The 56,722-nt window shown below is 65.4% G+C and carries 51 protein-coding genes (1 of these 51 cut by a window edge); 22 read left to right on the top strand and 29 right to left on the bottom strand.

The features are described 5' to 3' along the window. The 3 genes in view from JKL46_RS15960 to JKL46_RS15950 are tightly spaced (at most 31 nt apart) and all read right to left on the bottom strand, a layout consistent with a single transcriptional unit that may run on beyond the window. Window positions 1-527, bottom strand: the 5' portion of a protein-coding gene (locus tag JKL46_RS15960) for a TRAP transporter substrate-binding protein (RefSeq protein ID WP_201834543.1). 457 nt of this gene lie to the left of the window's left edge; only the first 527 of its 984 coding nucleotides appear in the window; it begins with the start codon at window positions 525-527; its stop codon lies off the left edge, out of view. Window positions 528-558: 31 nt separating this feature from the next. Beyond that, window positions 559-1,866: a TRAP transporter large permease gene (locus JKL46_RS15955; RefSeq protein WP_201834541.1), complete on the bottom strand. Its 1,308-nt coding sequence runs from the start codon at window positions 1,864-1,866 to the stop codon at window positions 559-561. 6 nt (window positions 1,867-1,872) lie between these two features. Then, window positions 1,873-2,418: a TRAP transporter small permease gene (locus JKL46_RS15950; RefSeq protein WP_201834539.1), complete on the bottom strand. Its 546-nt coding sequence runs from the start codon at window positions 2,416-2,418 to the stop codon at window positions 1,873-1,875. A 206-nt stretch (window positions 2,419-2,624) separates the two neighbouring features. Between JKL46_RS15950 and JKL46_RS15945 the strand changes: the two genes are divergently transcribed. Further along, the gene (locus JKL46_RS15945) at window positions 2,625-3,185 is read left to right on the top strand and encodes a PRC-barrel domain-containing protein (protein ID WP_201834537.1); all 561 of its coding nucleotides are present in this window, start codon (window positions 2,625-2,627) and stop codon (window positions 3,183-3,185) included. A 57-nt stretch (window positions 3,186-3,242) separates the two neighbouring features. Here JKL46_RS15945 and JKL46_RS15940 read toward each other — a convergent pair whose 3' ends face one another. Beyond that, window positions 3,243-3,617, bottom strand: a complete 375-nt coding sequence (locus tag JKL46_RS15940) for a ComEA family DNA-binding protein (protein ID WP_201834681.1) — start codon at window positions 3,615-3,617, stop codon at window positions 3,243-3,245. 250 nt (window positions 3,618-3,867) lie between these two features. Here JKL46_RS15940 and JKL46_RS15935 point away from each other — a divergent pair, with 250 nt between their 5' ends. The 4 genes from JKL46_RS15935 (at window position 3,868) to JKL46_RS15920 (ending at window position 9,552) form a co-directional block, all read left to right on the top strand. Then, window positions 3,868-5,082, top strand: coding sequence for a putative DNA modification/repair radical SAM protein (locus JKL46_RS15935; protein WP_201834535.1), 1,215 nt, complete (start codon window positions 3,868-3,870; stop codon window positions 5,080-5,082). Between the two features lie 127 nt (window positions 5,083-5,209). Beyond that, window positions 5,210-6,652, top strand: coding sequence for a UdgX family uracil-DNA binding protein (locus JKL46_RS15930; RefSeq protein ID WP_201834533.1), 1,443 nt, complete (start codon window positions 5,210-5,212; stop codon window positions 6,650-6,652). 151 nt (window positions 6,653-6,803) lie between these two features. Then, on the top strand, window positions 6,804-8,933 hold the full coding sequence (locus JKL46_RS15925) for a transglycosylase domain-containing protein (protein WP_343074067.1): 2,130 nt from the start codon (window positions 6,804-6,806) through the stop codon (window positions 8,931-8,933). 268 nt (window positions 8,934-9,201) lie between these two features. Continuing rightward, window positions 9,202-9,552, top strand: coding sequence for a DUF1330 domain-containing protein (locus JKL46_RS15920; RefSeq protein ID WP_201834529.1), 351 nt, complete (start codon window positions 9,202-9,204; stop codon window positions 9,550-9,552). Here JKL46_RS15920 and JKL46_RS15915 read toward each other — a convergent pair. The 3 genes from JKL46_RS15915 to JKL46_RS15905 form a co-directional block, all read right to left on the bottom strand. Further along, window positions 9,537-10,736, bottom strand: coding sequence for a multidrug effflux MFS transporter (locus JKL46_RS15915; RefSeq protein WP_201834527.1), 1,200 nt, complete (start codon window positions 10,734-10,736; stop codon window positions 9,537-9,539). The genes JKL46_RS15920 and JKL46_RS15915 overlap by 16 nt on opposite strands. Before the next feature lie 305 nt (window positions 10,737-11,041). After that, window positions 11,042-11,785, bottom strand: a complete 744-nt coding sequence (locus JKL46_RS15910) for a M48 family metallopeptidase (protein ID WP_201834525.1) — start codon at window positions 11,783-11,785, stop codon at window positions 11,042-11,044. A 76-nt stretch (window positions 11,786-11,861) separates the two neighbouring features. Further along, entirely contained in the window at window positions 11,862-13,124 is a 1,263-nt protein-coding gene (locus tag JKL46_RS15905) for a polyhydroxyalkanoate depolymerase (protein ID WP_201834523.1), read from the bottom strand. Between the two features lie 314 nt (window positions 13,125-13,438). Here JKL46_RS15905 and JKL46_RS15900 point away from each other — a divergent pair, with 314 nt between their 5' ends. After that, entirely contained in the window at window positions 13,439-14,794 is a 1,356-nt protein-coding gene (locus JKL46_RS15900; protein WP_201834521.1) for an ActS/PrrB/RegB family redox-sensitive histidine kinase, read from the top strand. 94 nt (window positions 14,795-14,888) lie between these two features. Beyond that, complete coding sequence (locus JKL46_RS15895; protein ID WP_157934139.1) at window positions 14,889-15,446, top strand: ActR/PrrA/RegA family redox response regulator transcription factor; 558 nt, start codon at window positions 14,889-14,891, stop codon at window positions 15,444-15,446. A 19-nt stretch (window positions 15,447-15,465) separates the two neighbouring features. Here the strand turns inward: JKL46_RS15895 and JKL46_RS15890 are convergent, their stop codons facing one another. The 6 genes from JKL46_RS15890 to JKL46_RS15865 all read right to left on the bottom strand — a co-directional run bounded on the left by JKL46_RS15890 (window position 15,466) and on the right by JKL46_RS15865 (window position 19,852). Then, on the bottom strand, window positions 15,466-16,002 hold the full coding sequence (locus tag JKL46_RS15890) for a DUF6790 family protein (protein WP_201834519.1): 537 nt from the start codon (window positions 16,000-16,002) through the stop codon (window positions 15,466-15,468). A gap of 244 nt (window positions 16,003-16,246) precedes the next feature. After that, window positions 16,247-16,744 carry an MmcB family DNA repair protein gene (locus JKL46_RS15885; protein WP_201834517.1) on the bottom strand — a complete coding sequence of 166 codons (498 nt, stop codon included), beginning with the start codon at window positions 16,742-16,744 and terminating at the stop codon, window positions 16,247-16,249. Window positions 16,745-16,823: 79 nt separating this feature from the next. Further along, complete coding sequence (locus JKL46_RS15880; protein ID WP_343074066.1) at window positions 16,824-18,326, bottom strand: sensor histidine kinase; 1,503 nt, start codon at window positions 18,324-18,326, stop codon at window positions 16,824-16,826. Between the two features lie 265 nt (window positions 18,327-18,591). Next, entirely contained in the window at window positions 18,592-18,873 is a 282-nt protein-coding gene (locus JKL46_RS15875) for a DUF2218 domain-containing protein (protein ID WP_201834514.1), read from the bottom strand. Window positions 18,874-18,936: 63 nt separating this feature from the next. Next, complete coding sequence (locus JKL46_RS15870) at window positions 18,937-19,149, bottom strand: hypothetical protein (protein ID WP_201834512.1); 213 nt, start codon at window positions 19,147-19,149, stop codon at window positions 18,937-18,939. Between the two features lie 148 nt (window positions 19,150-19,297). Continuing rightward, window positions 19,298-19,852 (bottom strand): tetratricopeptide repeat protein, encoded by a 555-nt coding sequence (locus tag JKL46_RS15865; RefSeq protein WP_201834510.1) that lies wholly within the window; start codon window positions 19,850-19,852, stop codon window positions 19,298-19,300. Window positions 19,853-20,119: 267 nt separating this feature from the next. Between JKL46_RS15865 and JKL46_RS15860 the strand changes: the two genes are divergently transcribed. The 6 genes from JKL46_RS15860 to JKL46_RS15835 all read left to right on the top strand — a co-directional run bounded on the left by JKL46_RS15860 (window position 20,120) and on the right by JKL46_RS15835 (window position 31,281). Next, entirely contained in the window at window positions 20,120-22,660 is a 2,541-nt protein-coding gene (locus JKL46_RS15860; protein ID WP_201834508.1) for an ABC transporter ATP-binding protein/permease, read from the top strand. Between the two features lie 95 nt (window positions 22,661-22,755). Continuing rightward, window positions 22,756-23,667, top strand: coding sequence for an MBL fold metallo-hydrolase (locus tag JKL46_RS15855; protein ID WP_201834506.1), 912 nt, complete (start codon window positions 22,756-22,758; stop codon window positions 23,665-23,667). A gap of 322 nt (window positions 23,668-23,989) precedes the next feature. Next, entirely contained in the window at window positions 23,990-28,183 is a 4,194-nt protein-coding gene (locus JKL46_RS15850; protein ID WP_201834504.1) for a beta strand repeat-containing protein, read from the top strand. 101 nt (window positions 28,184-28,284) lie between these two features. Then, window positions 28,285-29,292, top strand: a complete 1,008-nt coding sequence (locus JKL46_RS15845; protein ID WP_201834502.1) for an NAD-dependent epimerase — start codon at window positions 28,285-28,287, stop codon at window positions 29,290-29,292. 1 nt (window position 29,293) lies between these two features. After that, entirely contained in the window at window positions 29,294-30,343 is a 1,050-nt protein-coding gene (locus JKL46_RS15840; RefSeq protein ID WP_201834500.1) for an MraY family glycosyltransferase, read from the top strand. Then, window positions 30,340-31,281 (top strand): NAD-dependent epimerase/dehydratase family protein, encoded by a 942-nt coding sequence (locus tag JKL46_RS15835; RefSeq protein ID WP_201834498.1) that lies wholly within the window; start codon window positions 30,340-30,342, stop codon window positions 31,279-31,281. Before JKL46_RS15840 ends, JKL46_RS15835 begins: the two co-directional genes overlap by 4 nt. On the opposite strand, the gene JKL46_RS15830 is transcribed toward JKL46_RS15835, so the two are convergent. The 3 genes from JKL46_RS15830 to JKL46_RS15820 all read right to left on the bottom strand — a co-directional run bounded on the left by JKL46_RS15830 (window position 31,214) and on the right by JKL46_RS15820 (window position 35,067). Beyond that, window positions 31,214-33,178 (bottom strand): nucleoside-diphosphate sugar epimerase/dehydratase, encoded by a 1,965-nt coding sequence (locus JKL46_RS15830; RefSeq protein ID WP_201834495.1) that lies wholly within the window; start codon window positions 33,176-33,178, stop codon window positions 31,214-31,216. The two genes, JKL46_RS15835 and JKL46_RS15830, sit on opposite strands and share 68 nt — an antisense overlap. A gap of 93 nt (window positions 33,179-33,271) precedes the next feature. Then, complete coding sequence (locus JKL46_RS15825) at window positions 33,272-34,066, bottom strand: ABC transporter ATP-binding protein (RefSeq protein WP_246529342.1); 795 nt, start codon at window positions 34,064-34,066, stop codon at window positions 33,272-33,274. After that, window positions 34,063-35,067, bottom strand: a complete 1,005-nt coding sequence (locus JKL46_RS15820; RefSeq protein ID WP_201834493.1) for a FecCD family ABC transporter permease — start codon at window positions 35,065-35,067, stop codon at window positions 34,063-34,065. Before JKL46_RS15820 ends, JKL46_RS15825 begins: the two co-directional genes overlap by 4 nt. A 407-nt stretch (window positions 35,068-35,474) precedes the next feature. Between JKL46_RS15820 and JKL46_RS15815 the strand changes: the two genes are divergently transcribed. The 3 genes from JKL46_RS15815 to JKL46_RS15805 all read left to right on the top strand — a co-directional run bounded on the left by JKL46_RS15815 (window position 35,475) and on the right by JKL46_RS15805 (window position 38,628). Then, window positions 35,475-36,629, top strand: a complete 1,155-nt coding sequence (locus JKL46_RS15815) for an aminotransferase (protein ID WP_201834491.1) — start codon at window positions 35,475-35,477, stop codon at window positions 36,627-36,629. Window positions 36,630-36,728: 99 nt separating this feature from the next. Next, window positions 36,729-37,814, top strand: coding sequence for a polyamine ABC transporter substrate-binding protein (locus tag JKL46_RS15810; RefSeq protein ID WP_201834488.1), 1,086 nt, complete (start codon window positions 36,729-36,731; stop codon window positions 37,812-37,814). A 91-nt stretch (window positions 37,815-37,905) separates the two neighbouring features. Continuing rightward, entirely contained in the window at window positions 37,906-38,628 is a 723-nt protein-coding gene (locus JKL46_RS15805) for an SIMPL domain-containing protein (protein WP_201834486.1), read from the top strand. Between the two features lie 219 nt (window positions 38,629-38,847). Here the strand turns inward: JKL46_RS15805 and JKL46_RS15800 are convergent, their stop codons facing one another. The 9 genes from JKL46_RS15800 to JKL46_RS15760 all read right to left on the bottom strand — a co-directional run bounded on the left by JKL46_RS15800 (window position 38,848) and on the right by JKL46_RS15760 (window position 47,588). After that, entirely contained in the window at window positions 38,848-40,836 is a 1,989-nt protein-coding gene (locus JKL46_RS15800) for a methyl-accepting chemotaxis protein (RefSeq protein WP_201834484.1), read from the bottom strand. 84 nt (window positions 40,837-40,920) lie between these two features. Further along, window positions 40,921-41,379: a PTS IIA-like nitrogen regulatory protein PtsN gene (gene ptsN / locus JKL46_RS15795; RefSeq protein WP_201834482.1), complete on the bottom strand. Its 459-nt coding sequence runs from the start codon at window positions 41,377-41,379 to the stop codon at window positions 40,921-40,923. Window positions 41,380-41,462: 83 nt separating this feature from the next. Continuing rightward, the gene (gene hpf, locus JKL46_RS15790) at window positions 41,463-42,032 is read right to left on the bottom strand and encodes a ribosome hibernation-promoting factor, HPF/YfiA family (protein WP_201834480.1); all 570 of its coding nucleotides are present in this window, start codon (window positions 42,030-42,032) and stop codon (window positions 41,463-41,465) included. A 110-nt stretch (window positions 42,033-42,142) separates the two neighbouring features. Then, on the bottom strand, window positions 42,143-43,567 hold the full coding sequence (rpoN, locus tag JKL46_RS15785; protein WP_201834478.1) for an RNA polymerase factor sigma-54: 1,425 nt from the start codon (window positions 43,565-43,567) through the stop codon (window positions 42,143-42,145). A gap of 305 nt (window positions 43,568-43,872) precedes the next feature. Further along, window positions 43,873-44,670 carry an LPS export ABC transporter ATP-binding protein gene (gene lptB / locus JKL46_RS15780; protein ID WP_246529345.1) on the bottom strand — a complete coding sequence of 266 codons (798 nt, stop codon included), beginning with the start codon at window positions 44,668-44,670 and terminating at the stop codon, window positions 43,873-43,875. A gap of 93 nt (window positions 44,671-44,763) precedes the next feature. Beyond that, a complete protein-coding gene (locus JKL46_RS15775; protein WP_246529341.1) occupies window positions 44,764-45,408 on the bottom strand; it encodes an LptA/OstA family protein in 645 nt (214 codons plus the stop codon). Next, window positions 45,405-46,157 (bottom strand): LPS export ABC transporter periplasmic protein LptC, encoded by a 753-nt coding sequence (gene lptC, locus JKL46_RS15770; protein WP_343074069.1) that lies wholly within the window; start codon window positions 46,155-46,157, stop codon window positions 45,405-45,407. Before lptC ends, JKL46_RS15775 begins: the two co-directional genes overlap by 4 nt. Before the next feature lie 106 nt (window positions 46,158-46,263). After that, complete coding sequence (locus JKL46_RS15765; protein ID WP_201834474.1) at window positions 46,264-46,878, bottom strand: ribonuclease D; 615 nt, start codon at window positions 46,876-46,878, stop codon at window positions 46,264-46,266. Between the two features lie 254 nt (window positions 46,879-47,132). After that, window positions 47,133-47,588, bottom strand: coding sequence for a hypothetical protein (locus JKL46_RS15760; RefSeq protein WP_201834472.1), 456 nt, complete (start codon window positions 47,586-47,588; stop codon window positions 47,133-47,135). A 263-nt stretch (window positions 47,589-47,851) separates the two neighbouring features. Between JKL46_RS15760 and JKL46_RS15755 the strand changes: the two genes are divergently transcribed. Then, window positions 47,852-48,403 carry a sigma-70 family RNA polymerase sigma factor gene (locus tag JKL46_RS15755; RefSeq protein WP_201834470.1) on the top strand — a complete coding sequence of 184 codons (552 nt, stop codon included), beginning with the start codon at window positions 47,852-47,854 and terminating at the stop codon, window positions 48,401-48,403. A 135-nt stretch (window positions 48,404-48,538) separates the two neighbouring features. Beyond that, on the top strand, window positions 48,539-48,703 hold the full coding sequence (locus tag JKL46_RS15750) for a hypothetical protein (RefSeq protein WP_201834468.1): 165 nt from the start codon (window positions 48,539-48,541) through the stop codon (window positions 48,701-48,703). Here JKL46_RS15750 and JKL46_RS15745 read toward each other — a convergent pair. Then, window positions 48,700-49,653: a YihY/virulence factor BrkB family protein gene (locus JKL46_RS15745; RefSeq protein WP_246529340.1), complete on the bottom strand. Its 954-nt coding sequence runs from the start codon at window positions 49,651-49,653 to the stop codon at window positions 48,700-48,702. The two genes, JKL46_RS15750 and JKL46_RS15745, sit on opposite strands and share 4 nt — an antisense overlap. A 154-nt stretch (window positions 49,654-49,807) precedes the next feature. Between JKL46_RS15745 and JKL46_RS15740 the strand changes: the two genes are divergently transcribed. Then, window positions 49,808-51,589 carry an adenylate/guanylate cyclase domain-containing protein gene (locus tag JKL46_RS15740; protein ID WP_246529339.1) on the top strand — a complete coding sequence of 594 codons (1,782 nt, stop codon included), beginning with the start codon at window positions 49,808-49,810 and terminating at the stop codon, window positions 51,587-51,589. Window positions 51,590-51,598: 9 nt separating this feature from the next. Here the strand turns inward: JKL46_RS15740 and JKL46_RS15735 are convergent, their stop codons facing one another. The 3 genes from JKL46_RS15735 to hmuQ are packed head-to-tail and all read right to left on the bottom strand — an operon-like array spanning window position 51,599 to window position 53,232. Next, window positions 51,599-52,354 (bottom strand): HugZ family pyridoxamine 5'-phosphate oxidase, encoded by a 756-nt coding sequence (locus JKL46_RS15735; RefSeq protein WP_201834466.1) that lies wholly within the window; start codon window positions 52,352-52,354, stop codon window positions 51,599-51,601. Window positions 52,355-52,379: 25 nt separating this feature from the next. After that, a complete protein-coding gene (gene hutX / locus JKL46_RS15730) occupies window positions 52,380-52,889 on the bottom strand; it encodes a heme utilization cystosolic carrier protein HutX (protein ID WP_201834464.1) in 510 nt (169 codons plus the stop codon). A gap of 4 nt (window positions 52,890-52,893) precedes the next feature. Next, on the bottom strand, window positions 52,894-53,232 hold the full coding sequence (gene hmuQ / locus JKL46_RS15725) for a heme-degrading protein HmuQ (RefSeq protein WP_201834462.1): 339 nt from the start codon (window positions 53,230-53,232) through the stop codon (window positions 52,894-52,896). A gap of 592 nt (window positions 53,233-53,824) precedes the next feature. Between hmuQ and JKL46_RS15720 the strand changes: the two genes are divergently transcribed. The 3 genes from JKL46_RS15720 to JKL46_RS15710 are packed head-to-tail and all read left to right on the top strand — an operon-like array spanning window position 53,825 to window position 56,585. After that, complete coding sequence (locus JKL46_RS15720; RefSeq protein ID WP_201834460.1) at window positions 53,825-54,694, top strand: heme/hemin ABC transporter substrate-binding protein; 870 nt, start codon at window positions 53,825-53,827, stop codon at window positions 54,692-54,694. Continuing rightward, window positions 54,691-55,770 (top strand): FecCD family ABC transporter permease, encoded by a 1,080-nt coding sequence (locus JKL46_RS15715; protein ID WP_201834458.1) that lies wholly within the window; start codon window positions 54,691-54,693, stop codon window positions 55,768-55,770. The genes JKL46_RS15720 and JKL46_RS15715 overlap by 4 nt, the downstream gene beginning before the upstream one ends. Continuing rightward, window positions 55,767-56,585: a heme ABC transporter ATP-binding protein gene (locus tag JKL46_RS15710; RefSeq protein WP_201834456.1), complete on the top strand. Its 819-nt coding sequence runs from the start codon at window positions 55,767-55,769 to the stop codon at window positions 56,583-56,585. The genes JKL46_RS15715 and JKL46_RS15710 overlap by 4 nt, the downstream gene beginning before the upstream one ends. Window positions 56,586-56,722 lie beyond the last annotated feature (137 nt).

The following is a 56,722-nucleotide window of genomic DNA, read 5'->3' as shown; positions in this document are numbered from 1 at the left end:
GCGATGCGCGCGGTGCCGGGATTGTAGGAGCGCCACTTTACGCCCTTCAGATCCTCGACATTGTTGATATCCTTCTTGGCGAAGATTCCCTGCGGCGGCCACGGCACCGCGAAGAGCAGCATCAGGCCCTGGCTCGACAGCTTCTTCTCCACCGCCGGTTTCTGCACGTCCCAGAGCTTCTTGGCCTGGTCGAAGGAGGTGGCGAGGAAGGGCACCACGTCGAGGCCGTAGACCGGGTCCTCGTTCTCGTGCAGCGACATCAGCACCTCGCCGGCCTGGGCCTGGCCCGTCTGCACCGCGCGCTTGATCTCCGGCGCCTTGAACAGCGAGGCGTTGCCGTGGACCGTGATCTGCAGCTTGCCGCCGGTGGCGTCCGCCACGTCCTTGGAAAAGGCGTTCAGGTTCTCGGTGTGGAAATTGTCCGGCGGATAGGCGGCGGGAAGGTTCCACTTGGTCTGCGCCAGTGCAGGCGCTGCCAGGAGCAGGGCCCCCGCAAGACTCAATCCAAGGCGTGTCATGTGCTTCATCGTTCGTCTCCCTCTGTGTTTGTGAATCAAACTAATCCGGAAAGGCCATCTGCGGCAGCACCATCACGATCTGCGGGAACACGGTGATGATGGCGACCGCCAGGACGAGCAGGAAGAAGAACGGAAGGGCCGCGAGCGCCACCGTGTTCGAATCCTTGCCCGACATGGTCTGCAGCACGAAGAGATTAAAGCCGACCGGCGGCGAGACCTCCGCCATCTCGACCACGAGAATGAGGAAGATGCCGAACCAGATCAGATCGAATCCGGCCGTCTTCACCATCGGGATCACGACTGCGGTGGTGAGCACGATCATCGAGATGCCGTCGAGCGCCGTGCCGAGCAGGATGTACATGATCGTGAGCGCGGCGATGAGCGCGTAGGGCGACAGATGCAGGCTGTCGACCCAGGTCGCGAGCGCCTGCGGAATGCCGGTATAGGCCATCGACGTCGACATGAAGGAAGCACCGGCGAGAATCAGCATGATCATGCAGGTGATGCGCGTGGTGCCCATCACGCTGGCCCAGAACGAGTCCCACGACAGCGACCCCGACCACCAGGCGATGGCAAGCGAACCGAGCACGCCCCAGGCCGCGCATTCGGTCGCCGTCGCCCAGCCGAGCAGCAGGGTGAGGAAGACGAGCGCGATCAACAGCGCAACGGGAATGAGATTGGTCGATTCCTTCAGCTTCTCGCGAATGCTCATCCGCGGCTCGGGCGGCGGCGACTTTTTCGGATTGAGGAGCGACCACACGGCGATGTAGCCGGAATAGAGCGCCATCACGAGCAGGCCCGGCAGGAAGCCCGCGAGGAAGATCTGGATGATCGAGACATTGGCGGCGACCGCATAGACCACCATGGTGATCGAGGGCGGAATGAGAATGCCGAGCGTGCCCGCGCCGGCGAGCGAGCCTAAGCTCACCGTCTCGTCATAGCCGCGCTTCTTCAATTCCGGCAGGGCGATCTTGGCGACCGTCGCGCAGGTTGCGGCGGACGAACCCGAGACGGAGCCGAAAAGGCCGCAGGCGAGCACGTTCACGTGCATCAGCCGTCCGGGCAGCCAGTTGAGCCAGGGTGCCAGGCCGCGGAACATCTCCTCCGAAAGCTTGGTGCGGAACAGGATCTCACCCATCCAGATGAAGAGCGGCAGGGCGGCCAACGTCCACGACGCCGAATTGCCCCAGATCGTGGTGGCGAGCACCGAGCCTGCCGGAATGCCGCCGCCTACGAACTGCATGCCGACCCAGCCGCAGGCCATGAGCGCGATGGCGATCCACACGCCGCCTGCGAGAAGCAGCGCGAGCAGCAGGAGCAGCAGGCCGGAAATCTCGATGAGTTCCATGACGCGCTACACTCCGCTCTGGATCGCGCGCTCCACCACCTCTTCGGCAGTGGTGGCAGGCGGCTTCTCGTAGCGCGGGTCGCCGCCGCGCAGCACATGGATGAACTCGTCGACGAAGGCGATGAACAGGATCACGAGGCCGGTGGCGTAGCCGATCTGCGGAATCCAGAGCGGGATCGCCACAACGCCCTGGGACATGTCGTTGAAACGCCAGCTGTCATAGGTGAGCTGGACCGCATGCCAGGCGAAGAAGCCGACGAAGCCAAGGCCGATCACGAGGGAGAACATCTCGAACCACCAGCGCCTGCGCCCCCGCAGCCGGTCGGTGATGAGCCCGACCCGGATCATCTCGCCGGAGCGGAACGTGTGCGCCAGGCCCAGGAACGCCATCGCCGCCATGGACCACGAGGCGAGATCGTCGCCCGCGGGAATGTTGATGCCGATGCCCCGCCCGAGGGACAGGCCCATCATGAGCAGGAAGATGATGAGGAGGAAGACGCCCGCGAGATAGCCGGCGAAAAGGTAAAGGCCGTCGAGGAAGGTTCGGATCATGCGGTCCGTATCAAATGATCGGCGAGGAAGCGTAGCCGAGTGTAGGAGCATTCGCGGCCGGAGCAAGGGGTTCCATCCACTTCGGCTGCACAGGCATCGGGCACAACCTGCGACAATGCTCATCGTATCGACAGAACCAAACACCAACTTCGCCGTTGAGAGGTCAGGTGTGATCGTTGAGTCACATACAAATCAGGAGGATGAATATGGCTTATAAGCTTCTCGCGACGGCGCTTCTCGGCACGGCTCTGGTGTCGGCGCCGGCTTTCGCCCAAACGCAGTCCACCGCGCCTGCAACCGCCCCGAGCGCCTCTTCGTCCACCATGTCCTCGGGCAACTGGATGACCCAGGAGCGGGCCGGCCAGTGGCGTGCCTCCAAGATCGAGGGCCTGAACGTCTACAACAGCGCCAATGAGAAGGTAGGCGACATCAGCGAATTGCTCGTGGATCAGAGCGGCAAGATCGAGGCCGTCGTGATCGGCGTCGGCGGCTTCCTCGGCATGGGCGAACATGACGTGGCCGTTCCCTTCGACCAGATCAAGTTCGTCACCGAGCCGCGCGCGGCCGCGACCGCTGCGAACACCACCACCGGGACGGCGGGTACGACGACCTCCACTGCCCCCGCAACGACCGGATCGACGACGACCACGACCACGACGACGACCGCCCCTGCCGACACCATGAATCGGTCGGCTCCTGATCATGCTCTTCTGAACATGACCAAGGATCAGCTGAAGGCTGCTCCGGAGTTCAAGTACAGCCGCTAAACCTGCTCATGCGGAAAAAGAAAAGGGGCCCTCAGGGCCCCTTTTTGTTGGCGGACTTCAAGATTTCTGATGCGCGATGATACGATCCTTGATCGCGTCATAGGCGTTCTGCGGAATGATCTTCTTGTCGACGAGTTCGTTCTTGGCCTTGTAGGGGCGGCCCTTGATGATCGCGTCCGCCCGGGCCTCGCCGATCTGAGGCAGCTTGTCGAGCTGATCCTTGGACGCGGTGTTGATGTCGATCAGGGCGCTCGTCGACGCCGTCGTGCTCGGCATCGGCTTGGCCGCACCAGGCATCGGAGCAGTGCTTGTCATCGGCGGCTTCGCCGCTGTCCCGGGCGAAGTCGTGCCCGGCGCGGCGGTTTGCGCGAACGCGGGCGAGATGACCAGGGAGCCGAGAGCGATCAAGGCGCCGAGATGGGATAGACGCATCATTACCTCCTTCGATGGCCGGGTTGTTCCCGAAAGCCTTCGCCCGGCATCATCGAAGGACAGAATTAGAGCACAGTTAGGCCTGAGCGAGCCTTGACCCGGCATTCTCGGCTCGGAAATCTACCCCGTAACGCCGTTTTCCACGTCCGGCATCTCCCGATCCGGATGCGACCACCCGCCCCCTCCCGGGCTCTCGCCAGCGCTCCATCTCCATGCTAGAACAAAACACGAACAATTCTGCGGAAGATCCATGGACGAGAAGCTTAGCCGGAAGCTGCGCATCCTGGCGGACGCGGCCAAATACGATGCCTCCTGTTCCTCATCCGGCGCTCCGAAGCGCAAGGCGGATGCGGGAGGGCTCGGCTCGACGGTCGGGACCGGCATCTGCCACGCCTACACGCCGGACGGGCGCTGCGTGTCGCTCCTGAAAATCCTGCTCACCAATTACTGCCTGTTCGACTGCGCCTATTGCGTGAACCGGCGCTCGTCCAACGTGAAGCGGGCGAAGTTCTCCGTCGACGAGGTGGTGACCCTCACGGTCGAGTTCTACAAGCGCAACTACATCGAGGGCCTGTTTCTCTCCTCCGGCATCATCCGCTCGCCCGACCACACCATGGAGCAGATGATCCTGGTGGCGAAGAAGCTGCGCCGCGATCACGGCTTTCGCGGCTACATCCACCTGAAGACGATTCCCGAGGCGAGCCCCTGGCTGATCGAGGAGGCGGGCCTGTGGGCAGACCGCCTGTCGATCAATCTCGAATTGCCGACGGAGAGGAGCCTGGAGCGGCTGGCGCCTGAGAAGGACGGCGCCTCCATCGAGACCGCCATGGCGCAGATGTCCGAGCGCATCGAGGAGGCGCGGGAGGAGCGCCGTCATTTCTCGCCCGCCGGGCAATCGACGCAGATGATCGTCGGCGCCGACGAGACCACGGACGAGGATGTCCTGCGCACCTCCGCCAAGCTCTACGGCCATTACGCCATGAAGCGCGTCTATTACTCCGCCTTCAGCCCGATCCCGGATTCGAGCGCCATCCTGCCCCTGAAATCGCCGCCGCTGATGCGCGAGAACAGGCTCTATCAGGCCGATTGGCTCCTGCGCTACTACGGCTTTAACGTGGACGAGATCGCAACCGGTGGCGACAAGGGCATGCTCGATCTCGACATCGACCCCAAGCTCGCCTGGGCGCTGAAGAATCGCCACCGTTTCCCCGTCGACGTGAACGCGGCGGACCGCGAGATGCTGCTGCGCGTACCGGGTCTCGGCGCACGGGCGGTGGACAAGATCGTGGTGGCGCGAAAGCACACGACATTGCGGCTCGAGGACATCGCCCGCCTGACCTCGGGGCTGAAGCGCGCAAAACCCTTCCTCATTGCGGCCGATCACCATCCGAAGGCGCGGCTCGACCGGCTCGACCTGCGCGCGCGGCTGATCGAGAAGCCGGAACAGTTGAGTTTGTTCGGATGAGCATACTCACTTGCTGTCATCCCCGGCGGTCCGCAGGACCGGGAAGGGGATCCACCCATACCCGCATGGCTATGGATTCCCTTCCCCTCCGCTTCGCTCCGGCCGGGAATGACACGAAGGACCGTGCATGACTCTCCACCGCATCACCCTCAAACCCGGCGCCGATCTCCAGAATTTCCGCAGGGCCGTGCGCTGGCTGATCGCGGACGAGCTGGCACCGCAGCATGTGGTCTTTGCCGTCGACGACGCGCCGAGCCTCTTCGGCGAGGAGCAGGCGGGCGATGCGGCGCCGGTATCGATCCCCAAAGGCGTCGCGCGGCTCATCGAGCATGTGGTCTGCCACAGCGATCCGGAGCGCTATGCCCTGCTCTACCGCCTCGTCTGGCGCGTGCTCAACGGCGAACGCGAACTTTTGGAGATCGCCAGCGATCCGCTGGTGCACCGGCTCGACCTCATGGCGCGCTCGGTGAGGCGCGACCTGCACAAGATGCACGCCTTCGTGCGCTTCCGCCGCATGCGCCATGACGATCTCGAACGCTTCGCCGCCTGGTTCGAGCCGGAGCATTTCATTCTCGAGGCGGCAGCACCCTTCTTCGTCGACCGCTTCCGCTCCATGGACTGGACCATCCTCACCCCCATCGGGTCGGTGCGCTGGGACCGCGCGGCGCTCAGCTTCGGGCCGGCGGCAAAGCGCGAGGATGCGCCCGATGCGGACAGCTTCGAGGAGGGCTGGCGCGGCTATTACGAGAGCGTGTTCAATCCGGCCCGGGTGAACCCGACCGCCATGCGCGCCGAGATGCCGAAGAAGTACTGGCACAACATGCCGGAGACCGCCGCGATCCCCGGCCTGATCCAATCCGCCGTCCAGCGCGTTGACCGGATGATCGAACAGGAGGCGACGATGCCTGCCAAACGTATACCCGAACGGGCTCTCGAGGCCATGTGGGATCAGGAGCCGAAAAGCCTCAAAGACCTCAATGCCATCATCGAAAAAGCGGGACCGCTGGTGCCCGGCGCGACGCAGGCGGTGTTCGGCGAGGGTCCGGTCCATGCCGACATCGTCTTCGTCGGCGAGCAGCCGGGCGACCAGGAGGATCTGCAGGGACGGCCCTTCGTCGGCCCCGCCGGCAAGCTCCTGGACAAGGCCATGAAGGAAGCAGGAATCGACCGCAGCCACGCCTATCTCACCAATGCCGTCAAGCACTTCAAATTCGAGCTACGGGGCAAGCGCCGCATCCATGCGAAACCGACGACGGGCGAGGTCAAGCATTACCGGCCCTGGCTGATGAAGGAGCTGGAGCTGGTGAAGCCCAAGCTCGTGGTGGCGCTCGGCGGCACGGCGCTTCTCGCGCTCACCGGCAAGTCGACCCCGATCAGCCGCTCGCGCGGACGGGCCCGGTTCGACGGCTACGAGGGCTATGTCACGGTGCACCCCTCCTACCTGCTGCGCCTGCCCGACGAGGCGACGAAGCGGGAGGCCTATGACGCATTCGTGAACGACCTGCGCCGTATCCACGATCTCGCCCAGGCCGACCTCGAAACCGGCGAGCTGCCGCTGGCTGCGGAGTGAGGATTGTGGCCGTAAAAGCACGCTTGCACCCTTCGGCTTCCGAAGGGGTTAATCGGCGTTAACCGCCCCTTAAACCGCCACAATTAGGGTGCTCCCAGAGCATGGAAGGCCGGACGATATACCGGCCGCATCGATGCGGGGTAATTCAAACGTGGCGAACGGACGTGACCGGCGCGAGCCGGTGTTCGATGCGCCCGCTGGCGAAGCGGGGGAGCTGGATTTTCACCTCTCGCCCGAAGATCGGGCAGGGGGAACGATGGCGCGCAGGCGAGCTTCTCGGAACAGTGACGGGCCGCGCCGGCCCGCCAGGCCGAAGAAGGCCAAGCGCAAGGGCGGCCGCTCGCTCCTGAGCAAGCTCGTCTATGCCGGGCTCGTGCTGTGCCTCTGGGGCGTCATCGGAATCGGCGGGGTGGTCGCCTATTACGCCTCCCAGCTGCCGCCCATCGACCAGCTCACCGTGCCCAAGCGCCCGCCGAACATCGCCATCATGGCGAGCGACGGCTCGCTGCTTGCCAATCGCGGCGAGACGGGCGGACGCACGGTGACCCTGAAAGAGCTGCCGCCCTATCTGCCCAAGGCCTTCGTCGCCATCGAGGACCGGCGCTTCTACGACCATTTCGGCATCGACCCGATGGGCATTGCCCGCGCGGTCTACCGCAACCTCGCGCATAAGGGCGGCCTGCAGGGCGGCTCGACCCTGACCCAGCAGCTCGCCAAGAACCTGTTTCTGACCCAGGAACGCACCGCCTCGCGCAAGATCCAGGAAGCGATCCTGTCGCTCTGGCTCGAGCGCAACTACTCCAAGGACCAGATCCTCGAGCTTTATCTCAACCGGGTCTATTTCGGCGCCGGCGCCTATGGCGTCGAGGCCGCCGCCCAGCGCTATTACGGCAAATCGGCGCGCAACGTGTCGCTCTCGGAAGCCGCCGTGCTCGCCGGCCTCGTGCAGTCGCCCTCGCGCCTTGCGCCCAACCGCAATCCCGAGCGCGCGCAGGCCCGCGCAGAGCTTGTGATCGCAGCCATGAACGAGCTCGGCTTCATCACGCCGGGCATGACCAAGACGGCGCTTGGCGCGCCGGCTGAGCCGGTGCGCCCGAACGGCGCGGGTTCCGCCAATTATGCCGCCGATTACGTCATGGACGTGCTCGACGATTTCGTCGGCAACGTCGAATCCGACATCGTGGTCTCGACCACGGTCGAGCCCGCCATGCAGGCGGCGGCCGAGCGCGTTCTCGTGGACGAGCTCAACACCAAGGGCCAGAAGTTCAACGTGAGCCAGGGCGCCTTCGTCGCCATGCAACCGGACGGCGCCGTCAAGGCGCTGGTGGGCGGCCGCAATTACGAGACGAGCCAATTCAACCGGGCCACCGCCGCACGGCGCCAGCCAGGCTCTTCCTTCAAGCCCTTCGTCTACCTCACCGCCGTCGAGCGCGGCTACACGCCCGACACGGTTCTGGAGGACGGCCCGGTCAATTTCGGCGGCTGGGCGCCCAAGAACTACGACCGCAAGTACCGCGGCCCCATCGCCATGCGCGACGCGCTGGCGCTCTCGCTCAACACCATCGCGGTCAAGCTCAACATGGAGGTCGGGCCGAAGAACGTGGTGCAGACGGCGCAGCGCCTCGGCGTCTCCTCGCCGCTCCAGGCCAATGGTTCGCTCGCGCTCGGCACGTCGGAGGTGACGCCGCTCGAACTGGTCTCGGCTTACGCCGCCTTCGCCAATGGCGGCACCGGGGTCGTGCCCTACGTGATCGCCCAGGTGAAGACCACGGACGGCAAGCTGATCTACAAGCGCCCGAATGCCGGCGGCCTCGGCCGCGTCATCGACCCTGGCGTGGTCGCGATGATGAACGACATGATGCACAACACCTTCGTCGTCGGCACGGCGCAGAAGGCGCAGATTCCCGGCTGGACGCTCGCCGGCAAGACCGGCACCACCGACGATTACAAGGACGCCTGGTTCGTCGGCTTCTCCGGCAATCTCGTCGCCGGCGTCTGGCTCGGCAACGACGACGGCACGCTCACCAAGCGCGTCACCGGCGGCAACCTGCCGACGGAAGTCTGGCACAACTTCATGCAGGTGGCCCTGAAGGACAAGCAGCCCGTGGCACTTCCGGGCAGCGAGCGCTTCCGCACCCCGTCGGGTCCGGCGGTCGCGAGCGCTGGGCAGGATCCGCGCTATGCCAGCGCCGGCAACGGCGAAAATGCGTGGATCCCGCCCGCTCCCCAGCGCCGCGCCAGCCGCGAGAAGAACTTCTTCGAGAAGCTTTTTGGTCTTTGAGCGCCGATCCTTCGAAGTTTCCGCGCTGTCATTCCGGGACGTGCCTTTGGCACGGGCCCGGAATCCATAAACACGACATCGACCGGATAAGTCGCTTTCGGAACCGGTAGGTTCTACCTGGCATCGTTAGTGGTTATGGATTCCGGGTTCGCCTGCGGCGCCCCGGAATGACAGCGGTGATGAAACCCGCAAAACATTACCTGGCACGTAATCGCCGGCGCTCCCTCACCCGGGCATGCTCGCTTCATCGATCACGAAGGAGCCTGCCATGACAGCCTATGCCATCGGTCACCTGCACGACGTCGATGTCGGTCCCGATATCGTCGAGTATCTCAAGCGCATCGATGACACTCTCGCGCCGTTCGACGGACGCTTCATCATCCATGGCGGTCCGGTGACGGTCGTGGAAGGATCCTGGTCGGGCGATCTCATCGTGATCGCATTCCCGGACATGGGACAGGCCCGCGCCTGGTACGATTCTCCGGCCTATCGCCGGATCCTGCCCCTGCGCACCGACAATTCCCGCGGCGACGTGTTCTTCATCGACGGCGTATCCGCCGATCACAAGGCTGCCGACATTCTCGCCGACCTACCGATGATGGATCAACCCTTGGGCTGATGCCGACGCGCCCGTCCTGTTGCCAAGAACAGGGCGAGCGCCAGCACGCCGGTCGTGGCGATGGTGGCGGGCAGAGGGATCGCCGAGCCGTCGAGGTTGCGGCCGAGCAGAATGCCGACGATTGCGGCAAACGACATCTGGCAGATGCCGAGGAGCGACGAGGCCGCGCCGGCACGGTCGGGAAACGGCATCAGGGCGGACGCCATGGATTGCGGCATGGTCAGCCCGACGCCGATTCCGTAGATCGCCATCGGCGCGCTGACGGCGAGCGACGACGGGACCCCTGCCAGCACCAGCGCCAGCATGGTCAGACCGCCGAGCGCGAGGCATGTCACCCCGAGGCGGATGGTTCCGTCGAGCCCGTAGCGCCCGACGAGATACTGCGCGATCGTGGTGCCGGTCATGAAGCCCGCCACCACGAAGATGAAGGAGAAGGCGAAGGACAATTCGTCGAGGCCGTAGATCCTCTGGAGCACGAAGGACGAGCCGGAGATGAAGGCGAAGAGCCCGCCATAGGTGAGCATGGACAAGCCGACATACGTCCGGTAGCCGGCATGGCCGAGCAGGATCTTGAAGCCGCGCAGGATCGTGCCGAAGGAAATCGGCACGTCGGATTTCCGGCGGATGCTCTCCGGCATCTTCAGCACGATGATCGCGGCTAGGACGAGACCGAACAGGATCATCACGCCGAAGGTCACGCGCCACCCGGTGACGCGCTCGATCACGCCGCCGAGAACGGGGGCGGCCGCCGGCACCACGCCCATGATCGTTCCCATCCGCGACAATTCCTTGCCGGCGCGCGGCCCCTCATAGAAGTCGCGCACGATGGCGCGCCCGAGCACGATCGGCCCGGAAGCGCCGAGCGCCTGCAGGAAGCGCGCGCCGATCAGGGTCTCGATGTTCGGCGAGAGCGCGCAGATCAGGCTCGCCAGGGAGAAGAGGCCGAGTCCGAAGAGCAGCACGGGCTTGCGTCCGATCCGGTCGGAGATCGGGCCATAGAAGAACTGCCCGGCGGCAAAGCCGAGGAGAAAGGCGGAAAGGGTCAGCTGCGTCTGGCCGGTGCTGGCCTGAAGTCCCGCCGCGATCGCGGGCAGGGAGGGCAGGTACATGTCGGTCGAGAGGGGACCCAGAGCGGTCAGAAGCGCCAGGACGGCGGTGAGGGCCAGGGTATCGGGCTTGAGCATGTGGCGCGTTCAACCTTGAGAGGCTCGCCGGGTTAAGCCCAAACCGCGTCCCTGTCACTGGCTTTATGCGTCTTCCCGTCCCCCCTCGACGTCATCCCCGGGGCTCGTCCCCGGGACCCACGTCTTTGCAGCACTGAGGTTCCCGAAGGCGTGGGTGGCCGGGACAAGCCCGGCCATGACGCGAGAGGGTGTCATTCCCGGCCGGAGCGTAGCGGAGGGGAAGGGTATCCATAGTGCCGAACCGGTGAGTGGATCCCCTTCCCGGTCCTGCGGACCGCCGGGGATGACACCGTACGGCGGGCCCGTCACCCGATCCGGTGCAGGGCGCTGCCGTAGGTCTTGAGCCAGGCCTCCGCGTCGTCCGTGCGCGGGCAGAGCTGGTAGGTGATCTTCCAGAAGCGGGCGGAATGGTTGAGCTCGCGCAAGTGAGCGACCTCGTGGGCGGCGAGATAGTCGAGCACGAAGGGCGGGGCCATGATCAGGCGCCAGGAGAAGTTCAGCGCCCCGTTGGCCGAGCAGGAGCCCCAGCGGCTCTTGGTGTCGCGCACGGTGATGCGCTTGGCCGGAACCCCGAGCTGGGCCGTATGCTTCTTGACGGCGACGGCAAAATCCTTCTTGGCCTCGGCCTCGAGGAAGTCGCGTACCCGCCTGGCCACATGAGTGGTCTCGCCCGTGACCGCGATGATCGGCTCGCCGGCCCCCCCGGTCGTGGCCTGGGTCAGGCCGCGGATCGTCGACCAGTGGACGACCCGGTGAGGCACGCCGCGCAGGGGCACCAGGGCGCCGGGCTCGAAGATCACCCGCTCCGGCACCTTGGCGAGCCGTGTGGCGATCCATTGGCTGTGGCTGTCGGCGAATTTCTGGGCAAGGCCCACATCGGTGCGCTCGGGAATGCTGAGCACGACCTCGCCGGTCGCGTTGGAGACGCGCAGCGTGATTCGCTTGGCGGTCGGCCGGCGCTTGAGGGCCACCTTGAAGGATTGGCCCCCGTGAAGAACCTTGAGATGAGGCGGGTCCGCAGGAACGCGGCGGAACAGGGCGGATTTCATGTCCGCAATCTGCCCTGCTACGTCGATTCTGTCAGCGCAGCCGTTTGCCGCTGCTAGGAACGCATCGGGAACAGACTCAGGCTCTTGACGCCTGCTTCCGTACGGGTTCTCGAGTGTGATTCTCAATGAATTCAACAATTCGAGGAGCGATCTGAGCCCTGAACCGGGAGCCGTTGAAGACGCCATAATGACCGACCCCGGTCTGCAGGTGATAGAGCTTCTTGTCCGAGGAGAGGTTCGGCGTCAGGTCGAGAGCTGCCAGGGTCTGGCCGACGCCGGAGATGTCGTCCCGCTCGCCCTCGACGGCCATGATCGCGCAGCGCCGGATGGCCATGAGGTCCACCGGCTGGTCCCGGTGCATCATCTCGCCCTTGGGCAGGGCATGCTCGACGAACACGGTCTCGACCGTCTGGAGGTAGAATTCCGCGGTCAGGTCCATGACGGCGAGGTATTCGTCGTAGAAGTCCCGGTGCTTCTCGGCCGAATCGCCGTCGCCCTCCACGAGGTGGTTGAACATCTCCCAATGGGCCGTGAGATGCCGGTCGATGTTCATGGCCATGAAGCCGGACAGCTGCAGGAAGCCCGGATAGACGTCGCGCCAGAAGCCCGGATGGGACGGGGGCACCTTGGTGATGCAGTGCCGGCGGAACCACTCGATGCCGCGCTCCTCGGCCAGCCGATTGACGGCGGTGGGGGAGCGGCGGGTGTCGATGGGACCGCCCATGAGGACCATGGAGCGCGGGATGGAGGGATCGTTCTCGGCCTCGAGCCGCGCAACGGCGGCGATTACGGGCACGGCCGGCTGGCAGACCGCCATCACGTTCAGGTCCGGCCCGAGGTCCCGAATCATGGCCTTGAGGTAGTCGATATAATCGTCGAGGTCGAAGCGACCCTCGGCCAGCGGCACCATGCTGGCATCGGCCCAATCCGTGATCATGACCTGGTGCGTGGGCAGGAAGGTCTCGGCCGTACCGCGCAGGAGGGTGGCGTAATGGCCCGACATGGGCGCCACGATCAGAAGCTTCGGCTGGTTCTCGGCAACGGCCGAATCGCGCTCGAACGAGATGATTCGGCAGAAGGGGCGCTCCCACACGATCCGCTCGGCGACCGCGACCTCCTCGTTGCCGACGATTGTCGTCGCGAAGCCGAAATCGGGCTTGGCATAGCGCCGAGTGGTGCGCTCGAACAGCTCGCAGGCCGCCGAGACCGTGCGGCCATAGGGGGTGTGCGTCAGCGGATTGTCGGGATTGTCAAAGAAATGCTTCGTCAAATCGGAGGCCGCGCGCGCGGGGCTTAAGAGCCAATGCGCGGTATCGTACCAAACATAAGATAGGTTCATCTGTATCCCCACAAGGGCCGGGCGCCTTTTCTCGCAGCTAGCGGTAGGCTTTATCCTCAACCGTAATTTTAAGATTAAAGTTCCTCAATTCCAATGCAACAGCCTAGTTCTTTCCCTGCGAAAACGGATCACCTACTTTGGTTTCAGGGGCACCTGGCGGCCGGAATCAGCGGATCGTGCAGAAAAATGGGCTCGGATTTCTACAGCCAAGCTTGCGCCGTTACCGAACCGGCATCGGGCGGCCGGAGGCACTAGGAAAATAGGCTGTCAGCGGATGCTTGGCGAACAAGGGGCAGGCCCTATTCTGTTCGGGGATGTCCAAGATCGACCAGAAGAGCCTGACGCACCACGCCAGGCACCTGCGCCTCGACACGCTCGTCCGCCTGCGCTGGCTCGCCATCGTGGGCCAGGGGGTGGCCGTCGCCGGGGTGCGGTTCGGCCTCGGATTTTCCCTGCCCTTCGCCCTCTGCTTCCTGGTGATCGGCGTATCGGTCTGGGTCAACATCCTGCTGCGCATCCAGTATCCGGCGAGCCATCGGCTCAGCGACAACATCGCCACGGCGCTCCTTGCCTTCGACATCCTGCAGCTTGCGGGGCTTCTCTACCTCACGGGCGGGCTGGAGAACCCCTTCGCCATGCTTTTTCTGGCGCCCGTCCTGATCTCGGCCACGGCGCTCACCCCTGAGCGTACCCTGGGACTCGGCCTTCTCGCCGTCGGCTGCGCCACCTTCCTCGTACTCGTCCACAAGCCCCTGCCCTGGTTTCCGGGGCAGAGCTTCACGCTCCCCTTCCTTTACGTCACAGGCATCTGGACCGCGATCCTGCTCGGCACCGCCTTCACCGGCATCTATGCCTGGCGCGTGGCGGAGGAGGCGCGCCAGCTCGCCCAGGCGCTCGCAGCCACCGAACTGGTGCTCGCCCGCGAACAGCACCTGTCCCAGCTCGACGGCCTGGCGGCCGCTGCCGCCCACGAGCTTGGAACGCCGCTCGCCACCATCGCCCTGGTGACGAAGGAAATGATCCATTCCATGCCCAAGGAGGGGCCGGTCGGGGAGGATCTGAAGCTTCTGCAGGAGCAGGTGGAGCGCTGCCGCACCATCCTGACCAAGCTCACCTCCATGGGGCAGGAGGACGAGACCGAGTTCCTGGAGACGATCTCGCTCAGCCATCTCGTCGAGGAGATCGTCGAGCCGCAGCGCGCGGTCGGCTTCGACGTGACGGTCACGGCGTCGGGCGACGGCCCCGAGCCGATCGGGCGGCGCAACCCGGGTGTGGTGTACGGCCTGTCCAACATCCTCGACAACGCCACCGACTTCGCCGAGAGCAAGGTCACCATCGAGGCCAGCTGGTCTCCTCACGAGGTTTCCATCGAGATCAGGGATGACGGCCCCGGCTACGCTCCCGATATTCTGCTGAGAGTCGGAGAACCCTACGTGACGACGCGAAGCGCGGCCGAGCGGACCGAGGATAGCGAGGAGGGCGGAGGCCTGGGTCTGGGCCTGTTCATCGCCAAGACCCTGATCGAGCGTTCGGGGGCCGAATTGACCCTGACCAATGCGGCGCCGCCTGCCTCGGGCGCCATCGCGCGGATCGTTTGGCCCCGTCATGCGTTTGATCGAGGTGCGGCAATTTCGCCGCAGGGTGAGGGCGAGCTCGCTCTCAAAGGTTAGGGGAAGAATTCCCATATGTAAGGGGGGCCGGGCTCGTGCTTTTCCGGCTCACACCTTCAAGGAGTTCAGCCTCGAGATGCAAGGAGATGGTCTGATGGCCGATGCGCCTGCCGCGTTCGAAGACCGCGCCGACAAGAGTCTCTTGATCGTCGACGACGACCGGCCTTTCTCGACCCGTCTCGCCCGCGCCATGGAAGGCCGCGGCTATCTGGTTCGCGTGGCCGAAAGCGTTGCCGACGGCATTGCCGCCATCGAGAACGAGCCGCCGGCCTTCGCCGTGATCGACATGCGTCTCGGCGACGGCAACGGGCTCGACGTGATCGAACGCCTCAAGAACCGGCGCCCCGATGCCCGCGGCGTCATCCTGACCGGTTACGGCAACATCGCGACCGCGGTCACGGCCGTGAAGATGGGCGCCTTCGACTATCTGGCGAAACCCGCGGATGCGGACGAGATCCATGCCGCCCTGATGGCCCAGCCCGGCGAGCGGGCGCTTCCGCCCGAGAACCCCATGTCGGCGGACCGGGTGCGCTGGGAGCATATCCAGCGGGTTTACGAGCTGTGCGGCCGCAACGTGTCGGAAACCGCGCGCCGGCTCAACATGCACCGTCGCACCCTGCAGCGGATTTTGGCCAAGCGCGCCCCGCGCTAAAACCTTTCCGCGCTCGATCTCAGCGCGGAAAGGCCGGCCGCGCCACTGCGCTTGAATCGCCCGCCCGGCGCCGCATCCACAGCATGGCAAGACCGAACAGCGGCAGCAGGATGTCGGTGTAGAAGATCACGCCGGCATTGCCGGAGGCGTAGTTGTGCGCCTCCACCATCTGCACCGCATGGCCGATGGCGGCGCCCCAGAGGAAGCAGGCCGGTCCGACGATCGCTGCGAGACGCATGCCGTCGCCGCCCTTGAAGGCCATAAACCCCACCACGGAGAAGCCGAGGCTGGCAAAGCCGACTTCCTTCTGGAACGGACTGTCCTGCCAGCCGATGAAGGCGGCCGCCATCTCCGAGAAGAAGACGTGCATGACGAAGTTGTAGAAAAAGCTGACCCCGAGCGAGAAGAACAGGAACCAGGACAGGAGCGCCTCGACCACCGTCGCGCTGCTCCACGGTCTCGGCCGGCGCAGCAGGGCGATCAGCGATGCGATCAGCCCGATGACGAAAAGCGTCAGCGTGAAGTTGCTGAGCAGTAAGGTGATCGCCTGTCTCATGTTTGCCCCGCCATCGTCACAGCCCGCGCGTGACGCGGATTATGGCCGAGCATGCTTTAAGGTAAACCCGCCATGTCATTCCGGGGCGGCAAAGGTCGAGCAGCATCCGACAAATAAGAGTCAGATCCATTAACGAGTTAGTGCAGCGCGCAACGATGCCGTTTCCTCACCTCTCCCCGGTGGGGAGAAGTGAGCCTGCGCCTCATTTTCACAGGCCATCGCTCGCCCAGAATGGCCGATGACCTCACAGCCTTCCGTCGGCGATCCTGTCGGGATCGGCCAGGGCATGCAGCAGGGCGGCGGCGGCGTGGGCGAAGCGCAGGGTGACCGCCTTGCGGCGGGCGCCGGCGAGCTGGCGGTGAGCCGAGGGCCGGACGATCGCCGCCCCGAAGCTGTCGGCGATGATCAGGCCGCGATCCTCCGGCAGAATGTCGAAGGGCACCGTTTCCGGAACGGCGAAATAAAAACGGTCGCAGAAATCCTCGTAATCCGGCCATTTCCTGTCGGCCCGGAAATCGGCGATGCTCGACTTGATCTCGACGATGGTGAGCGCTCCGTCGGGCGCAAGCGCGATGAGATCCGCGCGCCGCCCGTTGGCCAAGGTGAATTCGGGCAGGGTGACGTGGCCGAGTTCCGAGAACAGGCGGCGCACGCCGCGCTGAATTCCTGAGGCGGCCGCGGATTGGCGGCCGTCGGTCGGAAGGACGATGGGACGGGAAAGAATGGCGGGCGAATCGGACATGGCGCCTAAGGTACGCCCTCGCTATCCGCCTGCAATGGCAAGGTTGTCGCGCTCGTGCGGCTGCAGGCCGTTCCCGGCTTCAGATCAGGACGGCCACCTCCGTGTCCAGGAGGGGCGCATCGACGGTGCAGACGACCCCCGCCGGGGCGAAATCGATCATCGCCTCGCCGCCGAGATGGCCTTGGGCGAGGCTGCGCTCGACGAGCCGTGTGCCGAATCCCCTCCGCAACGGCGGAACGACGCGCGGGCCTCCCTTTTCCTCCCATCGCAGGAGCAGATGCGGCAGCTCCCGCATACGGTCGACGCGCCACGAGAGTTCGACCTGCCCCACCTCGTTCGACAGGGCACCGTATTTCACGGCATTGGTCGCGAGTTCGTGCAGCGCCATCGCGAGGGCAAGCGCCACGTTCGGCGGCAGGCGAATCGCGGGACCATGGCAATGGATGCGGCTCTGGTCGACCGACTGGAAGGCCGACATCGCCTGGGCCACGACCTCGCCGATCCAGGCGCCGTCCCAGTTCTCCCGGGTCAGCACGTCATGGGCGCGGGAGAGGGCGAAGAGCCGGGACTCGATCGCCTCGCGCGCGGCGACGGTCGATGCCGCGGTTCGCAAGGTCTGCGACGCGATCGACTGCACCGTCGCCAGGGTGTTCTTGACCCGATGGTTGAGTTCGTTGAGCAGGAGACGCTGGTGATCTTCCGAACGGAGGCGCTCGGTGACGTCGCTGCCCTCGGCGAAGATGCCCGTGACACGCCCCTGCGCATCCCGGATCGGCTGAAAGACGAAATCGACGAAGCGCTGCTCCGGCTCCTTCGAGGGATCCCGCTGCAGGTAGACGGGCAATCCGCGGCCGACATAGGGCTCTTCGGTTTCGTAGACCGTGTCGAGCAGCTTGTCGAAACCCTGTCCGGCCACTTCCGGCAGAGCCTCGAGAAGCGGCTTGCCGACGATCTCCCGGCGACCGACCAGCTGGTAATAGGCCTCGTTGACGAGTTCGAACACATGGTCGGGACCGCTGTAGATGACCATGAAGCCCGGCGCCTGATGGAAGAGTTCGCGCAGCCGGTCCTTCTCCGCGGAGATCCGGCGCTCGGCCAGCACCCGCTCGGTCGTTTCCACCACGATAGCAAGGACACCGCCCGGTCTTCCTGTCTCGTCGATGACGGGACTGTAATCCAGGTTCATCCAGACCTGTTCTGGAACCCCGTTGCGGTAAAGGGTGAGTTCCTGGTCGCGGTACGAGAGCGTGCCGCCGGCCATGCCGACGCGCATCACATTGGCGTTGAAATCCGCCACCTCCGCCCAGCCCTCGAGCACCTTGGAGCCGAACAGACGCGGATGCCGCCCACCGGCGAAGATCGTGTAGGCGTCGTTGTAGATCATGATCCCGTCGGCGCCCCAGAGAAGGACCATGGGGATCGGCGAGCGCAGCATGATGCCGATAGTGGTGCGCAGACTCTGCGGCCACAGATCCATCGGCCCGATGGAGGTGGCGGCCCAGTCGAAAGTTTTCATCAGATCCGACGCTTCGCCGCCGCCGGCGAGAAAATCGGCGGGCGCCGTCCTGAGTTCACCGTGCACGCGCGCCCATCCACTCTTTCCATGAGCGGCTCCACGACCGGGCGATCGCACGTGGCGCGATGCATGTCGACGGCGATGCCGGTTCGTCGGTCGAACCGGCGGATTGAGCGGCCCTGTTGATCATAGCGGCTGAATATAGTCGCCGGGCAATCCACGGCAATCGCCGCAACGGTCGAACTTTCCTGCTCCAAAGTCCTTTGATCCCAAGGCCAAGCTTGAACGAGACGCTTGGTATAGGAGACGTTTTACCGGCGTTTCGAAGACATTAGGTCCAGGCGTATTCCAGCGTCTCGCGGAAGGCGAAACGGTTGAGGTGATCCTCGATCACTTTCTTCATGCGGTCCCGCGTCTCCTCGTCCGCGGTGCTGAGCTTGATCTGCAGATGATCGGGCGTCGCGGCAAGCTCCGCCTTCCGGTCCTCGGCAAAGGGGATCGTGCTCTGAATCGTGTCGAAGGCAACGTTGAATTTATGCGACCAATGCTTGCTCAGCTGCTGCAGGTAGCGGCTTGCATGGGCGGTTGGAACCTTCGCTTCGGTAACGAGCATTCATTCTCTCCTTGTCGACGGCAGATGCCGGCTGCAAAACCGGGCCGTCGCTGTTCGTTTCTCTTACCAGAAAAGCCGCCACTCCGGTGCTTGCGGTATCTCGAGATGCGGCAGCCGATCGTTCTCGATCCTGCGCAGCTTCTCCTCGACGAGATCGGCCAGGACGCTGCGGGGATGGGAGGCCCTCAATGCGTCGACCGCATCCCTGATCTGCTTCAGGTCGGAAGGGGAAACCATCGCTCTGTCGTCATCTCCCGTTTCCAGGATCGAAGTCATGCCTGATGCTCCGTTTCAAGCCGATGGAGAGACAATGGTAGGCATGCTGCGCTGCACGCTGCATTGCGGGAGGATTACGATTCCGTAATGGAGAAGAGCCTTGACGGAGCGCTCTCGGGGCACCTTCCCTTAGAGAATCGGCGGTCCCTCAATGCAGCATCAGGTGATGCGGTGACAGGTTCTCCAGCATGTCGCGCAGATCGTCCATGTGCGGATTGATGAACAGAGCGATCTGGAACGCGGCGCGGGCCTCGTTGAGATGGCCGTGGCGCAGGCAGATATTGCCGAATCCGGCGATGGCGCCGAAATGGCGCGGCTCGAGACGCAGGGTCTGCGCGATGTCGAGCAGGCTGTCCGCATCGCGCTTCTCGATGGAGGCGAGCGTCGCCCGCTTGTTCCAGGCCTCCGCCCAGCAGGGATGCTTCTCGACGAGATGATCGAGAAGGGGCCGCGCCTGCCTGAGCGAGCCCGAGCCCATGGCATCGACGGCCGCCGCCATGGTCTCCTCCGCAAGCCTGTCCTCGTGCGATCCCCACAGGGCCCAGATCTGATCCTCGATCTCCTCCACCGGACGGTCGGGCTCCGCCGCAGCCAGTTCCTGGAACAGAGGAGTCAGGCGATGCGGCAGGCCGGAATTCGGCCTGCGGGTCGGAAGCTCGAGGACAAGCTGGAAAACCGGATCGAGCGGCAGGGAGCATGTCATGGCTGGCTCGCAATCCCCCGTGACAGGCAAAGCAGTGAATCAGGAGGGTGACATAGGGGGGAAGTGCGGCGCGGCGAGGGGTCCTCGAGCAAGGTCCGACACTGAATTCGCGAGGGCGAATCCCTGCGGAATCAGGCCCCATGTGCCGAAGCGCACCCCTCAGCCCAAATTGCTGCCCTTAAGGCACGCAAAACCGGGTCCCTTTTTCCGCGCAATGCGCTAGGCTCCGCTTCCGTTTTTGAATTCTCGTCAATCCTGGAGTTGTCCTTGGGAGTTGTCATCGAGCGCGATCCGCTGCGCCTGGCATGGAAAACCTCTCCGCTTCGCCATCTCGTCGGCTTCGGCCTTCTGGCTCTGGCCGGTCTTCTGATCCTGATCGGCTTCGATCTGGTGCGCATCGTCGTCGACCGGGCAACCGGCGGCGGCTGGAACACGCCGGCCGCGTTCCTGAGGTTCGCCATCCATCCGCCCGGCCAGCTCTGGCCCGAGCCCCTCGTGCTGTTTCCCGGATTCGTGCTGTCGCCGGAAGCCTTCGCGATCGCCGCGATCGCCGGTATCCTCATCATCCCCCTGCTTCTCGGCCTGATCCTGGCCGGGCTCGAGGCGCTGACCATCGGGATCGGCTCGGCGATGCTGGCGAGAACCCAATCGGCAACCCTCGACGTCATCCTGAAAGTGCCCTCGGCCTCCCATGACGAGTTGGCGATGGTGACGGCGCTCGCCGCCCGGGGGCTTGCCCGCGAGAACGGCGTGCTCGGGTCGAGCCTGCTCATCCCGGTGAAGCTCGGCGGCATGATCGCGCTCGCCTGCGTCTATGTCTTCTTCATGGACTGGTATCTCGGCGCCGCGCTCGCCGCCGTTCTGGCCGTCGGCGCTCTCATCAGCGCCCGCCGCTCCCTCCTGCGCTTCGATGCCACCGCCGCGCGGCATCGGGAAGGCGATCAGGCGGAGGGCGTGTTCGCCGAGCTCGAACAGCGCATTCCGGCCCTGCGCGCGCACGGCACCGGACCCTACGAGCGCGACCGGGTGCGCGAGGCCCTGGCCCTGAGCCACCGGCCGGTGCGGCTGACGGAATATCGCCTCGCGCTTGCCGAAGCGACCTCGGCCGCGGTGCTCATGCTCGCGCCCCTGTCGGTGCTGGCCCTCGGCGCCTGGTTCTCCCAGGTCCGCCCCTTGAGCGCAGGAACGGTCGCGGCCTGCGTGCTCGCCGCGGCGCTCTCCGCCTACGGCACCCGCGAGGTCGTGCAATGGCACCGGCTCGCCTTGAGGGCCCGTGCCCTGCTGATCGATCTCGGCAAGGGGCTGGTTCCGCTCAAGCTGCGCGCCGCCCTGAAGAGCAAGGCCGCTCTCCCCGAAAGCGGCTCTCTCGTGGCCCAGGGCGTCTCCGCCTATGACGCAGCGAGCGGCGCCCGCGTGGTCTCGGTCAACCTGAACCTCGCCTTTCCGGCCCATGTGGCGCTCGTCGGCGACGGGGATGCGGGCCCACGCCTCCTCGCCGCCCTCATGAGCGGCCAGCTGCCGCCTTCCGTCGGCCGTCTCACCTATGGCGGCGTCGATCTGGCCGCCGCCGATCCCGTGGGGCGCAGCCGGCACATCGCCTTTGCCGGAAACACGGTGCTGATCGAGGGCAGCCTGAAGGACAATCTGCTCTATGGCTGCATCGCGCCGGCGGGCGAGATCGACCACCGCCTGTCCGAGGCCGTCGCCATCGCCGGCCTCGACCGCCTGACCCATGCGCGCGGCCTCTCCGGTACTCTTAATCCCGAGCGCGAACCGAAGCTTGCCGCCGACATCGTGGAGGCGCGCCGGGCCGTGCAGGCGGCGCTCGCCGGCGAGAATCTCGACCGCTTCGTCGATCCCTTCGGCATGGAGCGCTACAACCGCTACGCCACGATCGGCGAGAACCTGCTCTTCGGGCAGCCGATCGGCGATACGTTCCACGAGGACCGCCTGTCGGGCCACCCCTTCGTGCGGGCGATTCTGGAAGCCAACGAGCTGACGAAGCCGCTCGCCCGGATGGGCCTGTCGATCGCGACCAGCATGATCGAGATCTTCGCGGACATCCCGGACGGGTCGCCGCTCTTCGAGCGCTTCTCCTTCTTCTCCGCCGCCGACCGGCCCTATTTCCAGGACCTCGTCGACCGCAGGAACGAGCAGCGCCGCAGCGACCAGACCGCCCGCGACCGGGAGCGCCTGACCGGCCTTGCCCTGCGCTACAACGAGAGCCGGCACCGCCTCGGCCTGCTCGAACCCGCCCTGGAACGGCAGATCCTCGTCGCCCGGGCGGATTTCGCGCGCATGCTGCCGGTGAGCCTGAAATCCGCGATCGAATTCTACGACGAGGAACGCTTCTGCGCCGCGGCTAGCATCCAGGACAATCTCCTCTTCGGGCGCATCGCCGCCGATCAGGCCGGCGCGCTCGAAGCGGTGCAGGAGGTGGCGCGCCGCGTCCTGACCCAGCGCGGCCTCGACGGCGAGGTCTCACGCATCGGCCTCGACACGCCCATCGACGTCCAGGGCGACGACCTGACCCTGAGCGAGGTCGCCGCCATCGATCTCGTACGCGCCCTCGTACGCCGGCCGAGCATCCTGGTGGTGCAGCGGGCCCTCGACGGTTTGCCGGGGCCGGCCGCCGACAAGCTGGTCGCCAACCTGCGCCGCGCCCTCGTGGGCCGCGGCCTCATCCTGGTGACGCCATCAATCTCGCCCGCCATGGATCAACCGCCCTTCGACGCGGTTATCCGTTTCGAGAGGGGCGAGCCCGTGGTCGATCACCGCAGCAGAGAACGGGAGGCGCTGAGTGCCTGACAGATTTCACCTTGACCCGGCATCCCCCTCGGGAGCAGCTTACCGGTGTGCGCTAGCGCACATCAGCAGGGTTTTCGATTGGTCATGATCCTGACATGGTAAGGCGTGTTGCATCCTCTGACGCGTTGCAGGTCCGGTTTTGGGGCACACGCGGCTCCACCTGCGCATCCGGCCCGCAATTCGTCGAGTTTGGCTCGCACACTCCCTGCGTCGAGGTCCGATGCGGCGAGCGCCTCTTCATTTTCGATGCCGGATCCGGTCTTGCCGCCCTCGGCGCCGAGCTCGGCCCCAGCGCTCCGGACAAGATCGACATCCTCCTCAGCCATCTCCACCTCGACCACATCAGCGGCCTTCCCTTCTTCAAGCCGGCTCTCCTCGCCAAGGAACGCGTGATCCGCACCTATTGCGGCAATCTCGACGGCGAGAGCGCCATGGAGCCCCTGAGCCGCCTCTTCGCTCCCCCGCTCTTCCCCGTCCGCCTGAGCCAGCTGCCCGCCCGTTTCGAGCATCACGGCTTCCATGCGGGCGAACCTCTCATCTTCGACGACGGATTTCGGGTCGAGACGCATCTCCTGAACCATCCCGGCGGCGCCACGGGCTTTCGCATCAACCACCGGGGCCGCAGCGTCTGCTACATCAGCGACGTGGAGCACAGCGACCTCTGGCCCGAGCCAAGTCTCGCCGATTTCGTCCACGGCGCCGACCTCATGATCTTCGACGGCATGTTCTCGGCTTCCGAATATGCCTATTGCCGCGGCTGGGGCCATTCCACGTGGCAGAAGGGCGTCGAGCTCGCCCAGGGCGCCGACGTGAAGTCTCTCGCGATCTTCCATCTCTATCCAGGCCATGACGATGCCTACCTGAAGGCGTCGGAAGCCGAGATGCAGGCCATCATGCCCACGGCCTTCATCGCCCGCGAGCGCCAGACCATGGCGTTCGAGCCCGCGGATTGCGAGATCGCCCCGGCCCACCGCGAGCCCGCCCTCGCCCAGGTCGGCGAACGCTGATCACCTCATCGCCGATTCGCCATCGAGATCCTTCGAAGCGCCGATTTTCGGGGGCCTGAACGGGAGCGGCAAGGGATGCGTCGCGATGACGCCGCGGAATCGACCGGAAGCCGCCACATCCACACAGTGTCCCTTGATCGGCTCTTAAGCATCGGTTCAACAACGTTTTTTGTCACTTAATTGAATATAGCTTTAACCAAGTATAACTCGCTTTCAATGAATCTTTATACTATAACACAAACAATTTGCATGCTCCTTTACCTTCCCGCTACTCAACTCGCCTGATAGGGATGCCCTCCTAAAAATTCGGCCGGGGGCATACATGGCTTGGAGAACGGTTACATTCGATCCGTTGACGATCACGGATGGCGACGCCAGCGACGGCATTCTCGTGATCGACGGTCTGCAGTTCAAAGTGACCGCCTCCGGTGCCTGGAGCTTCAGCGTCGTAAACGGACGGCTGACATTCTCCGAAGATCCGGCTTTCGGCGGCCAGGAATTCAAGATCGAGGTCACGGCCATCAACGGCAACCTCATCAAGGCCATGTCGGCCGATGTCAGGTATGACGGAACGGTCCAGGTCGATGACGGCTTCGGCGCCTATATGGCGATCGCGAACGCAGCCTCGACCACGACCATCGGAGATTCGGATTTCTCTGCCAACAGGTTCGAAGGCGGAGAGCAATGGACGCATGTCGATTGGGATCCGGCGATCGCGGCCACGACCGCGCCCATCACGATTTATGACTACAAGGTCTTCCCGACTTCATCCAACCCGACCTCGTCGTTCTGGATCGACAATCTCGTCGTCGACACCGATACGCCGCCGCCGGACACGACGCCCCCGACGGTCAACTCGATCACCCGGAACAGCGCCGAATTCACCAACGACAGCACCGTCACCTATACGGTCGTGTTCAGCGAGAGCGTGACCGGCGTCGATGCGAGCGACTTCCTCCTGACCGCTACCGGCACGGCTGGCGGCACCATTTCGTCCGTGACCGGCTCGGGCACCACCTACACCGTCACCGTCAGCAGCCTGACAGGCTTCGGCACGCTGCGTCTCGATCTCAAGGGCTCGGGCACCGGCATCAAGGACGCTGCCAACAACACGATCGCGTCGGGCTACACCGCCGGCGAGCAATACACCATGGTGAACGACGCACCGGTCCTGACGCCTGTCATGCCGACGCTGACGGGCCTCACCGATACCGACGTTAGCAATCCCGGACAGAGCGTCGGGAGCATTCTCGGTACCAGCGTGTCGGATGTCGACTTCAATGCGGTCGAGGGCATCGCCATCACCGGTTTGGCGTCGGACAACGGCACCTGGCAGTACAGCACAAATGGCGGCGCCAGCTGGAGCGACATCGGCACCGTCTCGTCCGCAGCGGCGCTGCTGCTGCGCGCGATCGATCGCGTGCGCTTCGTGCCGGATGGGGTGAACGGCACCACCGGCAGTCTCACCTACCACGCCTGGGATCAGACCGGCGCGACGGCCGGGATGCAGGGCAGCAAGGTCGACGCCTCGATATCCGGCGGCAGCACACCGTTCTCCGCGGCAACGGACACGGTCAGCGTCACCGTCACTGCAGTCAACGACGCCCCCGTCGTCACGGCGAGCGGCGGGACGACGGCCTTCACGGAAGGCGACAACACCGCATCCACGCCGGTCGTGATCGATTCGGGCCTCACCCTCTCGGACAGCGACAACGCGACCTTCGCCTCCGCAACGGTGAGCATCACCGGCAATTTCGCTTCCGCCCAGGATGTGCTGGCGTTCGTGAACGACGGGCTCACCGCCGGCAACATCACCGGCAGCTATAATTCCGCGACAGGCGTGCTCACGCTCACCTCGGCGGGTGCGACGGCGACGGCCGCCCAATGGCAGGCCGCCCTGCGCAGCGTGACCTACGCCAACAATTCGGACACACCGAGCACCGCCACGCGCACGATCAGCTTCGCCGTCAATGACGGCGGCGCGACCAGTGCATCCGTGACCAAGACGGTGAGCGTCGCGAACACCAACGACACGCCTGTCGTCACCGTGCCGTCCAGCATCGCGATCGTCGAGGACACAGCCGGCGCGCTCACCGGCATCAGCTTCAGCGATGCTGATGCGGGCTCGAGCTCCGTCACGGTGACCCTCTCCGTGGCGAGCGGCGCCTTGAGCGCGACGAGCGGAGGAGGCGTCACGATCGGCGGCACGACCAGCGCCCTGACGCTGACGGGCAGCATCGCGAACATCAATACCTTCATCGCGGGAAACAACGTGACCTTCACGTCCGCTTCCAATTTCTCTGGAAACCTGACGCTGAACGTCGCGATCAGCGACAACGGCAACACGGGTTCAGGCGGTGCGAAGACCGGCAGCGCGACCCTCACCCTGGATGTCGCGCCCGTCAACGATGCGCCGAATGTCACGGCCCCCGGCTCCGTCGCCGTATCCGAGGACGTGCCCACGGCGCTGACCGGTATCAGCTTCAGTGACGTGGATGCGGGAAGCAGCGTCGTCGAGGTCTCCCTGACGGTTGGCTCCGGCACGCTCTTCGCCACCAGCGGATCGAATGTGACGGTGTCCGGCTCGGGCTCGACTGCGCTCACCCTGTCGGGATCGATTTCGGACATCAACGCCTTCCTGGCGGCGAGCCAGGTCAGCTTCACGACCGCGCAGAATGCCACATCCAACGTGACCCTCACCGTCGCCATCGACGACAACGGCGGCACGGGATCCGGAGGCAGTCAGCAGGATTCCACGACGGTGACGCTCGCCGTGACGGCCGTGAACGACGCGCCGGTCCATTCCGTGCCCTTGGCTCAGACGGTGCTGCAGGACACGAGCCTGGTGTTCAGCGCCGGTAGCGGCAACCTCATTTCCGTGTCTGATTCCGACCTGGGAGGCGGCAACGTCCGCGTGACGCTGACCGCAGCGCATGGCCTGATCACGCTCTCGGACTTGTCGGGCGTGAGCTTCCTCATCGGCTCCGGCACAGCGGATGCGACGATGACGTTCGAAGGCACCCTCGCCAGCATCAACGCTGCCCTGAACGGATTGGTCTTCACGCCGACGGCCGGCTATTACGGCCCGGCCAGCCTCGCGATCACGACGTCGGACCTCGGATCCACCGGAAGCGGCGGGGCACAGACCGACAGCGATACCATCGTCATCGACGTCGACAGTCTCGAGCCCTCGGTCACGAATGTGAATGTCACGAATCCCGACGGCACCTACCGGGCCGGCGATGTTCTTTACGTGACCGTGACCTTCGACCAGGCGGTGCTCGTGAACGCGGCCGGCGGCAACCCGACCCTGCTCCTGGAGACGGGCAGCATCGATCGTTCCGCGGTCTATCTCTCGGGCTCCGGCAGCAATGTCCTGACCTTCGCCTATCAGGTGCAGGATGGCGATGTGAGCGCGGATCTGGATTATCAATCAGCTTTGGCCCTGGCGCTGAACGGCGCAACGATCCGCAACATCGCCAACGACGATGCGGCCCTGACGCTTCCGGCGCCCGGAAGCCCGGCCTCCCTCGCCGGCCAGCGCGCCATCGTCATCGAGCACGTTCTGCCCCCGTCGGACCCAGGTCCGGTGGTGGTCCCCAATACGGGCGGCGGCGTCGACATCACGATCACGGATCCCTCGCAGCTCACGTCCGGCCTCGGGACGAGCGGCGTCGATCACGTGTTCTTCGGAGGATCGGGCACGGTCAACCTGCCCGGCAACGTCGAGAACCTGAGCCTGACCGGCAACGCCGACGCCAATGTGCTGGCCAACAGCCTCCACAACGTGCTGCACGGAAACGATGGCAACAACGTCCTGCAGGGCCTGGCGGGCAACGACTGGATTCACAGCGGCACCGGTAACGACACGGTCATCGGCGGCTCGGGCCGCGACTCAATCTTCGGTGGCACGGGCAGCGACCAGCTCCAGGGCGGCACCGGGAACGACCGCGTCAACGGCTATAAAGGCGACGATCGGCTCTCCGGCGGCTCCGGCAACGATGAGCTCACCGGCGGCGCCGGCGACGACCGGGTCTCCGGCGGTTCCGGCAACGACACGGTCAATGGCGGCTCCGGCAATGATGAGGTCTATGGCGATGCCGGAAACGACACCGTCTATGGCAGCTCCGGCCATGACACGATCTATGGCGGAACAGGCAACGACGTGCTGTTCGGCAATGCGGGGCGCGACATCTTCGTGTTCGACACCAGGCTCAATGCGGGCGGCAATCTCGACACGATTCGCGACTTCGACGTGGCGGATGACAGCATCTGGCTCGACAACGCGGTCTTCACCCAGCTCGGCGCGGGTACGAGCGCCCGGCCGGTCCAGCTGCAGAGCGGGTTCTTCACAATCGGCACCCGGGCGCTCGATGCGGATGATCATCTGATCTACGATTCCGCCACCGGCCTGCTGAGCTACGATGCCGACGGATCGGGGTTCGGAGCCGCCGTCGCCTTCGCCCAGCTCAAGAAGAACCTTGTCCTCACCTACAAGGACTTCTTCGTGGTCTAGGCAGCCTATCCGGGAGCGCTCCCTTCAAAGGCAACGAACGCTCTCCCCTTTGCCGCAAAATCCACTATGGTGCCCGCCACCATCATCTGGCGGGCACCTTCATGTCAGCTCCTATTCTAGTGACGGGCGCGGCGGGCTTCATCGGCTTCCATGTGGCGCAGCGGCTTATGGCCGAGGGCCATCGGGTCGTCGGGGTCGACAGCTTCACGCCCTATTACGACGTGAGCCTGAAGGAGGCCCGGTTCTCCCGGCTTGCCCCGCACAACACCTTTCTCGGCGAACGCCTGGATCTCGCCGACGCGCAGGCGACGCAGGAGCTCTTCCGGGAGCACCGCTTCGAAAAGGTGATCCACCTCGCCGCCCAGCCGGGCGTGCGCTTCGTCGATCCGCGGCCCTATGCCGCCTCGAACCTGATGGGCTTCATGAACATGCTGGAGGCCTGCCGGCATGGGCAGATCCAGCACCTCGTCTATGCCTCGTCGAGTTCGGTCTACGGCGCCAACCGCAAGCTGCCCTTCTCCGAGCACGACAACACCGATCACCCGATCAGCCTCTATGCCGCCACCAAGAAGGCGAACGAGATGATGGCGCATTCCTACGCCTCCCTGTTCGGCCTGCCCGCGACGGCCTTACGCTTCTTCACCGTCTACGGCCCCTGGGGCCGGCCCGACATGGCGGTCTACAAGTTCACCCATGCCATCGCTGAAGGACGCGAGATCCAGGTCGCCAATGCGGGTGACGTTTGGCGCGACTTCACCTACGTGGACGACATCGTGGAGGGGATCGTGCGGCTGGTGGACCGTGTACCGCGGCCGGATCCGTCCTGGAACGCGGAGCGGCCCGATCCCGCCACCGGCCCGGCGCCGCACCGGGTCTACAATATCGGCAACGACAGCCCTGAGAACGTGAACGATCTGATCGCCCTGATCGAGGAGGCGCTGGGCAAGAAGGCCAACCGCGTGGACGTGCCTCTGCCTCCCGGCGACGTGCTGGAAACCCGCGCCGACGTGACGGACCTGCGCCGCGACGTGGGCTTCGCGCCATCGACCTCGCTGAAGGACGGCATCGGACGCTTCGTCGAGTGGTATCGCGGGTATCACGGGGCTTGAGATGGTTCCGGTCGAGCTCGTGTTGTCCTTTATCTTCCTCCTCGTCGTGTTGGGGTCCGCTCTTGTTTCGGCTCTGCTGATCCTGGGCCTGAAGCCATTGCTCGTGCGCTATGCGATGGCACGGCCCAACGCTCGCTCAAGCCACACGATCCCGACTCCCCAAGGCGGTGGGATCGCGGTGATCGGCGCCTGCCTTCTCATGCCCATCGGCCTCATGCTCACGGGCAGCTTTCCGCCGACCGCCTTCACGGTCCTGGTGATCGCCACCCTGACTCTGGCCGTCGTCGGCGCCGTGGATGACATCCGCCCCCTGCCTGCGGTTCCACGCCTGCTCTTGCAGGTCGGTGCTGTCGCCGCAATCGTCGTGACGAGCGGCGTGCGGGTGCTGCCGGAAGCTGTTCCTCTCGTCGTGGAGCAGGCTTTTCTCGTTCTCGGCGGCGTCTGGTTCGTGAACCTCGTCAACTTCATGGATGGGCTCGACTGGATCACGGTGGCCGAGATGGTGCCTGTGACCGCCGCCATCGCTCCCTTGTATGTCTTGGCGACGAAATCTTTGCCTGCGGAGACGATCGTTCCGGAAGTCAATTATATCGCCGCAGCTTTGTGCGGCGCGCTCCTCGGCTTCGCCCCCTTCAACAAGCCCGTCGCGCGGCTCTTCCTCGGCGATGTCGGCTCGCTGCCGATCGGCCTTCTCGTCGGCTGGATGCTGCTGCAGCTTGCCGGAGCGGGCGGACTCGCTGCGGCGATCCTGCTGCCGCTCTATTACCTGATGGATGCCACCATCACCCTGCTACGCCGCCTTTCCCGCGGCGAGAAGGTGTGGGAGGCGCATCGCAGCCATTTCTACCAGAAGGCCACCGACAACGGCTTCTCTGCGCTTAACGTCAGCGCTCATGTGTTCGGGCTCAACCTCGTTCTCGCCGGCCTCGCCACGATCACGCTCGTCTGGCCGTCAGGCACTGTGCAGATCGCGGCGCTTGCCGCGGGCATCGTTCTCGTCGGCCTGGTTCTCAGACGCTTCTCCCAGGCCCGATTGGAGTTTTCCCGATGAATGCACCCCTGATTGCCCTGACCGGCGCCACGGGCTTCATCGGCCGCCATCTTCTCAGCGAGCTGCCGAAGCGCGGCTACCGGGTCCGGGTGCTGCTGCGCCGCCCGTCCGAGGTGCCGCCGGGCGCGGCGAGCGCCGTGATCGGCGACATCGCCTCGCCGCACAACATGGCGGCGGCGCTGCGCGACGTGGACATGGTGATCCATTCGGCCGGTCTGGCGCACGCCATGTCGGGGCGGCCGGAGGACGATTACCGCACCATCAACACCGAGGCGACGATCAAGCTCGCCCAGGCTGCCGAGCGGGCCGGGGTGAAGCGCTTCGTCTTCCTGTCCTCGATCCGCGCCCAGAGCGGACCGGCGGCGCAGACCATTCTCACCGAGGCCGAGGAACCGCAGCCGACCGACCCCTACGGCCGCTCGAAGCTCGAGGCGGAGCGGGGCCTCGCCGCGCTTGGCCTCGACTGGGCGGCGTTGCGTCCCGTGCTCGTCTACGGCCCCGGCGTGAAGGGCAACATGGCAGCCCTGCTCGCCCTGGCGCAGTCGCCCTGGCCGCTGCCGCTCGGCGGATTGAGGGCGAAGCGCTCGCTGCTCTCCCTCGACAATCTCACGTCTGCCATCGACACGGTGCTGAGAGCCGACGGCCCCCTGCGGCGCCCCTTCATCGTCGCCGATCCGGAGCCTGTGACGATCCCCGAGATCGTGACGGCCCTGCGCCAGGGCCTCGGCCGCGGACCGGGCCTCGTTCCGGTGCCGTCCTTCATTCTCAGGGGAGCCGCATCGCTTGCGGGAAAGGGCGAGGCCTACGAGCGTCTGGCGGGCTCGCTGGTCGCTGATCCGCAGGCCTTGAAAGACCTGGGGTGGCAGCCGGTCAGTTCGACGCGAGACGCGCTTGCGGAACTGTCTCGACAGGCTGGGGCGCCGGCTTCCGGCGCTTGAATTCCGGAATCGCCTCTTCGAACACCCGCTCGGCCAGGGCCCGGTCGCCCTCGCGGATGGCGCGGGTGAGGATCTGGAGCCATCCGTCGACTCGGTCGCGATCGGCGAAGATGGGCTTGGCGGCCATGACGCCGTCGATGCCGATCTCCGTGCGCGGTTCCTCGCGGGCGAAGAGGATCTCGTGCAGGCGCTCGCCCGGGCGCGTGCCGGTCACGGCGATCTCGATGTCCTCGCCGGGCTCGTAGCCGGCGAGCCGGATCATGCGCTCGGCCAATTCGTAGATGCGCACGGGCTGGCCCATCTTCAGCACATAGACCGACGCGCGCTCCTCGCCGTTGGTCCGCTCGGTCACGGCGCGGATCTCCTCCGCATGGGAGGCCGAGGTGAGCACAAGATCCGCCGCCTCGCGGGTGGTCATGAAGTAGCGCACCATGTCGGGATGCGTGACGGTGATCGGCCCGCCGCGGGCGATCTGCGCCTTGAATTTCGGCACCACGGAGCCGACCGAACCCAAAACGTTGCCGAAGCGCACGGCGATGATGCGCGTGGCGCCGTTGCGCCCCGCGAATTCCGCGTCCAAAGCCTGCCCATACATCTCGGCGAAGCGCTTGGTGGCCCCCAACATCGAGACCGGGTCGATCGCCTTGTCGGTCGAGATCATGACGATGGTGTCGGCACCGGCTTCCACCGCCGCGTCGGCCACGTTGACCGAGCCGAAGACGTTGGTCTTGATGCCCTCGGTCCAGTGCTTCTCGAGATATGGCACGTGCTTGAGGGCGGCCGCATGGAAGACCACCTCGGGCCCGAACGCGCTCATCACCTCGAGCACCCGCTCCCGGTCGCGCACGTCGGCGATGACGCCGTCCACATTGGTGTCGCTCGACAGCAGGGTCGGGTTCTCGAGAATGTGGTGCAGGGACGGCTCGGAGCTTTCCAGGATCATGAGATCGCTGGCGCCGAAGGCGACGACCCGGGTGCAGATCTCCGAACCGATGGAGCCGCCGCCGCCCGTGACCAGCACGCGCTTGCCGCGGATGAAAGTCTCGAGCCGCTTGCGGTCGATCTGCACGGTCGGGCGCAGCAGCAGGTCCTCGATCTCCAGCGGTGCGAGCTCGGCATCGCGCATGCCCTCGCCGAGGCTCGTGACCCGCACCAGCGGGAGACCCAGGCGCCGGGCCCGGGCGAGTAGCATGTCGGGATTCGCCTCCGGCGCCAGTGCGCTCGGCGTCGCCAGCAGGCGGCGGATCGGCGTGCCGCGCTCGTGGAAATCCTGGATGACCTGATCGAGATCGGTGAAGGTGCCGAGCACGGGAACGCCGCGCATGGACTGCCCGAGATCGTCGGTGCGCCAGGACAGGATGCCCTTGGGCTGGGTCTTCTTGACCGTACCGGCCTCGATGGCGCGCAGGATCACCTCGATATCGCTGCCGCGCCCGAGCAGCAGGGTCGGCGTGCTGGCATCGCGCTGCAGGGTGTGGCGCGAGCGCGCATATTTCATGTAGCGGAAGGCAAGCCGCGGACCGCCCAGCAGGAACATCTGGATCAGCCAGTAGAGGGCGATGGTGATCTTGCCGAAAAAGAATGTGCCGCGAAGCTGCGGCGAGACGAGAATGTAGTCCACCACCAGCAGGGTGACCGCCAGGATGGTCGCGGCGCGGAAGATGTTGAACAGATCCGGCAGCGACGCAAAGCGCCACTTGGATTTGTAAAGCTGAGACCACCAGTAGACGACGCCGGCAAAGGCGATGAAGGGCGGCAGGAACAGCGGCAGGTGAACCAGTCGGTCCAGGAGAAACGAGCCTTCGAAGCGCACGTAGAAGGTCGCGACGACGGCCACGCCCGTCATCACGAGATCGTGCACTACGATGAGCGCTTTCTTGAGACCCTGCCGATTCATAACTTTGCCATGCCCTGTCAGCGGGTATCGGTCGGGCTCTCTTCTTTGTCAATGTAACGCTATGACTTATTCGATGCCCACGCTGCAATCCTGTCAGGCCTCGGGCAGAGCGCTTTCCGCGACGATCACGATGCCCTCCGCCTCCTGCAGGATCCGCGTCACGATGCCGAAAATTGCGGCGAGACGCGGCGCGGTCATGACGCTCCCGGGCGAACCATAGGCGTCGATTTTTCCCTGTCTGAGCAGGACGATATCGTCGGCGAAGCGGGCAGCGAGCGTCAGATCGTGCATGATGGCGACGACCGTCGCGCCGGCCCGGGCCTGGGCCTTCAGGAGGTTGAGCACCACGAGCTGATGGCGTGGATCGAGGGCGGCGACGGGTTCGTCGACGAGGAGCACGGGCGCCTGCGTCGCGAGAGCGCGGGCCAGCAGCACCCGCGCGCGCTCGCCGCCGGAGAGCGCCGTGGCGGGCCGCTGCGCGAAATCCTGCAGCCCGACCGAGCGAAGGGCGTCCGCGACCGCATCCCGCCCGGCGAGGGAGAGAGCATCCGGCCTCTCTCCATGCGGCAGGCGGCCGAGGGCCACCACCGTCGCGACCGGCAGCGGCCAGGCGATGCTGCCGCCCTGCGGCAGATAGGCGATGGCCCGCGCCCGCTCGGAGAGGCGCATGCGCGCAAGGGGCATGCCGTCGAGGGTCACGGCGCCGGCACCCGGCGCGATCAGCCCGGCTAGCGACCGCAGCAGGGTCGTCTTGCCGGCGCCGTTCGGGCCGATCAGCACCGTGAAGCGGCCGGGCTCGAGCGCGAGATCGAGCCCGGCGAGGGCGCGGTTCTCGCCGAAACTCACCGACAGGGCACGGGCTTCCAGGAGCATGCGGTGCGGCTTCATGCGGGCGTCTCCACCAGCTCCGCCTTGCGGCGGGCGATCACCCACAGGAAGAACGGGACGCCGAGCAGGGCGGTCAGCACGCCGACCTTCACCTCTCCTTGCGACGGGATGAGCCGCACGGCTATGTCGGCGCCAATCAGAAGCGCCGCCCCGGCAAGACCCGCCGGCACGAGGGTGCGGGCCGGGTCGTAGCCCACGAAGGAACGCACGAGATGGGGCGCCACGAGACCGACGAAGCCGATCGACCCGGCGACCGCCACCGAGGCGCCGGTGCCGATGGCGGCGCCTGCGACGATGAGGACCTTAAGGCGCGGCACGTGGATCCCGAGGCTTCGCGCCGTGTCCTCGCCGAGTGCGAGAGCCCGCAGGCCCGGCGCGGCCGCGAGGAGCAGGATCGTGGCGAGGAGGATGAAGGGCACCGCCAGGAACACGTGGATCATGGAGCGGTCCTCGAAGGAGCCGAGGAGCCAGAACACGATCTCCGTGACCGCGAAGGGATTGGGCGACAGGCTGATGGCGAGCGACGTGCCCGCTCCCGCCAGGCTGCCGACGGCAAGTCCCGCCAGCACGAGCACGACGATAGTGGCGCTGCGCCCCGCGACCGCCACCACGAGGGTGACGGAGAGAAGCGCGCCGGCGATGGCAGCAAAAGGCAGGGCCCAGGACAGGGTGCCGATGAGCCCGGAATAGATCACGAGCACGGCTCCGAAGGCCGCCGCCTGCGGCGCGCCGAACACGGCGGTGTCGGCGAGCGGGTTGCGCAGCAGGCCCTGCAGGCCTGCGCCCGACAGTCCGAAGACCCAGCCGATCATGAGGGCGAGGAGCGTGCGCGGCAGGCGGATCTCCCGCACCACGATGCTCGCCGCTCCCTGGTCCGACACGAGCGCCTTCAGGGCCATGGGAACCGTGATCGGCGCTGGGCCGACGACGAGCGACGCGAGGCTCAAGGCGCCGATCAGGGCAATGAGGCCGGGGATGAGGGGCGACCGGGCGAGGGACATGCGGGCATTTTCGTTGCTTCCGCCGATAGAGCACGAAACGCAAGGACGGCAAAGCGGCCGTAAGGCCGGGTATGACCCCAGCTACGTCATAACCGGCCTCGTGCCGGTGATCCCGATCGGTGGAGCGCAACGCCTTTCGCATCGGGATGGCCGGGCTGATCCCCGGACCAAGTCCGGGGACGGCCATGACGCGTCGCGCACAGTGCGAACCCTCCCCCCTCAGCGGGGGAGGGTGGCGAACAAATGTGCGCCGAGCTGCCCGCCGCGCCTCCCTCGACCTTGACGGCTCGCAAGCTCAAAGCTTGCGGGCCCACAGGTACTGGCTGCTGCACAATGCCGGTTCGATCTTCCCGCGCTCCATGATACGAAGCGTGCCGGCCCTTAAGAAACAACATCGAGAGAGCGGCATGAACCCTCTGTTTGCCAACCTGCCCACCACGATCTTCGAAGTGATGTCGAGCCTCGCCCGGGAAACCGGCGCGATCAATCTCGGCCAGGGCTTTCCGGACGATCCCGGCCCGGAGGACGTGCGGCGGGCGGCGGCGGATGCGGTGCTCAACGGCTACAACCAGTATCCCTCGATGATGGGCATTCCGGAGCTGCGCACGGCGATCGCGACGCATTACAGGCACTGGCAGGGCGTCGATCTCGATGCGAACACGGAAGTGATGGTGACCTCGGGCGCGACGGAGGCGCTCGCCGGCGCGATCCTCGGCATCGTCGAGCCCGGCGACGAGGTCGTGCTGTTCGAGCCCATGTACGACGCCTATCTGCCCCTCGTGCGGCTCGCCGGTGGCGTGCCGAAATTCGTCACCCTGCAGCCGCCCCATTTCCGGCTCACGGAAGAGGCGCTCGCCAAGGCCTTCTCGCCGAAGACCAAGGCGGTCGTGTTCAACAATCCGCTCAACCCGACGGCGACGACATTCTCGGACGAGGACTTGAATCTCCTCGCCGATTTCTGCCGCCGCTTCGACGCCATCGCGATCTCCGACGAGGTCTGGGAGCATGTGGTCTTCGACGGCCGGCGCCACCGCACGATCCTGGCGCTGGAAGGCATGCGTGATCGCTCGGTGAAGATCGGCTCGGCGGGCAAGATCTTCAGCCTCACCGGCTGGAAGGTCGGCTTCGTCTGCGCGGCACCTCCCATCATGAAGGTGCTGGCGAAGTCGCATCAGTTTCTGGCCTTCACCACGGCGCCGAACCTTCAGGCCGCAGTAGCCTACGGCTTGGCCAAGGACGATGCCTATTTCGAGGACATGCGCAAAAGCTTCGCCCGCAGCCGCGACCGGTTCACGGCGGGGCTGAACACGCTGGGCTTCGACGTGATCCCGAGCCAGGGCACCTATTTCGTCAATATCGACATCGCGCCGTTGGGCGAGACCGACGACGTCGCCTTCTGCCGCCGCCTGGTCATGGAGCATGGCGTCGCGGCGATCCCGGTTTCGGCTTTCTACGCGGAGGGCGCGGTGAAGAACGTGGTGCGCTTCTGCTTCGCCAAGAAGGATTCCACGCTTGATGCCGGGCTGGAGCGGCTGGCCAAGGCGATCAAGCGGGCGGCCTGAAATCCGTCAACAAGACCAGCAATTTGGACATTGTTTCTTGTGCCGGAATTTCCTAGCCTGCCCCGTTGTCACTCTATCCGCAGGAGCTCAAGCCCCAAAATGATCCGTCTTCTCGCTTCGGTTGCTCTGACCTTAAGCCTTGTCACCGCCGCCACCGCCCAGGAGCGCGTGGTCAACGTCTACAACTGGTCCGATTACGTGGATCCGAAGGCGCTGGACGAGTTCACGAAGCAGACCGGCATCAAGGTGGTCTACGACACCTACGACAACAACGAGATCGTCGAGACCAAGCTTCTGGCCGGCAAGTCGGGCTACGACATCGTGGTGCCGTCCGGCCCCTTCGTGCAGCGCCTGATCGGCGCCAAGGTGTTCCAGAAGCTCGACAAGGCGAAGCTGCCGAACCTCGCCAATCAATGGCCTGAGGTGACGCAGCGTCTGGCCGTCTTCGACCCGGGCAACCAATATGCCGTGAACTACATGTGGGGCACGACCGGCATCGGCCTCAACGTGAAGAAGGTCAAGGACATCCTCGGCGACGTGCCGCTCAACACCTGGGACCTGGTGATGAAGCCGGAGATCGCCTCGAAGCTGAAGGCTTGCGGCATCTACATGCTGGACAGCCCGGAGGATCTCTTCCCCGGCGTGCTGGCCTATCTTGGTCTCAACCCCGATTCGAAGCGCCTCGAGGATCTGAACAAGGCGGGCGACGCCCTGTTCCGCATCCGCAGCAACATCCAGAAGTTCCATTCCTCCGAATACATCAACGCGCTCGCCAACGGCGATATCTGCGTGGCGGTGGGCTATTCGGGCGACATGATCCAGGCCAAGAACCGGGCCGAGGAAGCCAAGAACGGCGTCGAGGTCGGTTACGTCATCCCGCGCGAGGGCGCGCTGATGTGGTTCGACAGCTTCGTCATCCCGGCGGACGCCAAGAACGTCAAGGAAGCGCATGAGTTCATCAACTTCATGATGCGCCCCGAGATCGCCGGCATGAACACCAACTACGTGTCCTATGCCTCAGGCAACCTCGCCGCGAAGCAGCACATCAACAAGGACATCCTCGACAATCCCGGTATCTATCCGGACGATGCCACCATGAAGCGCCTGTTCACCAACACGGCTTACGACGAGCGCTCCCAGCGCACCGTCACCCGGCTCTGGACGAGGGTGAAGACCGGCCGTTAATCCGCCGCTCAGGTTCGCTTCTGCATCTTCCCGATGCCTCAAAGCTCCGCCCACGAGGCGGAGCTTTTCTTTTAATGAAGGACTTTTCCCGATGCGCCTTGCCGTTGCCGCCGCTCTTGCGGCCCTGACCCTCGCCTCACCGGCTCTGGCCCAGCCCGTCCCGCCGCGAGCGCCGACGATCAGCGTGATGGGAACGGGCGAAGCCGAGCTGAAGCCCGATTTCGCCCGCGTGAACGTGACGGTCGCGACGCAAGCCGAGACGGTGGCCCAGGCGAGCAGCGCCAACAACACGGCCACCGAGCGGGTCCTTGCCCGCATCCAGGGCCTCGGCGTCAAGCGCGAGGACATCCGCACCGCCAATTTCCAGGTCTTCCAGACGCCCCAGCAGGTCGGCCCGGACGGCAAGGAGGTGAAGACGCCGAAATTCTCGGCCCATCACCGGCTGCAGATCACCACCCGCGACCTCGACGGGGTCGGGCGCCTTGCCGGCGAGATCCTGGCGAGCGGCGACATGACCTTCCAGTCCGTCACCTTCGGGCTCGACCGGCAGGAGGAGGGCGGCGACAAGGCCCGCGAGGCGGCCGTGCGCGATGCCCGCCGCCAGGCCGAGGTCTATGCCAATGCGGCCGGCGTCGGCTTGGGAAGGCTCATCGAGATCCGCGACGGCTCCGCCCAGCCCTTCGAGCCGCAGGCCGACATGCGCATGTCCATGGCGATGGCCAAGGGCGCGGAGTCGGTGCCGATCGTGCCGCCGGCGACGATCCGCTACACCGCCAATGTCCAGCTCGTCTGGGAGATGGCTCAGAGGCCGTGAGCACGCGAGCTTTCCTCCCGCTTGTGGGGAGGAGTTGGAGGTGGTGGTGTCGGCGCCACGCTGGTCCAGTTCAGCGCTGAGGCTGCCGCAGCTTCACCTCTCCCCGGATCTCGGGTGTTCCCGAGATCTGTTCTCCCCATGCAAGTCGGGAACACCCGACTTGCATGGGGAGAGGTGAACCGGCGCCATCTGCGGATAGGCAATCGCTCACCCGGCGTGTCACGCCGCCCTGACGTTGTTCAGGAACTGACCGATCTCGGCACCGAGGCGCTCGGCCTGCCGCTCGAGGGCGACGGACAAATCCGCCACGGCGCGGGCTGCGTCGAGGGACTGAACCGCAACGCCCTGCGTCGTCTGGATCGCCGAAGTACCGGCCTGCGCCTCCGTCGAGACCTGCGCCACCGATTGGGCGATCTCGGACACCGCTGCCGTCTGCTGGCCGACGGTTCCGGCCACGGTGGCCACCACTCCCGCCAGATCCTCGACCGAGGCCTGGACGGTGCCCAGCGCCACGAGGGTCTCGCGGGAGGCCGCCTGCACCGCCTCGATCTGGCGGGCGATCTCCTCCGTCGCCTTTGCGGTCTGGCCGGCAAGGTCCTTGACCTCGCTCGCCACGACCGCGAAGCCCTTGCCCGCTTCGCCGGCCCGCGCCGCCTCGATGGTGGCGTTGAGGGCGAGAAGGTTGGTCTGCGCCGCGATGGAGCGGATGAGACCCGCCACCTCGCCGATCTGGGACGTGGCAGCCGAGAGGCTCGACATGCTCCCCGAAGCGCCCCGCGCCTCGGCGACGGCGCGCTCCGAGGCCCTTGCCGAGGCGCTCGTCTGAGCTGCTACTTCCGCAAGCGACGCATCGAGTTCCTCGGCCGCGCTCGCCACTGCCGACATGTTCTGGGCGGTGCGGGTCGAGGCCTGGCCTGCGATCTGTGCCTGCTCGGTCACATGATGGGCCGAGCCCTCGAGCTGCCCGGACGCCTTCGCGAGGTCCCCTGTGACATCGCGGACTTCCGTGAGAATCTGTTCGACGGAGGCATCGAAGGCGGCGATCGCATGGGAAATCGCATGGGCGCGTTCCGCATCGACAGCGGCCATCCCTTCGCGCTCCTGCGTCAGCCGCTCGCGTTCGCGGGCATTGTCGCGGAAGACCAGCACCGTGCGCGCCATGGCTCCGATCTCATCGGTGGCCCTGGTCGAGGGGATCTCGCTTGCCGCGTCGCCATCGGCGAGCCGCCGCATGGCCTGCTGCAGGCGCGTCAGCGGCAGGGAGATCGAACGCCCGACGATGAAATTCAGGACGAGGCCGATCAGCAGGGTGATGCCCATCGCCCAGAGGATCAGGGAGAAGGTGCGGTTCTGCGAGGCGGTGAGCTGCTGCTCGGTCTTGTGCGCCTCGGCGCGGACCTTGGCCAAGAGCTGGTCGAGGGCCGGCACGAGCAGGTCGAACTGCCCCATCAGCTTCTCGCCCTGGCCTGAAACCTGATGCTCGAGCTCGCTCCAGGCATGGAACGCCTCCTGGAACGTGACGCTCGCGGATTCGATGGCGGCCTTCTCCTTCGGGTCGGCGGAGACTTGCGCCAGCGCCCGGGTGAACCGGCCCTGCTCGACCTCGAAGGCGCCGAGAATGCTTTCCTCGAGCAGGATGCGGGCGCGGGCCTCCTGGTTGAACATGCCGAGCATGGACGCCCAGAGGCGCCAGGCGATGGCCTCGCCGCTGCCGGTCATGGGGCGCACCAGCTTCTCCAAGTTCGCCTCGGCCCTGAGCAGGCGGCCCTGGGCGCCCTCGTCGGGCTTGCTGCCGACGGCGGTGTAGAGCTTGCCGAGCGCATTGCCCTGGGCGATGAGAGCGGAGGCGTGCTGCTTCAGGGAGGCGATCTCGGTCTCGATCAGCCCGGCACCGGAGGCGGAATTCATTTCGTCGAGCTGGGCGGCGAGCGCCTTGTGACGGTCGATGAAGGCCTGCCCGTGATGGCCGAGGCGGCTTGCCGTCCATTCGCCGGCCGTGACCTTCAGGGCATCGGCACGGCCGCGGAACTGGTTCGCCTGCTCGGCGAGGGCCGAATAGGTCTGCTGGACCGAGAGCGCCTGATCGACCTCGTGTCGGCCCGTCTGGAACACCGCGCCGATGACGGCGAAGCCGAGCACCATCACACCACTCAACGTGGCGACGCGCAGCCGCACCGACGGCTGCCTCAACCGAGACAGAGACCACATCCCCCGAATCCCCTTTTTAGGACTTTGCGGCAGGATTGCGGCGGAGCGGTTAAAGAGGTCTTTACGTTAGGTTAGAAACCGAGCTCAGGCGGCCTTCGGCAGCTCGGTCATGATGGCGTAGAGGGCGGCGGCGTCCCGCGTCACCCGTACCCTTTCGATGAGCCCGGGCTCACGCAGGACGCGGGCCACCCGTGCCAGGGCCTTCAGGTGATCGGCTCCGGCGCCCTCGGGAGCAAGGAGAAGGAAGAGCACGTCCACGGGCTGGGCATCGAGGGCCTCGAAATCGACCGGCTTCTCGAGGCGTGCGATCAGGCCGAAGATCCGGGTCAGACCGGGCAGCTTGCCGTGAGGGATGGCGATGCCCTCGCCGATCCCGGTCGAGCCGAGGCGCTCGCGTTGCAGAAGCGCCTCGTAGATGGCGGTATCGGAAACACCCGTAAGGCGGGCCGCATGGGAGGCCAGTTCCTGAAGAGCCTGCTTCTTGCCGTTGACGCGCAAGGCGGGCAGGACGGCTCGAGGGTCTAGAAAATCCAGCAAGGGCATCGATCACGCTGCATTATGATGTGAAGCCTGGAAGGCCTCTCACCGTTCCACGCAAGAACCGGGCCAAGAAGAGGTACACCCCGTCAAGGCTGTGCGAGCGGCGGATCGACCCATCCGATCGCCCCGTCGCCGCGGCGATATACGACGTTCACGCGTCCGGTGCTAGCGTGGATGAACACAAGAGCGGGCGCTCCCGTCAGATCGAGCTGCATCACAGCGTCGCTGACCGAGAACGCGTGCAGCGGCTTCGTGGTTTCCGCAATCACCATAGGGTGATAGCTCTCCTCCTCGTCGCCCGGAGCGGCCAGGACGGAATAGGCCATCTCGAGGCCGTTGCCCGCGCGCCCCGTCGCCGGACCGGTCCGGTCCTTCAGCCGCTGCTTGTAGCGGCGAAGGCGGTTTTCGATTCGGCCCGCCGTCTGGTCGAAGCTGGCATAGGCATCCTGAGCCGCGCCGGAGGCTTCCAGGGTCATGCCGGAGGTCAGGTGGAGCACGCATTCGGTACGGAAGCCGGTGCCGTCGCGGGTGACAGTCACGTGGCCCGTGTAGCCGCCATCGAAATATTTCGACAGCGCTCCCGCCATCCGTGCCTGAACTTGAGACCTAAGGGCTTCGCCGATATCGAGATTCTTCCCCGACACCCTCAATGTCATCGTGGTTCCCTCCCCTTGCACCGTCGCTTGGTTGGGATAGCCGATCGGCGGCGCTTGGGACGATGATGATCCGAATGAAAGCCAATGCAAGCCTTGAAATCCAGGGCCTGTCAGCCTTTGGCCCGGTGAATCCTGCGTCGGTCGGACGATGACGGGAGGCGCATCGCTTCCCGGTATTTGGCGACGGTGCGCCGGGCGACCTGGATGCCCTCCGCTTTCAATTTCTGGGCAATTGCCTCATCCGAGAGCACCATCCTGGGATTCTCTCCCTCGATCAGCTGCCTGATTCGGTGCCTCACCGCCTTGGCGGAATGCTCGCCCTCGCCGGTCGCGGCGCTGAAGAAGAACCGCATCGGATGCGTACCGCGCTCTGTGCCGAGGGCCTTGTTCGCGGCCACCCGCGAGATCGTGGATTCGTGCATCCCGATCGCTTCGGCCACGCTCCTGAGGGTCATCGGGCGCAGACCCGAGACGCCCTCGCGAAAGAAGTCCTCCTGCTGGCGGACGATCTCGGCCGCCACCCTCAGGATCGTCCGGGCCCGCTGATCGAGGCTTCGGGTGAGCCAGCTTGCGGTCTGCAGGCAGTCGGACAGGAAGCTCTTGTCCTCGTCCTTGCGCACGACTTTCGCCACTTCCGCATAATAGGAGCGATTGAGCAGGATCCTCGGCAGGGTGTCCGGGTTCAGCTCGACCGCGAGGCCGCCGTCGGGTGTGGACCGGACCAGCACATCCGCCACGAGCACGTCGACCGGTGCCGGCGTGAAGGCGAGGCCGGGCTTTGGCTCCAGGCTGCGCAGCTCGGCCAGCATGTCGGCGAGATCTTCATGATCGACGCCGCACACCTTCTGCAGGCCTGCGAAATCCTGCCGCGCGACGAGGTGGAGATGGGCGAGAAGCGCCTGCATGGCCGGATCGAGCCGGTCGCGCTCCTTCAGCTGGATCGCGAGGCATTCGGCGAGATCGCGCGCGCCGATTCCGGACGGCTCGAAGCTCTGGATGAGGCTCAGCACGGACGCTGCTTCGTCGAGCCCGACCTCGAGCCGGGCCGCGATCTCCGACAGGTCTTCCGTGAGGTATCCGGCTTCGTCGAGATCGTGGATCAGATGTTCGCCGATGCGGCGCAGGCGGGGATCGGCGGTGGCGAGATCGAGCTGTGCCTCAAGGTGACCGGCAAGGCTCGTGGCCTGCGCGAGCGTCGCCTCCATTTCCGGCTTGAGCTCGCTGTGGCCGGAGCCGGCGGGCTGGCCTGAGGAGGCCGGCATGGCCTCGCTGCGGGATGGGGGCGGGCCGGGCACGACACGCGGACCGGCGGCCTCCGCCCGCTGCTTCGCACGCAGAAAATCGGCAAGGCTCGGCACGGGCGCATCGGCCGGGGATTCGCCCTCCTGCAAGAGCGGGTTGCGCTCGAGCTCGGCCTCCACATAGGCGGCGAGTTCCGCATGGGAGAGCTGCAGGAGCTTGATGGACTGCACGAGCTGGGGAGTCATCGTCAGGGACTGGCCCTGGCGCAATTCCAGCCGTTGCATTGCACCCATGAACGCGCTCCGGAGAAATTTAGGCATGCTTCTTGCATGCCCCGGTCCTTTTACCGCGCTCCGTCGGCCGGCGTCAAAAGGGCAATAATCCGGTAGCGACTTAAATTTGGCCCCGCCCTGTCATTCCGGGGCGCCGTAGGCGCGCCCGGAACCCATAGCCACGACATTTCCGAAGAGCTGGACGCTCGCCGCCTTGTTCGACAGAGTTAGCGGTTATGGGTTCCGGGTTCCGCTGCGCGGCCCCGGAATGACGGTGTGCCGGCCCTCATCAGAACTCAAACTGAGTCACTACCGATAATCCTAAATTAGAGCCGGAAGTCCTCGCCGAGATAGAGGCGGCGTACTTCTTCGTTCGACACGATCGCGTCCGGCGCGCCCTCGGTGAGCACACGGCCGGAATGGATGATGTAGGCGCGGTCGATGAGGCCGAGCGTCTCGCGGACATTGTGGTCCGTGATCAGCACGCCGATGCCGCGGCGGGTCAGGTGGCGGACGAGGTTCTGGATGTCGCCGACCGCAATGGGGTCGATGCCGGCGAAGGGCTCGTCGAGCAGCATGAAGGTCGGCTCTCCGGCGAGCGCCCGGGCGATCTCGCAGCGGCGCCGCTCGCCGCCGGAGAGCGCGATGGAAGGAGCCTTGCGCAGGCGCGTGATGTTGAACTCGTCGAGCAGCGCGTCGAGCTTGCGCTCGCGCTCCTTGCGGCTCGGCTCGACGATTTCGAGCACCGCGCGGATGTTGTCCTCCACATTGAGGCCGCGGAAGATCGAGGCCTCCTGCGGCAGGTAGCCGATGCCGAGGCGGGCGCGGCGATACATGGGCAGGCCGGTCACATCGTGACCGTCGAGGCTGATGAGGCCGCGATCGGCGGCGACGAGGCCGGTGATCATGTAGAAGATGGTGGTCTTGCCGGCGCCGTTGGGGCCGAGCAGGCCGACCGCCTCGCCTGCGCGCACGTTCAGGCCCGCATCCTGCACCACGGTGCGGCCGCGATAGCTTTTCTGCAGGCCTTTGACCGCCAGGATGCCGGGACCGCCGAAGACGGCTTCGCTCTCGCCACGGGAGAAGACGTGCGGAGCCGTCCCGGCCGGATGGGCATCGAGCAGGCTCACGTTCGAGGAACCGGGTTGAGAACGGTTGAAAAGCGGTTTCACAGGCAGATCTGTCCCTGGAATGATCGATGCGGGGAAGTTCCCGCTCTAGTTCGTCGCCGGCCTCTGCTGCGGCTTCGGCTTGGCGTTGCCGGCCGCAGGCGGAGCATTTCCGGCACCTGTCGGGGCCGGCCCACCGCTGCCGGGCACGAACAGCGCTCGCACGCGTCCGCCGGGGGCGGTCTCGATATTGGCGACGCCGGTATTGATGTCGTAGAGCACCCGCTCGCCCTTGGTCACATTCGGGCCGTCGCTCAAGGTGGCGTTGCCGACGAGCATGATCTTGTTCGAGCCGCGGTCGAAGGTTGCGTTCTCGCCGGTCGCGACCTGGGTGCGCGAGACGATGGTGACCGGGCCCTTGCAGTCGATCTTCTTGATGGCGCTGTCGTCCGCCGACTGCGCCGCGGGCGCGGCCTGGCCGGCATTCTGGTCGCGCTGCTCGTAGAACACGGTCATGATCGTGCACTTCATGGTGCTCTCGCCCTGAACCGCGACCACGTCGCCGGTGAAGACCGCGCGGCCTTCCTTGTCGAACACGTCGAGCTTGTTGGCGTCGATCTTGATCGGCTCCTTGCTGGAGCCGAAATTGCCGAAACCGACGGCACGCTCCTTGCTCGCCTGAGCGAAGGCGGCTCCGACGGGAAGGGACGAGAGAAGCGCGATGGCCAGGGCGGCGCGGGAGAGACTCATCATGGACGGGTACTTGTCTTTTGGGGTGCGGGAGCCGGGGGAGGAGCCGTAGAGCCTGTGCCGACAGCGTCCGGTGCGGATGGGTTGGAGCCCGACGAGGGCTGGAGGACCGTGCGGACGCGACCCTTGAAGCTCATGACCTTGCCGTTATCCGCGACATCGAGCCCCTCTGCCTCAATGGTGCCGTTGCCGAAGGAGACGGAGACGGGCTCGTTGGAGACGACGGAACCAGCCTTGAAACGCACGAAAGCCGAGCGGAGCTTGACCTCGTAGCCGGAATCGGTCGTGACCACGATGTCCTGGCGCAGCCGCATCTGTTCCTTCTTGGTGTCGAGAACCCCGCTCGCTGCCGTGAGCCTTGCGACACCGCCACGCTCGTCGGTCACGATGCGTGCCTTGAGGTTCTTCAAATTCACGAGATCGGGCCGGCGCACATCCTGCGTCGCCTCGCTGGCGGTCACCTCGTAGGGGCGGTTGTCGTTCTTGAAGCCGGTCAGCTTCGGGCTCTCCATGGTGATGTTGGTCCCGCTCACACCGATGGAGCCGAAGCTCAAATTCTCGATCTTCCGAAACGGGTCGTAATAGGCGACCACGCCAACGCCGGCCATGCCGATCAGGGCACCGAGGGGGATCGCAACCTTGGCGAAACGCACCCAGCGGGAATGACGACGGGCCTTTCTGAAGGCGCGCGCCCGTATGGCCGGCCTTGAGGCCGGGCCTTCGCGCATAGCGATGCCCTGAGTTCCCGCCACCTTGTCCAAAACCCCTTCCGCCTGATCGTCGGCACGGCGCCATGCCGTAGGGTCATGGCGATGTTATGACGGATATGGGTTTTATGAGGGAAAGTTTAAGTGTGCGTCAAGAATGGGCAAAAATATCCGTGGCTTCCCAGCCGAGCAGATCGAGCTGGGCCCGGGTCGGCAGGAAGCCGAAGCATTGGTGCGCAATGCCGAGCCTGTTCTCGCGCTCCAGCATCCGGTCGAGCTTGTCCTTGAGCGCATGCAGGTGAAGCACGTCCGAGGCCGCATAATCGAGCTGGGCCGGCGTGAGCGTGTCCGCACCCCAATCGGAGGATTGCTGCTGCTTGGACAATTCGATGCCGAGCTGCTCGCGCACCAGATCCTTCAGGCCGTGCCGGTCGGTATAGGTGCGCACGAGCCTCGAGGCGACCTTGGTGCAATAGACCGGGCGCGGCATGACGCCAAAGGTGTGGAACAGCACCGCGAGGTCGAAGCGGGCATAATGGAAGATCTTGAGCACGCTCTCGTCGGACAGGACGCGGATCAGGTTCTTCGGCAGCGGCCCGTCCTTCAGGATCTGCACCACGTCGGCGGTGCCGTCCCCGGTCGAGATCTGCACCACGCAGAGCCTGTCCCGGTGGGGATTGAGGCCGAGCGTCTCCGTATCGATGGCGATCGCGGGACCGGGCTTGAAGGTCGCGGGCAGATCGCCGCGATGGAAGCGTGCTGTCATGGCAATTCCGAAACTGCTCTGAGAATGGTCCTAGAGCATCGGACGCAAAAGTGGAATGCACTTTTGGGATCCATCCGATGCTCCACTCTTTAAAGAGCGCATCGTTGGACGCGACCCGAAGGGCCGCGTCAGCGAATAACCGGGTCCACTTTTTCGCACGATGCGCTGGAGCATCGGACCCGAAAGTGGAATGCACTTTCCGCAGATTGAAAAAGCCCCGCAGTCGCGGGGCTCTCCATCCATCACGGCCGACCTCAGTAGCAGGTGCGGATCCGGCGGACGACCACCCGCCCATAAGCGTTCACGACGCGCCGGGGTTGATAGACGCAACGGGGTCCATAATACGGATTGGCGGCCGTGCTTGCGATCGCCCCGAGGGCAAGGCCGCCGATCACGCCTGCCGCGACCGCGCCGCCGTTATAATAGGGCCGCCGGTAGTAGCCGTAAGGATAGCCGTAGCGATAGCGCGAACCGTAGTAACCACCGCCATAATAGCCGCGACGGCCATAATAGCCGCGGGATCCGTAATAGCGCCCGCCGTAGTAACGAGGACCATAAGCGCCCCCGCGGAACGCATGTGGAGCATAGGTGTCGCCTTCAGGGAAATAACGCCCCCCGCGCCACTGGGCTTCGGCCGGCGCGGGGTGAATGGTCGCGGCACCGACGAGTACGAAGCCGGCGGCCATCACGGTTTTGAAGTTAAGACGCATGATACCCTCCAGAACGCTGGACTGGCGTGACAACGGCGGCCGAAGCCCCGGCGTTCCGCTTTTGTCTCGTTTCGAGATGGCCTCGACGCGCGTCCCTCAATGGCTCCAAGCGCCCGAAGCAAGGAAATTGTTCCCCGCACCCTGCGATTCTGACCATGACTCTGCGACACTTTTCATGGAATATGGCCAAGCTTTGCATAGGTTAATGCGCTCGCCCGCCGGGAGGCGTCTTCTGCAAACTCGCATTGGAAGGGGTTGGAAGATTGTCCGTCGAAAACTCCCTCAAGCAGCAGATGCTCAGCGCAATTCCGCATCTGAGGGCTTTTGCTATCTCCCTCTCCGGCAGCGTCGACAGAGCCGACGATCTGGTGCAGGCCACCCTTCTCAAGGGCCTGAGCAATCTCGACAAGTTCCAGCCCGGCACCAGCATGCAGGCCTGGCTGTTCACGATCCTGCGCAACGATTTCCTCACCCAGGCCCGCAGGCGAAAGCGCGAGGTCGAAGATCCGGAGGGGTCCTGGGCCGAGAAGGTCGCGGTGATGCCGGATCAGGGCTCCCGCCTCGATTTCACCGATATGATGAAGGCTCTGAGCAAGCTCCCCTTCGATCAGCGCGAGGCGCTCCTGCTCGTCGGCGCCGAGGGATTGTCCTATGAGGATGCGGCGCGGATCTGCGGCACGAATATCGGCACCATCAAGAGCCGCATCAACCGTGCCCGCACCCGCCTTGCCGAATTGCTGCAGTTCGACGCCAATGACGATTTCGGCCCCGACCGTCTCGTCAGGGCCGCACTCCTGATGCATGCTAGCCTTTGATCGCTGCCGAGCGGCCACGGCTTTTGCCGGCACATCGTTGGGTGCGGAAAACCGGATCCACTTTTCGCTGGCGCGTCCCGCTGGGTCCGCATGATGCGCTAGCATCGGCCTGCATCGACCAAGGATTGACCGATCATGCTCCGCATTCTCTCCCTTGCCGTCCTGACAGCCCTCGCCGTTCCATCCTACGCGACGGAGGTGCCCACCGTCGGGACCGTCATCGCCCAGGACAAGCAGGCTCCGCAGCAGATTCCGAAGCGGGATTGCGAGCGGAAACGCGACGAGGGCGTAAGCTCCTAAAGCGGCGTGGGGGCCTCGGCCTCCGACGGCAAGGAGAGGTTCTCCCGCCCCTCGGCACCGGCGTTTCCGCGCCGGCGCAGGGCCGCGTTGACCTCGGCGCCGAAGATGAAGATCGCCGCCGAAATCTGCAGGAAGATGAGAGCCGTCAGAATGCCCGCGAGACCGGCATAGGTGGCTTTCAGGTGAGTCATGTTGGCCAGGAACTCGCCATAGAGGCTCGCGCCGGCGAGCCACAGGATGAGAGTCGCCACGATCCCCGGCGCCACATCCCAAGAGCGGGGCCGGGTATCGGGCAGCCAGAGATGGGCCGCGACCAGGCCGAGCACCAGCACGATGGATGCGAGCGCATAGCGGACGACGTCATAGGTGAGGCCGAGGCCGCGCAGATCCTGCATGGAGGCCACGGCGGCGCGCCAGATCGAGGGCCACAGCACCACGAGCACCGAGGAGGCGACGAGGGCACCGGCGCCGATGAGAATGAAGGCCACGCCGACGAGTCGCGCCTGCCACCAGGGCCGGAAGCGTCGGACGCCATAGGCGCGGCATAGGGCGACCCGGAGGCTCTCGACTCCGTTCGTGGCGACGAGAAGCATCAACAGGATGCTGATGGTCAGCACGTTCCGGCGCGGAATCAGCACCTTGTCGGCTTCCCGAGCCAGCGGTCCGGCCACGCCTTCCGGCCAGAAGTCGAAGAGCAGATGGACGATAGGGGTCGAGATGCGTCCGGCACCGAGGAAGGCCGCGAGAGCGGCGACGCAGATCAGGAACGGAAACAGCGCGATCACCAGCGAGAGCGCCACATGGCTCGCCATGGCCAGGCCGTCGTTGCGCGCAAAGCTACGGCCGGCATCGGCGACGGCCGCAAGTATGGATCGGGCACGGAAGAGGAGGAAGGCGAGGCGCATCGTCGGCCTGACAGGAGGGATCGGCGGATCATGCGGGCGAACCATTCTGCACGATCCGACCTTTTGATGCGGCCCGCGGCCCGGGATGACAAGGCCCAATATGTCTCATGCCGGGACGGACGCTTCCCCGTGTGAAACCTCACCTGTCATCTTCCCTTACGTCACACTCGGCTGGACTACCCCTCCAAGACGCCGCAGAATGGAGATCGAGCGGGGCGCCGGGAACCGCATGAGCCCGCACAGGAAGGTCGAGAGGCGGCTCGCCGCCATCTTCGCTGCCGATGTGGCAGGATACTCGCGGCTGATGGAGGCCGACGAGGCGGGAACGCTTAGCGCCCTCACGGCCCGTCGCGAGATCATGGACAAGCTCATCGACGAGCATGGCGGCCGGATCGCCAATACCGCCGGCGACAGCATTCTGGCCGAATTCCCGAGTGCCGTCGATGCGGTTCAATGCGCCGTCGACATTCAGGACCGACTGGAGCTGGAACAGGAGGGCCGGCGCCTGCAGTTTCGCATCGGCGTTCACGTGGGCGATGTGGTGGTAAGGAACGGCGACCTGCTCGGCGACGGCGTCAATGTCGCCGCGCGCCTTCAGGAACTGGCCTTTCCCGGATCGGTCTGCGTGTCGGAGGCGGCCTATGCTTATGTGCGCAAGCTGCTGCCCGTGACTTTCAGCGATCTCGGACCCCAGCGCGTGAAGAACATGGAGGAGCCGGTCAGGGCCTATGCGGTCAAGTCGGGCCATCATCCGTCGACCGGCCCGGAGCATGCCAAGACGCTGCCGCTCCCCGACAAGCCCTCCATCGCCGTGTTACCCTTCACCAATTTGAGCGGCGACCCGGAGCAGGAATATTTCGCGGACGGCCTGGTGGAGGACATCATCACGGGCCTGAGCCGGGTGCGGTCGTTCTTCGTCATCGCCCGCAACTCGTCCTTCACCTACAAGGGCCGCGCCGTCGACGTTCGGCAGATCTCGCGCGAGCTCGGCGTTCACTACGTGCTGGAGGGAAGCATCCGCAAGGTGAGCTCGCGCGTGCGCATCGTCGGCCAGCTCATCGACGGCATGACCGGACACCATGTCTGGGCCGACCGGTTCGACGGCGACACGAGCGACATCTTCGAATTGCAGGACCGGGTGACGGAGAGCGTCGTCGGCGCGGTCGAGCCCAGCATCCGGCTCGAGGAGATCCGTCTCGCGCACAACAAGCCGACATCCTCCGTTACCGCCTACGATCTCTACCTGCGCGCTTTGCCCGGATTCTACAGGATGACCCAGGAGGGCTTCGCGGATGCGCGCAAGCTCACGAACGAGGCCCTGAGCGTCGATCCCGGCTTCACCCTCGCCAAGGCGCTCGGCGCCTATATCCGCAGCATCTCGGTCAGCCAGTGCTGGCACGAGCCCGACGATATCCGCGTCGCGATCCGGATGGCGCGCGAGGTGATGGCGGAAGCGCGCGAGGATCCGACCAGCCTGCGCTTCGCCGCCCAGGTGCTCGCCTACAGCGCCAAGGATTACGAGGCGGCGCTCAGCGCCATCGAGCGCTCGCTTTTCCTCAATCCCAACTCGGCCCAGAGCTATACCAGCAGCGGATGGGTCAACACCCATGCCAGCCGGCCGCTCATCGGCATCGATCATTTCCACAAGGCGATGCGCCTGAGCCCCGTGGATCCGGAGAAGGGCATCGCGCTCTCCGGCATCGGCATGTGCTATCTCATGCTCGAGCAATTCGAGGATGCGCTCAAATGGGGCGAGACGGCCCTGCGGGAAATGCCGGGCTACGGTTCGTCCTACCGGGTCGTGATCGGAGCCCTCGTGGGGCTTGGGCGTCTGGACGAGGCCAAGGTCGCGGCGGACCGGCTGATGGAGGCCTTCCCGACCTACACGCTGACCCTCCAGCGTCAGATCAATCCCTGGCGCGATCAGGTCTTCGGCCAGCGCTATCTCGACGCGCTGCAGATCGCCGGCATTCCCGAATAGGCGTAGGAGTCAGGACATCCTGCTCCGCGCCTCGTTGGCGAGGCGGATGAGCATCGGGCGCACCTCGTGCGCACCGGTCAGCGTTTTCGGGAAGGCGAGCCGCAGGATCTCGTCGCCCAGTGCGATCTGGATGCCTTCCGGGTCGATGCCGATCATGTGCCATGCGCCTTCACGCGCACCGCGGAGCTGGGTCGCGTAAAGCCCGATCGCATCGGCGTGATCGCTGTTCATGTGCGCGACCGCTCCCGCTTCGAAATCGTAGAAGTCGTAGAAGCCGGAGACATCGGCGAGCAGGTCCTGCGATGCCATGCGATAGGCGCGGCCGAAGCCGCCGTTGAGACTGCCGGATTGGACCTTGAGACGCCAGAAGGCGAAGTCGGGAAAGTCGACGTAAAGCTCGGCCTTCGGGTGCTGCATCAGGTAGCGGCGGCGGATGTTCATGGCCTCGTCGCTCTCGCGTTCGAGCCGCTCCGCGCGCGCGAGAAGGGTCAGGCGCGGATGCGCCAGCGGGTCGCCCCTGCCGGCGGAGGACAAAAGCAGCGAGCAGCGCGGATCGGCTTCCAGCAGGCGCGTGTGAATGGAGAGCTGCGAGGTCAGGATGACCGGCGAGCCGTCGAGATCCGTGCCCACCTGTACGAGGCTCGCGAAGGGCGTGCCGCCCTGCGCATCGTTGGTGGCGAGCGCGCCCGAACGCGCGGTGCGCATCAGCTTTTTCGCGAGCGCACGGGCCTCGTCGTCGACGGGCAGGAAAGGATCCTTCGCCATGTCGCCTCTCCGCTTCGAAACCCGGTCACGCGGTGTCGCGGTATCGTGCGCGCAACGCCTCGAACCGGGCGACCTGATCAGCCTTGAGAGTATGGTCCTTGTTGTAGCCGACGTAAATCTTGAACATGGCGCCGCCCTCCTCGTTGATGAAATGCAGCGAACAGGAGCGCGTGCCGAAATAAGGCCTGTCGACGAAATAGATGAAGCGGCAGCGATCCATCCTGAAATGTCCCCCGATGGGGCTGGCGCCATGGATATTGTAATAGCCGTGGCCGAACTCGCCCAAAACGATCGCGCCTTCGCTCTCGAAGAACCCGTCCGCCGTGTGCACGACGAAGGTGAGATCGCCCCAGCCGGTGAGATCACGCCAGACGTCTTCGAAACGCTCGCCCGGGATGCGCGATGTCGTGCCCGAAGGCAGGTGATCGAGCACGGCCTGGAAGGGAACGTCGCGGGTTTCGGCAATCGTTTCCAGGACGCCGTCGGGATGGGCGGCAAGATCCTGCCGGATCAGATCATCTGCACTCTGCGTCACGCTGCTACTCCGCGGCCGTCGCGCGGCGGCCGATGGTCTGGATGACTTCGAAGCCTTCGAACTCCGGATGGCCGAGCGTCAGCGGCTTGTTGGATCCGGTATTGGCGCGGCTGTGCGAGGCGCGAAACTGGTCCGAGCGGGTCCATGCTTCGAAATGCGCCTTCGAGGCCCAGATCGTGTGCGAGGAATAAAGCACGTGATCCTCGCGTTCGGGACCGCGCAGCATGTGGAATTCGACGAAGCCGTCGAGCTCGTGCAGGCGGCTCTCCCGCGAGAGCCAGAGCTGCTCGAAATCCTGCGTGGAGTCTTTCAGAACCTTGAAGCGGTTCATGGCGATGAACATGGTGCTCTCCTTATGCTAGAGCATCGGACCCAAAAGTGGACCCACTTTTGGGATCCAATCCGATGCTCCTTCTCTTGGCTGGCGCATCGTTCCGCGCGGAAAACCGGGTCCACTTTTCCGCACGATGCGCTAGCCGCGCAGCGGATGGGCCTCGGCGCGCGAATGACCCATCCTCGTATCCTTGAATCCTCATCCTGAGGAGCAGGCAAAGCCTGCGTCTCGAAGGAGGATCCAGTGCTCTCTGGAAGCTCCTTCGAGACGGCCGCTGCGCGACCTCCTCAGGATGAGGTCGAGGGTTGGAAGCAGCTCTCCGGGGCCAATTGGCGAGTTTCGGTCACGAGGCGCCTGATCCGCCACGCGTTGCCCTCCCTGCCGATAGGGGAGGGTTTACACGCGATAGCCAAATCAAGTAACTGCGTCAATATTGACTGTGAGAGGCTTAGTTTTGGAAAGTTCTAAACTATGAATTCATAGTCATGAGGCATCATTTCTAATTTAGAACAAGTAAAAACTAGAGCTTTCGTGTGAAAACAGCTCCCGCTGCTGGTTGCAGCGACGAGCGACCCGATCCCGTCACGTTCAGGCACCAACCATGACCATGCTGTCGCGCCGCACCCTGCTTCTCGCATCACCTCTCCTGTTCTGCGCATCGCACCTGCGCGCCGATCCCTCGCACCGGATCGTCAGCATCGGCGGTGCGGTGACCGAGATCCTCTATCGCCTGGGGCGGCAGGACGAGATCGTCGGCGTGGATTCCACGAGCCTCTTTCCGGAAGACGCGCTCAAGACGAAGAAGAATGTCGGCTATGTCCGCCAGCTCGGCGCCGAGGGCGTGCTCTCCCTCAACCCGACGCTCGTCATCGCCTCCGAGGGCGCGGGCCCGCCCGATGCCCTGCGCCTGATCGAGCAGGCGGGCGTGCCGATCGTGCGGGTGACGGACGAGCCGAGTGCTACAGGAATCGCGAAGCGCGTCGAGATTGTGGCCAAGGCCGTGGACGCCACGGACAAGGGTGCTGCCCTCATCGCCGAGATCGAGAGGGGATTTGCGAAACTGGCCGAGGCGAAGGCGCGGGTGACGCGACCCGCCAAGGCGCTCTTCGTGCTCTCGCTGCAGAACGGGCGCCCGCTCGTCGGCGGGCAGGGCACCACGGCCGATGCCATGCTCGCGCTGGCCGGTGCCACCAACGTCGCTTCATCGCTCTCAGGCTGGAAGCCGCTCTCCGACGAGGGGCTGATCGCGGCGGCGCCGGAGGCCATCGTGATGATGAACCACGGCCCCGGCGGCGCGGCGTCCGACCCCTTCGCCTATCCCGCCTTCGCCGCGACGCCGGCAGCAGTGCAGCGGCGCGTGATCGTCATGGATTCGCTCTACCTGCTCGGCTTCGGCCCGCGCACGCCGGATGCGGCGCGTGACCTGATGGCCTCACTTCATCCTGATCAGGCGATCGCAGCCAAGCCATGACGGCATTTGCCCTGGAGCGGGAGCATCGGCGTCCGGCCCTGCACGACCGCCGGACACTTCTCTTCGTCGCGCTTGCAGCGCTGGTTGTCCTGTCCGGTCTCCTCGGGCTGAGCCTTGGCGCAACGGGCGTTCCCCTGTCCCGCGTCCTTGCCGTGATCGGAGATGCCCTCACCGGTCACGTCGCGACGGGGAGCGATGCGCTCATCATCCTGCAGGTGCGCCTGCCGCGGCTGCTGCTCGGGCTTCTGATCGGTGCGGCGCTCGCCTCTTCCGGCGCGCTGATGCAGGGATTGTTTCGCAATCCTCTCGCGGATCCGGGTCTCATCGGCGTCTCGGCCGGTGCGGCTCTCGCGGCCGCCGCGACCATCGTCCTCGGCGACAGGTTGCTCGCGCCGTTCATCGGTTCCCTGCCCTTCGCCGCCCTGCCCGTCGGCGCCTTTGCCGGCGGCCTCGTCACCATGCTGGGTCTCTATCTCGTCTCCACCCGCAGCGGGCGCACCTCGATCGCCACCATGCTTCTGGCCGGTGTCCCTTTCGCCGCGCTCGCTGGCGCCGGCATGGGCCTGTTCTCGTATCTCAGCGACGACCGCCAATTGCGCGATCTGACCTTCTGGACGCTCGGTTCTTTAAGCGGCGCGACCTGGACCAAGGTTTTCGCCGTGACGCCTTTCGTTCTGCCCACGCTCCTGGCGATGCCCTTTCTGGCACGAGGGTTGAACGCCCTGTCTCTCGGCGAGGCGGAGGCCTTTCATCTCGGCATCCCCGTACAGAAGGTGAAGGGCGCTGCGATCCTGCTCGTCGCGGTCGCGGTCGGCGCCTCGGTCGCCGCTTCCGGCATGATCGGGTTCGTGGGGATCGTCGTGCCGCATATGCTGCGGCTCATGGCAGGCGCCAATCACAAGATGCTGCTGCCTGCCTCTGCCCTTCTCGGCGCCACGCTGCTCGTCGCCGCCGACACCGTCGCTCGCACCATCGTGGCACCGGCGGAACTGCCCATCGGCATTCTCACCGCCGCCATAGGCGCGCCGTTCTTCCTCTGGCTTCTGCTGCGGCGTCAGGGAGGCATGGTGCTATGAGCGCGCTTCTGGAAGCAAAGGGCATCTCCTACTCCAGCGGCGGACGCCTGCTGATCGACCGCATCGATCTTGCCATCGACGGCGGCTCCATCACCATCGTCCTCGGCCCGAACGGCGCCGGCAAATCCACGCTGCTGCGCATTCTCTCCGGCGAGCTCGTGCCGACGCGGGGCGAGGTGCTGCTCGACGGTCGTCCCATACGGTCGGTCGCGCCCTGGCGCCTCGCCCATAGCCGGGCAGTGATGCCGCAGGCCTCCGATCTCAGCTTTCCCTTCACCGTCTTCGAGGTCGCCGGCCTCGGCGTCGAGGGGATCGGAAAGGGCCTGTCGCGACGCGACCGGCAGCGTCTTGTGCAGGCGGCGCTGGAACAGGCCGATGTCGCCCATCTCCTCCACCGCAACTACCGGACGCTCTCCGGCGGCGAGCGGCAGCGGGTCACTTTCGCCCGCGTATTGGCGCAGCTCGGAGCCGGGCGGACGGTCGAGATGCGACAGGTGCTGTTTCTCGACGAGCCGATCGCCAGCCTCGACCTGAAGCATCAGCTCGCCCTGCTGCAGACGGCGAAGAGCCTCGCGCAGGGCGGCCTCGCGGTCGTGGCGGTCCTGCACGACCTGCAGCTTGCGGCAGGGGTCGGCGACGATCTGGTCCTGATGAACGGGGGCCGCCTCGTCACGCGCGGAAAACCCGAGACGGTGCTCACGCCCACCATTCTCGCCGAGGTCTTCGGCGTGACGCTGGTCGCGCCGTCATTGCCGCCGAGCCCGTGGAGATTGTCGACGACGGGCCTGCATTCCGCCGAAGCGGAAGCGCCCTGAAACTCCAGCGAAGAATCCGCCTCCCCTTGGGGGCACCCTCTCTCGTCATCCCCGGACTTATTCCGGGGACCCACGCCTTGGATGCACTGCGGTTCTCGAAGACGTGGGTGGCCGCACCAAGTGCGGCCATGACGGTG

Origin of the sequence: Microvirga zambiensis WSM3693, from assembly GCF_016735695.1 — a bacterium.
Taxonomy (GTDB): Bacteria; Pseudomonadota; Alphaproteobacteria; order Rhizobiales; family Beijerinckiaceae; genus Microvirga; species Microvirga zambiensis.
The sequence above is the reverse complement of the archived record's forward strand: the minus strand, read 5'-3'. Positions and strand labels throughout refer to the sequence as shown.

Bases quoted from the DNA above. Each gene is read 5' to 3' on its own strand.
- JKL46_RS15905 (WP_201834523.1), bottom strand. From the start codon at position 13,124: ATGAACCTATCTTATGTTTGGTACGATACCGCGCATTGGCTCTTAAGC.
- JKL46_RS15850 (WP_201834504.1), top strand. From the start codon at position 23,990: ATGGCTTGGAGAACGGTTACATTCGATCCGTTGACGATCACGGATGGC.
- JKL46_RS15870 (WP_201834512.1), bottom strand. From the start codon at position 19,149: ATGACTTCGATCCTGGAAACGGGAGATGACGACAGAGCGATGGTTTCC.
- JKL46_RS15920 (WP_201834529.1), top strand. From the start codon at position 9,202: ATGACAGCCTATGCCATCGGTCACCTGCACGACGTCGATGTCGGTCCC.
- JKL46_RS15875 (WP_201834514.1), bottom strand. From the start codon at position 18,873: ATGCTCGTTACCGAAGCGAAGGTTCCAACCGCCCATGCAAGCCGCTAC.
- JKL46_RS15895 (WP_157934139.1), top strand. From the start codon at position 14,889: ATGGCCGATGCGCCTGCCGCGTTCGAAGACCGCGCCGACAAGAGTCTC.
- JKL46_RS15835 (WP_201834498.1), top strand. From the start codon at position 30,340: ATGAATGCACCCCTGATTGCCCTGACCGGCGCCACGGGCTTCATCGGC.
- JKL46_RS15810 (WP_201834488.1), top strand. From the start codon at position 36,729: ATGATCCGTCTTCTCGCTTCGGTTGCTCTGACCTTAAGCCTTGTCACC.
- ptsN (WP_201834482.1), bottom strand. From the start codon at position 41,379: ATGCCCTTGCTGGATTTTCTAGACCCTCGAGCCGTCCTGCCCGCCTTG.
- JKL46_RS15845 (WP_201834502.1), top strand. From the start codon at position 28,285: ATGTCAGCTCCTATTCTAGTGACGGGCGCGGCGGGCTTCATCGGCTTC.
- JKL46_RS15760 (WP_201834472.1), bottom strand. From the start codon at position 47,588: ATGCGTCTTAACTTCAAAACCGTGATGGCCGCCGGCTTCGTACTCGTC.
- JKL46_RS15885 (WP_201834517.1), bottom strand. From the start codon at position 16,744: ATGTCCGATTCGCCCGCCATTCTTTCCCGTCCCATCGTCCTTCCGACC.
- JKL46_RS15815 (WP_201834491.1), top strand. From the start codon at position 35,475: ATGAACCCTCTGTTTGCCAACCTGCCCACCACGATCTTCGAAGTGATG.
- JKL46_RS15820 (WP_201834493.1), bottom strand. From the start codon at position 35,067: ATGTCCCTCGCCCGGTCGCCCCTCATCCCCGGCCTCATTGCCCTGATC.
- hpf (WP_201834480.1), bottom strand. From the start codon at position 42,032: ATGACATTGAGGGTGTCGGGGAAGAATCTCGATATCGGCGAAGCCCTT.
- JKL46_RS15865 (WP_201834510.1), bottom strand. From the start codon at position 19,852: ATGACATGCTCCCTGCCGCTCGATCCGGTTTTCCAGCTTGTCCTCGAG.
- JKL46_RS15910 (WP_201834525.1), bottom strand. From the start codon at position 11,785: ATGAAATCCGCCCTGTTCCGCCGCGTTCCTGCGGACCCGCCTCATCTC.
- JKL46_RS15945 (WP_201834537.1), top strand. From the start codon at position 2,625: ATGGCTTATAAGCTTCTCGCGACGGCGCTTCTCGGCACGGCTCTGGTG.
- JKL46_RS15855 (WP_201834506.1), top strand. From the start codon at position 22,756: ATGGTAAGGCGTGTTGCATCCTCTGACGCGTTGCAGGTCCGGTTTTGG.
- rpoN (WP_201834478.1), bottom strand. From the start codon at position 43,567: ATGGGTGCAATGCAACGGCTGGAATTGCGCCAGGGCCAGTCCCTGACG.
- JKL46_RS15915 (WP_201834527.1), bottom strand. From the start codon at position 10,736: ATGCTCAAGCCCGATACCCTGGCCCTCACCGCCGTCCTGGCGCTTCTG.
- JKL46_RS15890 (WP_201834519.1), bottom strand. From the start codon at position 16,002: ATGAGACAGGCGATCACCTTACTGCTCAGCAACTTCACGCTGACGCTT.
- JKL46_RS15830 (WP_201834495.1), bottom strand. From the start codon at position 33,178: ATGAATCGGCAGGGTCTCAAGAAAGCGCTCATCGTAGTGCACGATCTC.
- JKL46_RS15745 (WP_246529340.1), bottom strand. From the start codon at position 49,653: ATGGTTCGCCCGCATGATCCGCCGATCCCTCCTGTCAGGCCGACGATG.
- JKL46_RS15840 (WP_201834500.1), top strand. From the start codon at position 29,294: ATGGTTCCGGTCGAGCTCGTGTTGTCCTTTATCTTCCTCCTCGTCGTG.
- JKL46_RS15825 (WP_246529342.1), bottom strand. From the start codon at position 34,066: ATGAAGCCGCACCGCATGCTCCTGGAAGCCCGTGCCCTGTCGGTGAGT.
- JKL46_RS15950 (WP_201834539.1), bottom strand. From the start codon at position 2,418: ATGATCCGAACCTTCCTCGACGGCCTTTACCTTTTCGCCGGCTATCTC.
- JKL46_RS15805 (WP_201834486.1), top strand. From the start codon at position 37,906: ATGCGCCTTGCCGTTGCCGCCGCTCTTGCGGCCCTGACCCTCGCCTCA.
- JKL46_RS15800 (WP_201834484.1), bottom strand. From the start codon at position 40,836: ATGTGGTCTCTGTCTCGGTTGAGGCAGCCGTCGGTGCGGCTGCGCGTC.
- JKL46_RS15935 (WP_201834535.1), top strand. From the start codon at position 3,868: ATGGACGAGAAGCTTAGCCGGAAGCTGCGCATCCTGGCGGACGCGGCC.
- JKL46_RS15930 (WP_201834533.1), top strand. From the start codon at position 5,210: ATGACTCTCCACCGCATCACCCTCAAACCCGGCGCCGATCTCCAGAAT.
- JKL46_RS15740 (WP_246529339.1), top strand. From the start codon at position 49,808: ATGGAGATCGAGCGGGGCGCCGGGAACCGCATGAGCCCGCACAGGAAG.
- JKL46_RS15900 (WP_201834521.1), top strand. From the start codon at position 13,439: ATGTCCAAGATCGACCAGAAGAGCCTGACGCACCACGCCAGGCACCTG.
- JKL46_RS15955 (WP_201834541.1), bottom strand. From the start codon at position 1,866: ATGGAACTCATCGAGATTTCCGGCCTGCTGCTCCTGCTGCTCGCGCTG.
- JKL46_RS15750 (WP_201834468.1), top strand. From the start codon at position 48,539: ATGCTCCGCATTCTCTCCCTTGCCGTCCTGACAGCCCTCGCCGTTCCA.
- JKL46_RS15940 (WP_201834681.1), bottom strand. From the start codon at position 3,617: ATGCGTCTATCCCATCTCGGCGCCTTGATCGCTCTCGGCTCCCTGGTC.
- JKL46_RS15765 (WP_201834474.1), bottom strand. From the start codon at position 46,878: ATGACAGCACGCTTCCATCGCGGCGATCTGCCCGCGACCTTCAAGCCC.
- JKL46_RS15720 (WP_201834460.1), top strand. From the start codon at position 53,825: ATGACCATGCTGTCGCGCCGCACCCTGCTTCTCGCATCACCTCTCCTG.
- JKL46_RS15775 (WP_246529341.1), bottom strand. From the start codon at position 45,408: ATGATGAGTCTCTCCCGCGCCGCCCTGGCCATCGCGCTTCTCTCGTCC.
- JKL46_RS15735 (WP_201834466.1), bottom strand. From the start codon at position 52,354: ATGGCGAAGGATCCTTTCCTGCCCGTCGACGACGAGGCCCGTGCGCTC.
- JKL46_RS15715 (WP_201834458.1), top strand. From the start codon at position 54,691: ATGACGGCATTTGCCCTGGAGCGGGAGCATCGGCGTCCGGCCCTGCAC.
- hmuQ (WP_201834462.1), bottom strand. From the start codon at position 53,232: ATGTTCATCGCCATGAACCGCTTCAAGGTTCTGAAAGACTCCACGCAG.
- JKL46_RS15710 (WP_201834456.1), top strand. From the start codon at position 55,767: ATGAGCGCGCTTCTGGAAGCAAAGGGCATCTCCTACTCCAGCGGCGGA.